39 protein-coding genes, 6 tRNA genes, 2 pseudogenes and 1 riboswitch (1 of these 48 running past the window's edge) are annotated in these 57,671 nt (G+C 69.7%); of the genes and pseudogenes, 19 read left to right on the forward strand and 28 right to left on the reverse strand.

Going from position 1 to position 57,671, the window contains the following annotated elements:
- Positions 1-421 precede the first annotated feature (421 nt).
- Positions 422-979, reverse strand: a complete 558-nt coding sequence (locus ABZ826_RS24785) for a MarR family transcriptional regulator (protein ID WP_361452254.1) — start codon at positions 977-979, stop codon at positions 422-424.
- Positions 980-1,133: 154 nt separating this feature from the next.
- Between ABZ826_RS24785 and ABZ826_RS24790 the strand changes: the two genes are divergently transcribed.
- Positions 1,134-2,435, forward strand: coding sequence for an MFS transporter (locus tag ABZ826_RS24790; RefSeq protein WP_361452414.1), 1,302 nt, complete (start codon positions 1,134-1,136; stop codon positions 2,433-2,435).
- Positions 2,436-2,482: 47 nt separating this feature from the next.
- Here the strand turns inward: ABZ826_RS24790 and ABZ826_RS24795 are convergent, their stop codons facing one another.
- Positions 2,483-4,309, reverse strand: coding sequence for a SpoIIE family protein phosphatase (locus ABZ826_RS24795; RefSeq protein WP_361452257.1), 1,827 nt, complete (start codon positions 4,307-4,309; stop codon positions 2,483-2,485).
- Positions 4,310-4,609: 300 nt separating this feature from the next.
- Positions 4,610-6,106, reverse strand: a complete 1,497-nt coding sequence (locus ABZ826_RS24800) for an FAD-dependent oxidoreductase (protein ID WP_361452260.1) — start codon at positions 6,104-6,106, stop codon at positions 4,610-4,612.
- 339 nt (positions 6,107-6,445) lie between these two features.
- On the opposite strand from ABZ826_RS24800, the gene ABZ826_RS24805 reads away from it, so the two are divergent.
- Positions 6,446-7,417 (forward strand): helix-turn-helix domain-containing protein, encoded by a 972-nt coding sequence (locus ABZ826_RS24805; protein WP_361452263.1) that lies wholly within the window; start codon positions 6,446-6,448, stop codon positions 7,415-7,417.
- Between the two features lie 1,071 nt (positions 7,418-8,488).
- Complete coding sequence (locus ABZ826_RS24810; RefSeq protein ID WP_361452266.1) at positions 8,489-10,528, forward strand: sigma-70 family RNA polymerase sigma factor; 2,040 nt, start codon at positions 8,489-8,491, stop codon at positions 10,526-10,528.
- An 87-nt stretch (positions 10,529-10,615) separates the two neighbouring features.
- Here the strand turns inward: ABZ826_RS24810 and ABZ826_RS24815 are convergent, their stop codons facing one another.
- Complete coding sequence (locus tag ABZ826_RS24815; protein ID WP_361452269.1) at positions 10,616-12,727, reverse strand: asparagine synthase-related protein; 2,112 nt, start codon at positions 12,725-12,727, stop codon at positions 10,616-10,618.
- A gap of 1,286 nt (positions 12,728-14,013) precedes the next feature.
- Between ABZ826_RS24815 and ABZ826_RS24820 the strand changes: the two genes are divergently transcribed.
- From ABZ826_RS24820 to ABZ826_RS24835, 4 genes are all read left to right on the forward strand, one after another.
- Complete coding sequence (locus ABZ826_RS24820) at positions 14,014-15,933, forward strand: sporulation protein (protein ID WP_361452272.1); 1,920 nt, start codon at positions 14,014-14,016, stop codon at positions 15,931-15,933.
- Positions 15,934-16,272: 339 nt separating this feature from the next.
- The gene (gene lhgO / locus ABZ826_RS24825; RefSeq protein WP_361452275.1) at positions 16,273-17,529 is read left to right on the forward strand and encodes an L-2-hydroxyglutarate oxidase; all 1,257 of its coding nucleotides are present in this window, start codon (positions 16,273-16,275) and stop codon (positions 17,527-17,529) included.
- Between the two features lie 121 nt (positions 17,530-17,650).
- Positions 17,651-18,466, forward strand: coding sequence for a tRNA (guanosine(46)-N7)-methyltransferase TrmB (gene trmB / locus ABZ826_RS24830; RefSeq protein WP_361452417.1), 816 nt, complete (start codon positions 17,651-17,653; stop codon positions 18,464-18,466).
- Between the two features lie 147 nt (positions 18,467-18,613).
- Positions 18,614-20,290: a PrsW family intramembrane metalloprotease gene (locus tag ABZ826_RS24835; protein WP_361452277.1), complete on the forward strand. Its 1,677-nt coding sequence runs from the start codon at positions 18,614-18,616 to the stop codon at positions 20,288-20,290.
- A gap of 170 nt (positions 20,291-20,460) precedes the next feature.
- Here the strand turns inward: ABZ826_RS24835 and ABZ826_RS24840 are convergent, their stop codons facing one another.
- From ABZ826_RS24840 to ABZ826_RS24865, 6 genes are all read right to left on the reverse strand, one after another.
- Positions 20,461-21,405 (reverse strand): aldo/keto reductase, encoded by a 945-nt coding sequence (locus ABZ826_RS24840; RefSeq protein WP_361452280.1) that lies wholly within the window; start codon positions 21,403-21,405, stop codon positions 20,461-20,463.
- A 313-nt stretch (positions 21,406-21,718) separates the two neighbouring features.
- Positions 21,719-23,056, reverse strand: a complete 1,338-nt coding sequence (locus tag ABZ826_RS24845; protein ID WP_361452283.1) for a M23 family metallopeptidase — start codon at positions 23,054-23,056, stop codon at positions 21,719-21,721.
- 11 nt (positions 23,057-23,067) lie between these two features.
- Positions 23,068-23,220: riboswitch (cyclic di-AMP (ydaO/yuaA leader) on the reverse strand.
- Between the two features lie 280 nt (positions 23,221-23,500).
- On the reverse strand, positions 23,501-24,661 hold the full coding sequence (locus tag ABZ826_RS24850; RefSeq protein ID WP_361452286.1) for a PP2C family protein-serine/threonine phosphatase: 1,161 nt from the start codon (positions 24,659-24,661) through the stop codon (positions 23,501-23,503).
- A 276-nt stretch (positions 24,662-24,937) separates the two neighbouring features.
- Positions 24,938-25,011 (reverse strand) — tRNA-Met (locus ABZ826_RS24855).
- Positions 25,012-25,104: 93 nt separating this feature from the next.
- Complete coding sequence (locus ABZ826_RS24860) at positions 25,105-26,304, reverse strand: SPFH domain-containing protein (RefSeq protein ID WP_361452289.1); 1,200 nt, start codon at positions 26,302-26,304, stop codon at positions 25,105-25,107.
- A 53-nt stretch (positions 26,305-26,357) separates the two neighbouring features.
- Positions 26,358-26,660 carry a hypothetical protein gene (locus ABZ826_RS24865; protein ID WP_361452292.1) on the reverse strand — a complete coding sequence of 101 codons (303 nt, stop codon included), beginning with the start codon at positions 26,658-26,660 and terminating at the stop codon, positions 26,358-26,360.
- Positions 26,661-26,851: 191 nt separating this feature from the next.
- Here ABZ826_RS24865 and ABZ826_RS24870 point away from each other — a divergent pair, with 191 nt between their 5' ends.
- Positions 26,852-27,262 (forward strand): SHOCT domain-containing protein, encoded by a 411-nt coding sequence (locus ABZ826_RS24870; protein ID WP_361452295.1) that lies wholly within the window; start codon positions 26,852-26,854, stop codon positions 27,260-27,262.
- Positions 27,263-27,488: 226 nt separating this feature from the next.
- The gene (locus tag ABZ826_RS24875) at positions 27,489-28,877 is read left to right on the forward strand and encodes an FAD-binding oxidoreductase (RefSeq protein ID WP_361452298.1); all 1,389 of its coding nucleotides are present in this window, start codon (positions 27,489-27,491) and stop codon (positions 28,875-28,877) included.
- A gap of 55 nt (positions 28,878-28,932) precedes the next feature.
- Here ABZ826_RS24875 and ABZ826_RS24880 read toward each other — a convergent pair whose 3' ends face one another.
- Positions 28,933-30,366, reverse strand: a complete 1,434-nt coding sequence (locus ABZ826_RS24880; protein WP_361452301.1) for a penicillin-binding transpeptidase domain-containing protein — start codon at positions 30,364-30,366, stop codon at positions 28,933-28,935.
- Between the two features lie 288 nt (positions 30,367-30,654).
- On the opposite strand from ABZ826_RS24880, the gene ABZ826_RS24885 reads away from it, so the two are divergent.
- On the forward strand, positions 30,655-31,533 hold the full coding sequence (locus tag ABZ826_RS24885; protein WP_361452304.1) for a hypothetical protein: 879 nt from the start codon (positions 30,655-30,657) through the stop codon (positions 31,531-31,533).
- A 438-nt stretch (positions 31,534-31,971) separates the two neighbouring features.
- Here the strand turns inward: ABZ826_RS24885 and ABZ826_RS24890 are convergent, their stop codons facing one another.
- The 5 genes and pseudogenes from ABZ826_RS24890 to ABZ826_RS24910 form a co-directional block, all read right to left on the reverse strand.
- Positions 31,972-32,181 (reverse strand): hypothetical protein, encoded by a 210-nt coding sequence (locus tag ABZ826_RS24890; protein WP_361452307.1) that lies wholly within the window; start codon positions 32,179-32,181, stop codon positions 31,972-31,974.
- Positions 32,182-32,603: 422 nt separating this feature from the next.
- The gene (locus ABZ826_RS24895; RefSeq protein WP_361452310.1) at positions 32,604-33,185 is read right to left on the reverse strand and encodes an HD domain-containing protein; all 582 of its coding nucleotides are present in this window, start codon (positions 33,183-33,185) and stop codon (positions 32,604-32,606) included.
- An 11-nt stretch (positions 33,186-33,196) separates the two neighbouring features.
- Positions 33,197-33,301 (reverse strand): annotated as a pseudogene (locus ABZ826_RS24900) (transcriptional regulator); the annotation flags it as partial.
- A 240-nt stretch (positions 33,302-33,541) separates the two neighbouring features.
- Entirely contained in the window at positions 33,542-33,964 is a 423-nt protein-coding gene (locus ABZ826_RS24905; RefSeq protein WP_361452313.1) for a transposase, read from the reverse strand.
- A complete protein-coding gene (locus ABZ826_RS24910) occupies positions 33,889-34,746 on the reverse strand; it encodes a transposase (RefSeq protein WP_361452316.1) in 858 nt (285 codons plus the stop codon). Before ABZ826_RS24910 ends, ABZ826_RS24905 begins: the two co-directional genes overlap by 76 nt.
- A 293-nt stretch (positions 34,747-35,039) precedes the next feature.
- Here ABZ826_RS24910 and ABZ826_RS24915 point away from each other — a divergent pair, with 293 nt between their 5' ends.
- From ABZ826_RS24915 to ABZ826_RS24930, 4 genes and pseudogenes are all read left to right on the forward strand, one after another.
- Positions 35,040-35,462, forward strand: coding sequence for a hypothetical protein (locus ABZ826_RS24915; protein WP_361452319.1), 423 nt, complete (start codon positions 35,040-35,042; stop codon positions 35,460-35,462).
- Between the two features lie 180 nt (positions 35,463-35,642).
- A complete protein-coding gene (locus tag ABZ826_RS24920; protein WP_361452322.1) occupies positions 35,643-36,491 on the forward strand; it encodes a hypothetical protein in 849 nt (282 codons plus the stop codon).
- A gap of 643 nt (positions 36,492-37,134) precedes the next feature.
- A pseudogene (locus tag ABZ826_RS24925) lies at positions 37,135-37,599 on the forward strand (transcriptional regulator); the annotation flags it as partial.
- Positions 37,596-39,209 carry a site-specific integrase gene (locus ABZ826_RS24930; RefSeq protein ID WP_361452325.1) on the forward strand — a complete coding sequence of 538 codons (1,614 nt, stop codon included), beginning with the start codon at positions 37,596-37,598 and terminating at the stop codon, positions 39,207-39,209. The pseudogene ABZ826_RS24925 and the gene ABZ826_RS24930, both read left to right, overlap by 4 nt.
- Positions 39,210-39,243: 34 nt before the next feature.
- Here ABZ826_RS24930 and ABZ826_RS24935 read toward each other — a convergent pair.
- From ABZ826_RS24935 to ABZ826_RS24965, 7 genes are all read right to left on the reverse strand, one after another.
- Positions 39,244-39,316: transfer RNA gene (locus tag ABZ826_RS24935), tRNA-Lys, on the reverse strand.
- Positions 39,317-39,442: 126 nt separating this feature from the next.
- Positions 39,443-40,972, reverse strand: coding sequence for an amino acid permease (locus tag ABZ826_RS24940; RefSeq protein WP_361452328.1), 1,530 nt, complete (start codon positions 40,970-40,972; stop codon positions 39,443-39,445).
- A 238-nt stretch (positions 40,973-41,210) separates the two neighbouring features.
- Positions 41,211-42,746 (reverse strand): FG-GAP-like repeat-containing protein, encoded by a 1,536-nt coding sequence (locus tag ABZ826_RS24945; RefSeq protein ID WP_361452331.1) that lies wholly within the window; start codon positions 42,744-42,746, stop codon positions 41,211-41,213.
- An 83-nt stretch (positions 42,747-42,829) separates the two neighbouring features.
- Positions 42,830-44,965, reverse strand: a complete 2,136-nt coding sequence (locus ABZ826_RS24950; RefSeq protein WP_361452420.1) for an FG-GAP-like repeat-containing protein — start codon at positions 44,963-44,965, stop codon at positions 42,830-42,832.
- 235 nt (positions 44,966-45,200) lie between these two features.
- A complete protein-coding gene (locus ABZ826_RS24955; protein WP_361452334.1) occupies positions 45,201-47,432 on the reverse strand; it encodes a DEAD/DEAH box helicase in 2,232 nt (743 codons plus the stop codon).
- A 238-nt stretch (positions 47,433-47,670) separates the two neighbouring features.
- Positions 47,671-48,264, reverse strand: a complete 594-nt coding sequence (locus ABZ826_RS24960) for a hypothetical protein (RefSeq protein ID WP_361452337.1) — start codon at positions 48,262-48,264, stop codon at positions 47,671-47,673.
- 156 nt (positions 48,265-48,420) lie between these two features.
- Positions 48,421-48,771: a metallopeptidase family protein gene (locus tag ABZ826_RS24965; RefSeq protein ID WP_030929660.1), complete on the reverse strand. Its 351-nt coding sequence runs from the start codon at positions 48,769-48,771 to the stop codon at positions 48,421-48,423.
- A gap of 251 nt (positions 48,772-49,022) precedes the next feature.
- Here ABZ826_RS24965 and ABZ826_RS24970 point away from each other — a divergent pair.
- From ABZ826_RS24970 to ABZ826_RS24980, 3 genes are all read left to right on the forward strand, one after another.
- Positions 49,023-49,095, forward strand: a tRNA-Glu gene (locus tag ABZ826_RS24970).
- A 36-nt stretch (positions 49,096-49,131) separates the two neighbouring features.
- Positions 49,132-49,206 (forward strand) — tRNA-Asp (locus ABZ826_RS24975).
- Positions 49,207-49,228: 22 nt separating this feature from the next.
- Positions 49,229-49,305 (forward strand) — tRNA-Phe (locus ABZ826_RS24980).
- Between the two features lie 38 nt (positions 49,306-49,343).
- Here ABZ826_RS24980 and ABZ826_RS24985 read toward each other — a convergent pair.
- Genes ABZ826_RS24985 through ABZ826_RS24995 form a run of 3 tightly spaced genes read right to left on the reverse strand, consistent with a single transcriptional unit; the run spans position 49,344 to position 51,512 of the window.
- Positions 49,344-50,192, reverse strand: a complete 849-nt coding sequence (locus tag ABZ826_RS24985; RefSeq protein WP_361452340.1) for a cytochrome c biogenesis CcdA family protein — start codon at positions 50,190-50,192, stop codon at positions 49,344-49,346.
- Complete coding sequence (locus tag ABZ826_RS24990; RefSeq protein WP_361452343.1) at positions 50,189-50,989, reverse strand: DsbA family protein; 801 nt, start codon at positions 50,987-50,989, stop codon at positions 50,189-50,191. The genes ABZ826_RS24985 and ABZ826_RS24990 overlap by 4 nt, the downstream gene beginning before the upstream one ends.
- Positions 50,990-51,047: 58 nt before the next feature.
- On the reverse strand, positions 51,048-51,512 hold the full coding sequence (locus tag ABZ826_RS24995; RefSeq protein WP_361452346.1) for a hypothetical protein: 465 nt from the start codon (positions 51,510-51,512) through the stop codon (positions 51,048-51,050).
- Positions 51,513-51,680: 168 nt separating this feature from the next.
- On the opposite strand from ABZ826_RS24995, the gene hrpA reads away from it, so the two are divergent.
- Positions 51,681-55,628, forward strand: coding sequence for an ATP-dependent RNA helicase HrpA (gene hrpA, locus ABZ826_RS25000; RefSeq protein ID WP_361452349.1), 3,948 nt, complete (start codon positions 51,681-51,683; stop codon positions 55,626-55,628).
- A 115-nt stretch (positions 55,629-55,743) separates the two neighbouring features.
- Positions 55,744-55,818: transfer RNA gene (locus tag ABZ826_RS25005), tRNA-Asp, on the forward strand.
- A 914-nt stretch (positions 55,819-56,732) separates the two neighbouring features.
- On the opposite strand, the gene bldC is transcribed toward ABZ826_RS25005, so the two are convergent.
- Both bldC and ABZ826_RS25015 read right to left on the reverse strand, forming a co-directional pair.
- Positions 56,733-56,939 carry a developmental transcriptional regulator BldC gene (gene bldC / locus ABZ826_RS25010; RefSeq protein WP_003949541.1) on the reverse strand — a complete coding sequence of 69 codons (207 nt, stop codon included), beginning with the start codon at positions 56,937-56,939 and terminating at the stop codon, positions 56,733-56,735.
- A 524-nt stretch (positions 56,940-57,463) separates the two neighbouring features.
- Positions 57,464-57,671: the end of a hypothetical protein gene (locus ABZ826_RS25015; protein ID WP_361452352.1), read on the reverse strand. Its footprint extends 638 nt past the window's final position; the window shows 208 of its 846 coding nt (coding positions 639-846); its start codon lies beyond the right edge, outside the window; it ends in the stop codon at positions 57,464-57,466.

Here is a 57,671-nt window from a genome sequence, read left to right on the forward strand (position 1 = left end):
TCCCTTCGGTCTTGCCTTTCCGACTCTATCAGACTCTTTCGTGTCCGATTCCCGGTCGAAGCGGGGCCGCTTTCCAGTTCCACGCTTTCGCGTTTCCCTTTCCGGCGAGTCCGACTCTATCAGATCCTTTCGGGCCTGATTCCCAGTCAGCGGGGTTTGTCTTCCCGGCCGCTGGGCCGTTCCGACGTCCAAACTCTAGCGGATTTTCCCGGCGACTCATAATCGAGTCTTCGAAATTAATTTCGGCATGCCGAAATTATCCCGAGTGGGAGATCGTGCTGAGTTTTGGTTGCCGCGTTCACGGCGGGATCGGTTGTCGCAGAACCGTTCCGGCTCCGTGACAACTCGAAGAACCTTACGGATCGTGGAAGAGCGTGTCAACCCGGGCAGGTCAAGCCGTTTTCCACGTGTCCGGCAGGGTTCAGTCCAGGTCGGTGAGACGTCCGCCGGCGTCCGGCTGGGCGTGCTCCACACGGCGCAGGAGGCGGATCAGCATCTCGCCCAGGACTCCGCGCTCGTCGCTCGTGAGGTCCTGGAGCAGGTCCTCCTCGAAGGCGGAGGCCATGCGCATCGCCTCCAGCCACTTCGTGCGCCCCTCGTCGGTCAGCTCGACGATCACGCGCACCCGGTTGTTCTCGTCCCGGTCACGGGTGACCAGGCCCTCGCCCGCCATACGGTCGATGCGGTGCGTCATCGCCGCGGGGGTGAGACCGAGGCGCTTGGCCAGCTCTCCCGGACCCAGGCGGTACGGGGAGCCGGCCAGGACCAGGGTCTTGAGGACCTCCCACTCGGCATTGCTGATGCCGAGGGCGGCCACCTGGCGGCCGTACGCCACGTTCATGCGTCGGTTCAGTCGGCCCAGGGCCGAGACGACCTGCTCGACCTGGGGGTCCAGGTCGCGGAACTCGCGCTGGTAGGCGGCGATCTGCTCGTCGAGGCTCGGCTCCTGCGGGCCGGGCTGCTCGGTGGTCTCAGACATGGCGGGCAGTATGGCACGCCCCCTAAGGCCTCGAAGTCCTTCAATCTGAATTGTTGAGCTTCTAACTTTAATGCTAAAGTCTTCGGGTTCGAGTCGTTGAGATGGCTCGACCAGTCGCTTCGAGACCTTGAGGTAGGTGAGTGTGACCAGGGAGATGGGTGCAGCACTGCGGCGGATCCAGCTGGGCAGCGCGCTGAGCGCGTTCGGGCTGGGGTTCACCGTTCCGTATCTGTACGTCTATGTGGCGCAGGTACGGGATCTGGGTGCTGGCACAGCAGGGGTCGTACTGGCGGTCTTCGCCATGGCAGCGCTTGTCGTCCTGCCGTTCACCGGGCGTGCCATCGACCGGCGCGGGCCGCTGCCCGTGCTCGTCGTCGCCTCGGTCGTTGCTTCCCTGGGCGCGGCCGCCCTCGGCCTGTCGTCGAACGTGTCCGCCGCCGTGCTGTCGGCCGCGGTCCTCGGCGCGGGTACCGCGGTCATGCAGCCGGCACTCGCCACCATGCTCGTGTGGTGCTCCAGCACCGCCACCCGTACGCGTGCCTTCGCCATGCAGTTCTTCCTGCAGAACCTCGGGCTCGGCATCGGCGGGCTGGTCGGTGGGCAGATCGTCGACACGAGCCGGCCGGAGACGTTCACCCTGCTGTTCCTGATCGAGGCCGCGATGTTCGTCGTGCTCGGTGTCATCGCCTCCACGGTGCGGCTGTCCCGTACACCTTCCTTCTCCGGCGCCCGGCCCGCCGACGAGTCCAAGACAACGGGCGGCCTGCGGGCGCTGCTCTCGCACCGGGCCATGGTCCAGCTGTGCGTGCTGGGCTTCGTGCTGTTCTTCGCCTGCTACGGACAGTTCGAGTCCGGGCTCGCGGCGTACGGCACCGAGGCCGCCGGGATCCAGCCGTCGACGCTCGGTATCGCGCTGGCCGCGAACACCGCCGTCATCGTCGTGGCCCAGTTCGTCGTGCTGCGCCTGGTGGAGCGCCGCAGGCGCAGCCGGGTCATTGCCTCAGTCGGTCTGATCTGGGCCTTGGCCTGGATCGTGGCGGGGTACGCGGGACTCGGGCACGGCAGCCAGACCATGGCGACGGCCGCGATGATCTCCACGTACGCGCTGTTCGGGCTCGGTGAGTCGATGCTGTCGCCGACTGTGGCGCCGCTCGTCGCCGATCTGGCGCCGGAGTCGATGGTCGGGCAGTACAACTCCGCGTTCGCCCTGTGCAAGCAGCTCGCGCTGGCGGTGGGTCCGGCCGTGGGCGGGCCGATGGGTGCGACGTTGCACGGCCCGTACATCGTGACGTTCGTGCTGTTCTCGCTGGGCATCACGGTGCTGGCGCTGCGGCTCGGCCGACGGCTCACTCCCGTACAGGATCAGCCCTCGGTCGAGGCCGTGCCATCCAGGGTGGTGGCCGTGTCACTCCCGGACGCCGAGCCCGTGGCCGCCTCCGCCGTCACCACCCGCTGAGACGGTAACGACGATCAGGGGTCCTGTTGCGGCAGGGCCCCTGCCGGCTACTGCGTCAGGGCGAATTCGCACCAGACCGCCTTGCCGCCGCCCGGTGTGCGGCGGCTGCCCCAGTGCGTGGCGATCGTCGCGACGATGGAGATGCCGCGGCCCGCCTCGTCCGCCGGATCGGCGCGACGCAGACGGGGCAGGTGGTCGTCGCCGTCGGTCACCTCGATGATCAGACGGCGGTCGGTGCGGCGCAGGCCCAGGCGCATCGGCGGGGTGCCGTGCTTGAGGGAGTTCGCGACGAGTTCGCCCGCGGCCAGGACGCCGAGGTCGCAGAGTTCGACCGGGAACCGCCACGACGTCAGGACGCCGGTCGCGAAGGCGCGGGCGCGCGGGGCCGCTTCGATCCCGCCGAGGAGATCGAGCGAGGCGTTGTGGAACAGCTCCGCGTTCGCCCCCGTACGGGCGGGATGCTGAACCACCAGCACCGCCACGTCGTCATCGTGTTCCGCGGTGACGCCGAGAGAGCGGATCAGCCGGTCGCAGACCACCTGCGGTGAGCCCTTGGCGCCGGAGAGGGCGCGCTCCAGGGCCGCGACGCCCTCGTCGATGTCCTCGCTGCGGCGCTCCACCAGGCCGTCCGTATAGAGGACCGCGGTGGAGCCGGGCGGCAGCGCGATCGTGCCCGATGTGTGGATCCAGCCACCCGTGCCGAGCGGCGGCCCTGTCGGGTCCTCGGCGCGGTGGACCGTACCGTCGTCGTGGCACACCAGGATCGGGAGATGCCCGGCGGAGGCGTAGACGAGCCGGCCCTCGTTCGGGTCGTGGACCGCGTAGGCACAGGTGGCGATCTGACTCGCGTCGATCTCGGCGGCGAGACCGTCGAGGAGTTGGAGCACCTCGTGCGGCGGGAGGTCGAGGCGGGCGTAGGCGCGCACGGCCGTGCGGAGCTGACCCATGACGGCGGCGGCTCGCACCCCCCGGCCCATCACGTCCCCGATGACCAGGGCGGTGCGGCCCGCGCCGAGGGTGATGACGTCGTACCAGTCACCGCCGACCGCTGCGTCCGTACCGCCGGGCTGATAGGTGGCGGCGATCCGGAGGTCGTCGGGCTGTTCCAGCTCCTGCGGCAGCAGGGAGCGCTGGAGGGTGACGGCCGTTTCGCGGTGGCGGCGCTCGCTGGCGCGGAGCCGTTCGGCGGCCTCGGCGTGGTCGGTGACATCGGCGGCGTACACGAGTACTCCGCCTTCGGTGCCTCTGTCCCTGTTTCTGTTCTTGTTCCTGCTGTCCTTGATGTCCTTGTTCTGCTTCTTGGTCCCGTCACCGCCGCTGGGGTTGTTGTTGCCGGTGCGGCCGCTGGTCTCGCCGTCGCCCTCGGTGCACCTGTCCCTGTGCACCGGGGTGCAGGTGACGGTGTACGAATTCCCGCTGCGGACCTTGCGGGACTTGACCGTACGAGGGGTGCCGCTGCGCAGGACCTGATCCATGAGCGGCAGCAGACTGAGCTCGGCGAGCTCGGGCATGGCCTCGGCCGCGGTGGCGCCGGCCGGGCGGGGTCCGAAGGCGGCGGCGTAGGCGTCGTTGACGTAGGCGATCCGGTGATCGGGGCCGTACACCAGAGCCACCAGGGCGGGCAGCCGACCGAGGATGTCCCGGGCGGAGAGATCCTCCAAGGCGGCGGGTCCGCGGTCCCTGGGAGGCTCACCGGGCGTGTCGACGCCGGTGTCGCCAGGCGTGTCACTGCGCGTGTCGCCGTCCAGCGGGCAGGGTCCGGTCCCGGGCTGCGCGTACTCCGCGCGTGCCGGAGGCACGGAACTGCGGTCGTCCCGTGCGGCGGCGCGGCGCTGCGTTCCGGGTAGGCGGGCGCTCCAACGCGTGAAGTTCACGGAATTTCTGGCCTCGTGTGTCGGTCTGGTCCGCTCGGGCGGGCTGCTTCCTCTGCCGGTTCCACTACCGGTTCTTCTGCCGGTTTTCTGTCGCCGGGGTCGGGTCCGGGTCTCATCGCCCTGCTCGTACGTCTGATGCGTCGGGAACGTCGGTGCTGTTCACTGTTGGTCACTGCCGGCCGGGTCACTCTGTGCAGATGTGGGCCCACCTATGGTCACACGTCCAGTGTGACGGACCGTACTGACAGTGGTCGGTACGGCCGACGCCTCCGGGGGACGTCGAGGAGGTCCGACGGACGGTCAGCCGCCGTTCCTCGGTGGGCCGTCGGGGCCCTGTGGCTCGTCGGGCCTCTGCGGATTCCCGGGTCCCGGTGGGCCGCCGGTGTTCCGTGGGCCATCGGTGCCCGGTGGCCCACCGGGCCTGGCTCGCCGCCCACCTGCGGCGAGTTCGAATTCGGCGCGTGGGTGTTCCAGCGAACCGAGGGAGACGATCTCGCGTTTGAAGAGCCCGGCGAGAGTCCATTCGGCAAGGACACGGGCCTTGCGGTTGAACGTCGGGACACGGCTGAGGTGGTACGTACGGTGCATCAGCCAGGCCGGGTAGCCCTTGAGTTTGCGTCCGTAGACGTGGGCCACGCCCTTGTGGAGGCCGAGTGAGGCGACGGAGCCCGCGTAACTGTGCCGGTACTCCTGGAGGGGTTCGCCGCTGATCGACGCGAGGACGTTCTCGGCGAGGACCTTGGCCTGGCGCACGGCGTGCTGCGCGTTGGGGGCGGTCTCCCGGCCCGTTTCCTCGGCGGTCAGGTCGGGAACGGCCGCGGCGTCACCCGCGGCCCAGGCGTGCTCGACCCCTTCGACGGTGAGTTCCGCCGTGCATCGGAGCCTGCCGCGCTCGTTGAGCGGCAGATCGGTGGCGGCGAGGACCGGTGCGGGTTTGACACCTGCGGTCCACACGAGCGTGCGGGTCGGGAAGCGGGAACCGTCGCTCAGAACCGCGATCCGGTCCTCGCAGGACTCCAGCCTGGTGTCGAGGCGGACGTCGATGTTGCGGCCGCGCAGCTCACGGATCGCGTAGCCGCCCATCTCCTCACCGACCTCGGGAAGGATGCGTCCGGACGCTTCGACGAGGATCCATTTCAGGTCCTCGGCCTTGATGTTGTGGTAGTACCGCGAGGTGTAACGGGCCATGTCCTCCAGCTCGGCAAGAGCCTCGACGCCCGCGTAGCCGCCGCCGACGAAGACGAAGGTGAGGGCGGCGTCGCGGATGGCCGGGTCGCGGGTGGCGGAGGCGATGTCCATCTGCTCGATGACGTGGTTGCGCAGGCCGATGGCCTCCTCGACGGTCTTGAAGCCGATGCCGTGATCGGCGAGGCCGGGGACCGGGAGAGTGCGCGAGACGGAACCCGGCGCGAGGACGAGTTCGTCGTACGGGATCTCGACTGCGCCGGTGCCGTCCTCCCCGGTGGCGAGAGTGGTGACGGTCGCCGTCCGCTTGGCGTGGTCGATGCGCTGGGCCTCACCGATCACGATCTTGCAGTCCGCCAGGACCCGGCGGAGCGGCACGACGACATGGCGCGGCGAGATCGAACCGGCCGCCGCTTCGGGCAGAAACGGCTGATACGTCATATAGGGCTCGGGCGTGACGACAACGATCTCGGCCTGACCGCTTCTGAGTCTCTGCTTCAGCTTCCGCTGGAGATGCAGTGCTGTGTACATCCCCACGTAGCCACCGCCGACGACGAGAACGCGCACACCTGGCGGGGGGCCGGGGGGTGTTCCCCCGGAATCTGAAGCCATCACCACCCCATGACGCAACGCGCTCAAGGGTTTGTCCACAGCCCCGGCAAATTGTGTGACTGGAGGTTTCGGACGGGCGTAGCCGCTGATCCGCTCGGAGACACGGAAACTACGCAGGTCAGGGGTTGGAATGGGGGTGGTGGGCCGGGGACGAATCAGTGACCAACCGGTCCTTGCTCCGATCGGGGGGCGCTCCGTGCGGAACTACCCCCTTCTGAATTGACCCGGGCTCAACTATGTTCGTATGTCGTCGGGGAGCCGGGTCGAGACCGTGATCCACTCACCGGCTCAAACGGCGGGAAGTCTCCGGGGGGAGACGTCATAACCGGGGGAAATTTTATGCACATTCAGGATTCTCATTGGCAGACCATTGCTGCGGTCACGTCCCATTCGTCCGACGGAAACGGGCGAAACGGAGCTGTGAGGACAGCTGCGGGGGCCGTGGACACGGTGGGTTCGGCCGGCGCGGTCCCGGCAGCCGGAACGGGCGGGACGGCCGCGGTGACCGGGGCGGTCGGCACGGTCGTGACGGCTGGAGCGAACGGCCGCTCGGCTCCGCTCCGCGTGGACGCGCAGCGGAATCTGGAGCACGTGCTGCGAGCCGCGCGTGAGGTGTTCGGCGAGCTGGGCTACGGGGCTCCGATGGAGGACGTGGCCCGCCGCGCCAGAGTCGGAGTCGGCACGGTGTACCGACGGTTCCCGAGCAAGGACGTGCTGGTACGGCGGATAGCTGAGGAGGAGACCTCCCGGCTGACCGACCAGGCGCGGGCCGCGCTGGGCCAGGAGGACGAGCCGTGGTCGGCGCTGTCGCGCTTCCTGCGGACGTCCGTGGCGTCGGGCGCGGGACGGTTGCTGCCACCGCAGGTGTTGCGGGTCGGGGTCGACGCCGATGCCGGTGCGGATGTCCGCGCCGCTGCCGACATCGAGGGCTCAGCCACCGGAGAGTCGGCGGCCATAGCGGCTTCCGGACCGGGTTCGGGCAGTGTGCGGGACGAGGCGCGAGTACCTCAGCAGCGCCAGGGCGCGGACCAGGTCGGCCTCCGGCCGGTCGACGGGCGTTCCGGCTCCGCAGCGGAGACCGGCCCCGATGCCGACGACGCGGGAGCCGGTGAACTGCTGGAGGTCGTCGGCCGGCTGGTGGACCGGGCGCGGGCAGCCGGTGAGCTGCGCCGCGATGTGACGGTGGCGGACGTGCTGCTGGTCATCGCAACAGCGGCGCCGTCGTTGCCTGACCCGGCTCAGCAGGCCGCGGCTTCGAGTCGACTGCTGGACATCCTTCTGGAGGGACTGCGCTCGCGGCCTGTGGCGTGAACGGGGTGTGATTGCGACCTGTGGCGTGAACGGGGCGCGCTCAGGACCCTGCGCGTGAACGGGATGCGCTGACGCCCCTGCGCGTGAGCGAGGGTGCTCTCCCGTCCCGCGGCGTGAGCAAGGGTGCCTTCCGGTCCCATGGTGTGGGTGAGGGTGTGATCGCGGCCCGCGACATGAGCGGAGGTGCTCGCGCCTCCCATGGTGTGGGTGGGGAGGCACGAGCGTGTCGGGGCGTGAGCCGTGCGCGGGCGTGTCGGGGCGCCGGGGCGAGAGTCGGGTGGACGTCGCAGCACGAGTCGAGGTGGACGCCGACGGGGTGAGGCGGGTGCCGGGCGGGTTCGATGCCGGGTGAGCGTGGTGGGTTCGGTGCCTGGCGGGTTGGGTGCCTGGCAGGGGGAGCGGTGCCGGGTGAGCGTGGCGGAGCCCTGAGTTGGTGCGTACACGGCTGGCTCTTCGGTGAGCGTGCGGTCCGGGTGACTCGGGTGCGTCGGCGGGAACGGGTCGCCCGAGTGAGCGGTCGGGGTGGGTGGCCGACGTGGCCTGTTTCAGAGGGTCCTGCTCAGCGGCTCATTCTCGCTCGTCCGTCTCACGTATCCGGCTTCCGCGTCCAGGTTCCGCGCCCGGCTTGCCCGCCCACCGTTCTCGGCGTCGGCCTTCGCGTTTGTCCCACCGGGCTCCCGGTTCCTCAGACACCCTCTCGGCAGGGTGCTCTCGTCGCCCGCCGACCGGCCCTCCGCGCCTTCAGTTCGGCTCCCGGTCGGCTCCCGGTCGGCTTTCCGCCGACTCGCGGACGCCGTCTGAACGGGCCTTTATCGGTGCGTGTTTCGCGCTCGATCAGCGTGGGGCGGGACTCGGCAGAGCCTTCGACGAGGAAGCTGCCGCCCCTTTGTCCGCAGCATCCGTGTGCAAAAGAAGCGCGATAAGCGTTCCCCGAATGGGCGGCTACTAGTGCTCACATTCGAGAAAGCGCCCCGGATGAGTGGTTGCTGGGGCTGAGTCGTCGGCGTGATTGCGCCATGTGACAGTCTTGCCCGATGTTCGGGTCCTACAGCGCATACGGGGGCTTCCGCGATGACCGGTGACGGGCAGCAGGAAGAGTCGTTCGACGACGTCCCCGCCGTGAGCGGTGCGACGGACGCCGGTGGGCTGTCCTCCCGGCAGGTACCGAGCCAGGCCGGACCCGGGCGAGCCGGTGGTGACGCCGGGGGCAGCACTGTCCTGCCCGGTCCGTGGTCGGCGCCCGTCGAGGCCGGTGTCGAGCCCGAGGGCGCGGTGCCGATGCAGCGGGAGCGCAGCAGCACCGCCGCCGGTGCCTCCGACGCCCCGTTCTCGGATGCCGAGTTGATCAGGCAGATGCGGGACGGCGACGATCTCGCGTACGAAGAATTGTTCCGGCGGCATTCGGACGCGGTGCGTCGCTACGCGCGTACCTGCTGCCGGGACGCACACACCGCCGACGACCTGACCGCCGAGGTCTTCGCCCGCACACTGCAGGCGGTACGCAGGGGCAAGGGGCCCGAGGAAGCTGTACGGGCCTACCTCATGACCGCCGTCCGACATGTCGGAGCCGCCTGGACCAAGACCGCGAAGCGGGAGCAATTGGTCGATGACTTCGCGGTGTTCGCGGCCCAGGCATCCCAGTCGTCCCAGGTGTCGGACGCGGACACGCTCGACCTCGGTGCCGATGTGCTGGCGATGTACGAGGCCGAACAGTCGATGGCGATGCAGGCGTTCCGCAGTCTGCCGGAGCGCTGGCAGGCGGTGCTGTGGCACACCACCGTCGAGGAGGAGTCGCCCAGCGAGATCGCCCCGCTGTTCGGGCTGACCGCCAATGCCACGGCGGTGCTGGCCAGCCGGGCCCGTGAGGGGCTCAAGCAGGCCTACCTGCAGGCGCATGTGAGCCAGGCGCTCACCTCGGGCGGCGACTGCGCGCGGTACGCCGACCGCCTCGGCGCGTATGCCCGGGGTGGGCTCCGGATGCGGGCCGAGCGCGGGTTGCGCGGGCATCTGGAAGAGTGCGTGAAGTGCCGGCTCGCCGCGGGCGAGCTGGCCCATGTCAACGCCGGGATTCCCGCGCTGCTGCCGGTCGCGGTCGTCGGCTGGTTCGCCGCCGGCTATGCGCTCAAGGCCGCCGGAATCGTCGCCGGGGGTGCGGCCGGAGCCGCGGGCGCGGGAGTCGCGGCGGCGGCGACCGGTGGGAGCGCGTCCGGGGGCTCGGCCGGTGGTGCCGCGGTCTCCGAAGGTCTCGGTGTCCCGGCGAAGGCCGGTATCGCGGCGGCGGTTGCCGTGGCCGCGACGGCCGGAATCGCCTGGGCACTGGTCGGCAACGACCAGTCGAAGCCCGAGGCCAAGCACACGGCAAAGCCGGCTGTCGTGGCGCCCGCCGCGCCGACGCCCGCACCGCCGAGGCCGACGCCGCCGCCGAAGCCCGCACCACCTGCACCACCTGCACCGATCTCGCCTCCGCCGCCGAAGCCCGTCCCCACCCCGAAGCCGGCCCCGAAGCCGGCCCCGAAGCCGGCCCCGAAGCCGGCCCCGAAGCCGGCCCCGAAGCCGAAGCCGACCTCGGAGCCGGTGCCGCCCGCACCACCTGCCCCGACCCCGCCGCCCGCGCCGAAGCCCACGCCCACACCCACCCCTACGCCGACACCGACGCCCCCTCCGCCGCCTGCGTCGACCGCCTACCGGCTCAGCGAGCTGAGCTACTCGGTGCTGGGCGACCACACCGAACCGGAGGTCGTGATCAGTGAGAGCGGTTGGGTCTGGCAGCGTTCCGGCCTGTCGATCGGCGGCACGCAGTACGCGCACGGTGTGACCGTCCACAGCAGGTCCTCGGTCACGATCCAGCTGAACCGGCAGTGCACGCGTTACGAGGCCGTGGTCGGGCTCGACGACATGACGATGGGGCTGGGCTCGGTGCGCTTCTCCGTCTTCAACGGTGACGGGGCACGGCTGTGGCAGTCCCCCGTGATGAACGGCAACGACCCGGCCGTGCCCGTCGGAGTAGGCATCGCCGGTCAGGAAAGGATCCGGCTCGTCGTCGAGCGGGCGCGGCCGGGCGGCGGCGTGGCACTCGCCAACTGGGCGGATTCGACCATCAGCTGTCAGTGAGGCGACCAGGGACCAGCGGCCACCGTGAACCGGCAGCCACCTGACACACCACTGGTCGGCGCGTGCCGCCGGGGCACCACCGCGTACCTACGGCTGCAGTGTCCGCCTCGCCGGGACGACTCCGCCCGCCACCGCGCGCTGGCGAGGAGCCGCCGTGCCCGTCCAGCAGGTGCCGCGCCGCGAGACGAGGCGGCGGAGCCAGAGCTCCGTGGACGCCAGGTGCGCCAGGCCGTCCAGCGGGAGCGGTTCGCCCTCCGAAGCGGCGCGCAGGGCCTTCCGTACGACGCGGGCCTCGACCAGGCCCGCGTCGGCGAGCAGCGGGGCGTCGAAGAGTGCGATCAGATCGGGCAGCGCGGCGCGCAGGCCCGTGCGGGCCGTCGCGTTCGAGGTGGCCAGGGAGGGGGTGCCCCAGCCGGGCGGCAGCTCGTGAATGCCCGCGCCCGCGAGCACCCGGCGCAGAATCGCGGCGCGGGCGCCCGGCTGGACCCGGAGCGATTCGGGGAGCGCTCGGGCGGCGCGTACGACCTGGTTGTCGAGGAACGGGGCGTGCAGCCGTTGGCTGCGGTTCTCCGCGGCCTGCTCCAGGATCCGGTGGTCCGCGGCGTACCGGGCGAGAGCCGCCCTGGCACGGGCCTCACCCGGACGCTGGACGGAGGCGGGCCGGATCGCCGCCTCCTGAAGACGCACCGATACTTCGGCGAGCGCCTCCCCCGTCAGCCAGTGCGCGGCGGGTCCCGGCCGCGACCAGGCGAGGGCGGCGAGCGAAGCGTCGGCGGGGGTGTCGAGGTCGGGAGTGTGGCGGTTGGCGTCCGGCAGCCGGCCTGCCGCCGTCTCCAGGCCCGTGCGGTACGACGTACGGGACAGGCGGCGGGCGGCGCGATAGACGGTCAACGGCACGAACAGGGAGTGCGCGGTAGGGCCCTCGGCCTTGGCGAGTGCGGCGACCGGGCGCAGCAGGTGGCGTCGGCGTCGGTCCATCAGCAGGTCGGCGAGGCGGGCCGGGTGGGCGTCGAGCACCTGCCGGGCGCCGCCGCCGACGAAGTGGTCGGCGCTGCCCGAGGCGAGGCGGCGGCGATGGCGCTCGGCGACGACGAGGGACGGGCCGGGTTCGTCGGTGAGTGGGCCGTTCCCCAGATCGGCATAGGGCAGCGCCTCTTCCCCGGCGGCGACGACGACATGGTGCAGGCGCGGGTTGGCCGCGATGACGCGGGCGCGTTCGAGTTCGTCCTCGTGTCCGCGTGCGGTGAGGTCGTTGAAGGTGACGGCGAGCAGCCGCTCCCCCGCTCCCGTCCCGTGGCCGAGGAGGGTGCCGGGCAGGCCCGGCAGTCCGGCGGCGAGCAGGGCGAGGGTGGCGGAGGCACTGCCTCCGGAGAGGTCGGCGCCGATGCCCGGTACGGGTGCGCCGCGGGCGGCGCGTCGTTCGGCGGGACCCATGCCGGGGACCGGGCCCGGGTCGGGCGGCAGGGTTTCGGGGGCGTGGCGCGGGGCCGTGAGTCTGGCGCGTACGGCTTCGACGAGTGCGTCGCGCACCCCGTCGACGGCACTGACGGGGTCGATCTGGGGGGCTGCGACGGCGAGGGAGGCCACCGCCTCGTACCCGGTGATCTCGCGCGAGCCCTCGCGGAGAATGAGCGCGTGCCCCGGCGGGATGCGCTTCACTCCGGCGTACGGGGTGCCGTCGCGCAGCGCCTCCGGTGTTTCGGGGCAGGCGAGCAGGGCGGCCAGGTGACCGATGTCCAGCTGGGCTTCGATGAGGTCGGCGAGCGGGAGGGCGGCGGTGGCGTACGCCGTACCGCCTGCCCAGGGGGTGTAGAAGACCGGACGGGCTCCGGCGAGGTCCCCGATGACGGTGATCCGGCGGCCGACCTGGACGACGGCCGTGTAGCTGCCGGGCCAGGAGGTCAGATGGCGCAGGGCCCCGCCGCGGGCGGCGAGGAGGCCGACGCGCAGTTGTTCGTCGGTGGCGCTGCAGCAGCCGAGGACGGCCATGCGGGCGGTGGGCGCGCCCTCCGCGGTCTCGACCGTGCTGATACGGATCTCGTCGGGGCGCCAGTCACCGACGGCCCAGAGCGGATCCGGGTCGCCCCAGAGCAGTTGGGATCCGACGGGGTGCATCGTGCGCCCGTCGTCACTGGCGCCCACCGCACCGGCCGTGCCGAAGCTCGCGGCGATACTGCTCCACCCCACCAACCAACGCATCGCCGCCTCCACAGGCTGTGGACAAATCGGCGCAGCAGGAAATTGTCGGGAGAACTCCGGTGGTGCGCGGCGCCGTTGCGAACATGCTGCCACGACAAAGGCGCGCAGGAGGGGCTACGGACGGCGCACGTCGGAAGCGCATGCGCCCCTGGCAAAGACCAGAGCGGAACGGGCCCCTACCGGCGCGGACGGAGGCACGTCCGACGGTGACCCGGCAGCGGGTTTCCGGCGGGACATCCTGGACGCGGCCTGCACGAGGCGGGTCATGCCCCAACGGGCTTGCAGTCCGGGCGCGTTGCTTTCCCCGGACAGGCGTGATCCAGCGGCCGGAATCCGGCCACACCCCGAGTCGCCCACGGCCTGGTGACGGACGACCGTCGGAGGGTCGACGGGATGTCCGCGAATCGCCGGGCCCAACCTCGGGGAACCGATGACATTCGGCCATTCTTAGCGCGCACTGAACCCAGACGTCAGCGAACTCATCGCATCAGAAGTCCCTTTTGGTCCCACTTCGTTCCATGATTCTCCCCGAATCCCTCCTGGAATCCCCCATCGCCCGCCGACGATCACCACCGGGGCGGCCGACGTGCGCGACCCCGGCCGTGAACCCGGGCCGCGCACGGCCCCGCACCGGCCCCCGTACCGGATTCAACGCACAGTCCGGGAGGTGTCGTTCACCTCCCGGACCGGTCCGCCGCCTGCGGGGAATGAGGCGGCAGTGTCCCCCAGCCCACTGAGTCCAATGCAGTGGGCCGACCCACGCAGCAACCATGGAAGTCCTTCCGAAACGGCCGGACGAGAGCGCACGGCCGGGCGCACGGCCACACGCCAGGGGCACGTACGGGGCTCGGCGGACGGGGCTGTCACCACGCACGAACGGCGTTTCCAGGAGCGCACGGACGGGGCGTGGAACGGGCCCTCGCGACGGGTCCGTGTCGAGGTCCGGGCGGGGCTCCGCGCGGGTCCGGGCAGGATTCCGTGCCGGGTCCGGGGCGCCGTGCGCGGCGACCAGAGGGGCACGCCGGCGACGGCCCGAGCGGAGCCGCGGACCCGCTCACCTCCGCACGGACAACAATCCCGCCATACGGACGTCTGCCCCTTAACGGTAGGGATGCGGCGAACTACGCTGGGTTTACTGAGGTTCTCGGCAGGAGGCATATTCCTCGGGGCTCGGCCATATGCGTGTGCGGTCGGAGTGCCGGGGTTCGTCCCTGGGGAGGACACGGTACGAATGCCGCGCGCCGCAACGGCGACGCGGCGGCCGTCTGTGTGTCGAGGGGTGGCGCATGTCCAGGGAGCAACGCGGACCGAACGAGAAGCTCGGAACCGTTCTCGCCCTCGCGGGAATCAGCAACGCCGGGCTCGCCCGGCGGGTCAACGACCTCGGGGCGCAGCGCGGTCTGACACTTCGGTACGACAAGACGTCGGTGGCCCGGTGGGTCTCCAAGGGCATGGTGCCGCAGGGCGCCGCGCCCCATCTCATCGCGGCGGCGATCGGGGCCAAACTCGGCCGTCCGGTCCCGCTGCACGAGATCGGCCTCGCGGACGCCGATCCGGCCCCCGAGGTCGGACTGGCCTTTCCACGCGATGTGGCCGAGGCGGTCCGTTCGGCGACCGAGCTGTACCGGCTGGATCTGGCCGGGCGGCGGGCGGGCAGCGGCGGGATCTGGCAGTCGCTGGCGGGCTCGTTCTCGGTGAGCGCGTATGCGACGCCCGCGTCCCGCTGGCTGATATCCCCCGCCGACCCGTCGGTGGAGCGCGATGCGACGGCCGCCGAGACAGCCATCCTCGGCACACAGGGCGCAAGGGGCGCACGCACCGGTGCAGGGGCGCAGAGGGCATCGGGCACGACGGGGAGGACCGCGGAGCCGGAGTCCGGTGCACCCGGCACGTCCGGTACCGCGGGGGGCCAGACCACTCAGAGTCCGCTGGGAGCACAGCCCGCGCTCGGCACACAGCCGGCGCCTGGAGCACCGGCGACACAGACGACACAGGCGACACAGGCGGCTCAGGCGGCTCAAGCAACACAAAATGCGCTGAATGCGCAGGCGGCTCAGGCCGCGCTGGGAACCCTGGGGGCCCTGGGCACGCAGCGGACGACGTCCATCCCCGCCCAGCCGGGCCCGGAGACAACATCCGGATCCGCGCCCAGATCCGCGTCCGCGCCCACGACTCCTGCTGCGAGTGCGCCCGCGAACGCACACGCGAGTGCGACTGCCAACGCACACGCGAACGCGAGCGCGCACGCCAACATGACCGCCACCACGATCACGAGCGACATCTCCCCGCTGCGGGTCGGCCACAGCGATGTCTCCAAGCTGCGCGAGGCCGCCCAGGACGCCCGTCGCTGGGACTCCAAGTACGGCGGCGGGGACTGGCGTTCCTCCATGGTCCCCGAGTGCTTACGGGTCGACGCCGCACCGCTGCTGCTCGGTTCCTACAGCGACGAAGTCGGCCGGGCGCTCTTCGGTGCCGCGGCGGAACTGACCAGGCTCGCCGGGTGGATGGCCTTCGACACCGGTCAGCAGGAGGCCGCGCAGCGCTACTACATCCAGGCCCTGAGACTCGCGCGGGCCGCGGCCGACGTGCCCCTGGGCGGTTATGTCCTCGCCTCGATGTCGCTGCAGGCGACCTACCGAGGTTTCGCCGACGAGGGGGTCGACCTCGCGCAGGCCGCCGTCGAACGCAACCGGGGGCTCGCCACCGCCCGCACCATGAGCTTCTTCCGCCTGGTGGAGGCCCGCGCTCACGCGAAGGCGAGCGACGCACCGGCCGCGGGGGCCGCGCTCAAGGCCGCCGAGGGCTGGCTGGAGCGTTCCCGGGACGGCGATGCGGACCCGTCATGGCTGGGCTTCTACTCGTACGACCGGTTCGCGGCCGACGCCGCGGAGTGTCACCTCGACCTGAAGGCACCCCGGCAGGTGCGGCGCTTCACCGAGCAGGCCCTGTCCAGGCCGACCGAGGAATTCGTCCGCTCGCACGGATTGCGGCTCGTTGTGTCGGCGGTGGCCGAGCTGGAGTCGGGGAATCTGGACGCGGCCTGCGCGGCGGGCACCCGGGCGGTGGAGGTGGCGGGCCGCATCTCTTCGGCGCGGACCACGGAGTACGTACGGGACCTGCTGCACCGGCTCGAACCGTACGGGCACGAGCCGCGCGTCGCCGAGCTGCGCGAGCGGGCCCGGCCACTGCTGGTGGCGCCCGCGTAGCCGCACCGCGCGGGGGCGAGGACCCGCACCCCGCGGCTTCCCACGGCAACGCCCTGGCGTCCCTGCCTTGCGCCCCGGGGCCGTGGCGCCCGTCGGTCGCCCAGCGCGCCCCCCGAGGTCGCTGCGCCCCCCGTGTCGCTGCGCCCCCGGTGTCGCTGTGTACCCGGGGTCGCTGCGTCCCTACGTTCCTGCGCCTGGATGGCATACGGACGGCATACGGACGGCATACGGCGGGCCACCGGATGCCGCCGGGCGTAAAGATCCGACGCCACGCTGGGCTTCGCTGGTTTGAGTACGTTGTCAGTGGGTCAGTGCACTATCGGGGTGGGAGGTGGCGTGATGATGACGCGCGCGGCGTACGACTGCGATGTGCTGGTGATCGGCGGCGGGATCGTCGGCCTGTCGACGGCGTATGCGATCACGCGCACCGCTCCGGGCACCCGGGTGACGGTGCTGGAGAAGGAGTGGGGCCCCGCCCGTCACCAGACCGGGCACAACAGCGGAGTGATCCACAGCGGCATCTACTACCGCCCAGGCTCGCTCAAGGCCCGCTACGCGGTGCGTGGCGCCGCCGAAATGGTCGACTTCTGCGCCGAGCACGGCATCGCGCACGCGGTGACCGGCAAGCTGATCGTCGCGACCGAGCGGTCCGAGCTGCCCCGGCTGCACGCGCTGGTCCAGCGCGGCCGGCAGCACGGGCTGCCGGTGCGCGAGCTGGGGCCCGCCCAGATCGCGCAGCACGAACCACAGGTCCACGGGCTCGCGGCGATCCGCGTCGGGACGACCGGGGTGTGCGACTTCGCGGCGGTCGCGGCGCGGTTCGCCGCCGAGGTGAATGAGGCGGGCGGGGTGATCCGTTACGGGGCGGAGGTCACGGCGATCGACCGGCGCCCCTGGGGTGTGGCGGTGCGTACGGCGGACGGTCCGGTGGTGCGGGCCCGGGTGCTGGTCAACTGCGCGGGGCTGCACAGCGACCGGGTGGCGCGGCTCGCGGGCGACGATCCGGGGGTGCGGATCGTTCCCTTCCGAGGGGAGTACTACGAGCTGGCGCGGCCGGAGCTGGTGCGCGGCCTGGTCTATCCAGTACCCGATCCGGCGTTCCCGTTCCTCGGTGTGCATCTGACCCGCGGCCACGACGGCAGTGTCCACGTCGGGCCGAACGCGGTGCCGGCGCTGGCCCGTGAGGGGTACGACTGGCCCGTCGTGCGCCCCCGTGAGCTGGCGGACGCCCTGACCTGGCCGGGCACCTGGCAGATCGCGCGCAGACACTGGCGGTACGGGGCGGGCGAGGTGCGCCGTTCGCTGTCGAAGCGTGCGTTCACGACGGCCGTGCAGCGACTGCTGCCCGAGGTCACGGCGGCCGATCTGCGGCCCGCCGCGGCCGGGGTCAGGGCCCAAGCCGTGCTGCGGGACGGCACCCTGGTCGACGACTTCCTGATCCGTGAGGCCCCGCACACCGTTCACGTGCTGAACGCTCCGTCGCCCGCCGCGACGGCCTCCCTGCCCATCGGGCGGGAGGTGGCACGCAGGGCACTGCTCCGGGCACAGGGGACGGGGTGGAGACCGCCCGCCGTAGAATCGGGGCATTGTGTCTGAGTCCTTGAATCCCTCCGCGAACCACTCGGCGAGTCCCTCCGCGAGCCCGTCCGCGCATCCTTCCGCCCCGACGCCCGGCCAGGCCGCGGCCGGAGCGAGCAGCGCCTCGGCCGAGCCCGGCATTGCCTCCTCGGCCGAGCCCGCCTCCTCCCCCGCGGCGGGGATTCCGGACGATCTGCGCGCCGCCTCCTTCGAGCGGCAGCGCAGGCTGCGCCAGGAACCACGCTTCCCCGGCGGACCCGCCATCGACCCGGCCGGATCGCATCACGAGCGCCGAATCCGCAGCTTCCAGCCGCGCCGCAGCCGCGTCACGCCCGGCCAGGAGGACGCCCTGCTGCGGCTCTGGCCGAAGTGGGGCCTGGACATCGACGGGCAGCGCGTCCTCGATCTGCCCGAGCTGTTCGACGGGCTCCCGGCCGTGCTGGAGATCGGTTTCGGGATGGGTGAGGCCACTGCACAAATGGCGGCCGACGACCCGGGCACGGGCATTCTCGCCGTCGACGTGCACACCCCCGGCCAGGGCAATCTGCTGGGCCTCGCGGACCGGAACGGCCTGACCAACATCCGGGTCGCGAACGGTGACGCGATCATCCTGCTGCGCGAGATGCTGAAGCCCGACTCGTTGGACGGGCTGCGCGTGTACTTCCCCGACCCGTGGCCCAAGAAGCGCCATCACAAACGACGCCTGATCCAGCCGGAGTTCCTCGACCTGGCGGCCCAGCGGCTGAAGACGGGCGCCGTGATCCACTGTGCGACCGACTGGGAGCCGTACGCCGAGCAGATGCTGGAGGTGCTGACCGCGCACCCCCTCTTCGAGAACACCCAGGCGGACGGCGGGTACGCGCCGCGGCCGGCGTCCCGGCCGCTGACCCGGTTCGAGGGCCAGGGCCTCGACAAGGGCCATGTCGTGCACGACCTGCTTTTCGCCCGCCGCTGACGTCCACCCCTGACGTCCACTCCTGACGTCCGCTCCTGACGTCCGCTCCTCACGTCCCCTGACGGCGGCACCGGCCTCCGGGCGGGAGCCGGCCGACCCGGCGCCCCATGGCCAGGTGTCAGTGCTGCTCGTTAGGGTCATCGGGTGGTGTCCGACGGGTCTGTCCAGCAGCGGCAGTCACAGCCGGCCGTCCCCCTGCTTGAGGAGCAGCGGGTCGGCGAGATCCTGGCTGCCGTGCCGGAGCGCAGGCACTGGCGCTACCGGCCTCGCCGCGTCGGCATGGTGTGGCGCAGCAGGACCTTCCGCATCGTCGCCGTGTTCACGGTGCTCGCGCTGTGCGGCCTGGCGATCCTGGCCCTGGTCCGTGACCAGACCGGCACGGAGGGGTTTCTCGTCGGTCTGGGCCTCGCCGTGCTGCCCGTCCCGCTCCTGATGGCGGCGTTCCGCTGGCTGGACCGGGTCGAGCCGGCGCCCTGGCGGAATCTGTTGTTCGCCTTCGCCTGGGGCGCGTTCGCGGCCGCCCTGGTCGCGATCCTCGCGAATTCGTTCGCGACCCACTGGATAGCCACGGCCACCGCCGACCCGTCGCACGCCGACACCCTCGGCGCCACGGTCATAGCGCCGGTCGTCGAGGAGAGCGCCAAGGCCGCGGCCGTGCTGCTGATCTTCCTGTTCCGAAAGCGGGAGTTCAACGGGATCGTCGACGGCGTCGTCATCGCCGGCTTCACCGCGAGCGGCTTCGCCTTCACGGAGAACATCCTCTACCTGGGCAACGCCTTCGGCGAGGACCAGCAGATCGGCACCTCGGGCGTCGTCTCGGTGACGGCCGCGACGTTCTTCGTGCGGGCCGTGATGTCGCCGTTCGCGCATCCGCTCTTCACGGTGCTGACCGGAATAGGCTTCGGGCTCGCCGCGGCCAGCGCTCGGCGGCGTCGGATCCGCCGCCTCGCTCTGCCGCTGCTGGGCCTCGTTCTCGCCATGGGCATGCATGCCTTGTGGAACGGTTCGGCGACCGTCGGTCCGTACGGCTTCTATGCCGTGTACGGCGTGTTCATGGTCCCGGTCTTCGGCCTGGTGACCTGGCTGGCGATCTGGTCGCGCCAGCGGGCGCTCCGTACGCTCTCCGCCGAGCTGCCCGCCTATGCGGCGGCCGGCTGGCTCACCCCCGCCGAGCCGCTCGCCCTCTCCTCGATGCGGGCCCGAGGCATGGCACGCGACGCGGCACGCCAACGGCACTCCCTCGCGGCCCGGGGAAGCTGGATGAGCCCGTACGGACCCGCATACGCGCCGACTTCGCCGACTTACGGACCAGGACCGGGATACGGACCGGGACACGGACCAGGACCAGGACCGGGACACCCGCAGGCGCACACGTCGGCATACGGACCGGGACACGCGCCGGGGCACGGGCAGGGATACGCGCCGAGGCCCGGGACGGGACGTGTTCCGGCGAGCGGACCGTCGGCCCAGGTCAGGGCTCGTGCCAAGGCGCAGGCCAAGGCCCACGGCAAGGCTGCCGCCCGCGCCGTCGCCGAGTACGAGTCGTTCGCGACCTCGCTGGCCTCGCTGCGCAGGCAGGCCCGCCGCGGGGCCGCGGGTGCGGACTTCGCCGAACGCGAGCTGGAACTGCTGCACCATCTCTGGCAGCGCAGGGACGTGGCCGCTCCCGCGCTGACGTACGCGGCGCAGGCGACGGGCCGTCTGCGCCCCCACCGGCCGCCACCGGGCCCGTACGCTCCCCCGTTCCCGCAGCACACGCAGTACGGCGGCCACGGCTACAACCCCTATCCGGCCCCGCACCAGCCACCGCAGCGGAACCAGTAGGCGGGTCGCGGTCAGGACCGAAGCGATCGTCCGCCGCGCAAGGAGGGCGATGGACGGGCCGGTCGCGGCCGGGATGAACCGTCCCTCTCGCGCGAACGCCCCGGCAGCGCTGCGCTACCGGGGCGTTCGCGAACGGACGACCGCGATCCTGGACGACCGGGCGCTCCCCGTCAGGCGGATGCCTCGGTGAGTTCCGCCAGGTCCTGCTCGGTCAGCCGGAGGTCGGCGACGGCCACCAGCGCGGGCAGCTGTTCGACGGTGCGGGCCGAGGCGATCGGCGCGACGACGGTCGGCCGGGACGCGAGCCACGCCAGCGCGACGGTCGCGATCTCCGCGTCGTGCTCCTGGGCGACCTTGTCGAGCGCGGTCAGGACCTTCTGTCCCCGCTCCGACTCCAGATACTGCCCCGCCTTCTCCGCCCGAGCGCTCTCCACCGAGGCACCCGGACGGTACTTGCCGGTGAGGAACCCGGAGGCCAGGGCGAAGTACGGGACGGCGGCGAGCCCGGCCCGAGCGGCCGTCTCCTGAAGTTCGCCCTCGTACGTGTCGCGGGAGACCAGGTTGTAGTGCGGCTGCAGGGCCACGTAACGGGCCAGCCCCGCGCGCTCCGAGAAGTCCAGGGACGCCTGGAGCCGCTCGGGGCTGATGTTGGAGGCGGCGATCTCCCGGACCTTGCCCTCCTTCACCAGCTGGTCGAGGGCGGTGATGATCTCCTCGACCGGGACGGTCTCGTCGTCGAAGTGGGTGTAGTAGAGGTCGATGTGGTCGGTGCCGAGCCGACGCAGCGACGCCTCCGCCGCGGCCTTGATGTTCGCGGCGGCGAGCCCCTTGTACGAGGGGTGGGCGCCGACCTTCGTCGCGACGACGATCTCGGACCGGTTGGCACGTGTCGCGAGCCACTTCCCGATGACGGTCTCCGACTCGCCGCCCTCATTGCCCGGGATCCAGGCCGAGTAGGCGTCGGCGGTGTCGATGAAGTTGCCGCCCGCCGCGGCGTAGGCGTCCAGCACGGCGAACGACTGCGCCTCGTCGGCCGTCCAGCCGAAGACGTTGCCGCCGAGGGCGAGCGGGAAGACCTGGAGGTCGGAAGGGCCCAGCTTACGAAGAGAAGTCATATGTGGATCAACGGACACCAGCGGTTCCGCTATTCCGGCAGCCCGCCATTCAGGCAGGCCCGTCGATTCCACCGGCCCACCGATCCGCCCGGCCCGTCGCTCCGGCCGGCCCATGCCCGTCCGGCCCACCAGCCGCCATTCCACCCGGCCCACCACCCCATCGGCCACCGATCCGCCCGGCCCACCCCTCCGGCCGGAGCGACTGTGCCGACAGACCGGCAGCCCTGGCGTCGGGGGGAGAGCGTCAGGGCTGCCGGGTTTCAGTGGCCGGCGAACCGGCTCGGATCACGCGGGCCGCGAGGCGGCCGGTCGATCAGGGGTTGAGGCCCTTGTCGTGCAGCCAGGCCATCGGGTCGATACCCATACCGGCCGGGGTGTGGACCTCCAGGTGGAGGTGCGGGCCCGTCACGTTGCCGGTCGCACCGACCCGGCCGATGGTCTCGCCGGTGGTGACCTCCTGGCCGACGCTGACACCGATCGAGGACTGGTGGCAGAACCAGAGCTCCGTACCGTCTTCGAGCTCCAGCACCGTGCGGTAGCCGTACGAACCGGACCAGCCGGCCGACTTGATGGTGCCGCCGTGTATGGCCTTGATCGGGGTACCCGTCGGCGCCGCGAAGTCGAGGCCGGTGTGGTAGCCGGAGGACCACATCGAGCCGGCCTCGCCGAAGGTCGAGGTGATCGTGTACGAGGTGGTCGGGATGGCGTAGCCGGCGGCGAGCTTGGCGAGCCGAAGGGCCTCCGCCTTCTTCTTGGCCTCTTCCTCCGCCTTCTTCTTCTCGGCGGCGACCTTGGCCTCGGCCGCGTCCTGCTGCTTCTTGGCTTCGGCGGCGGCCTTCTGCGCGGCCTCCTTCTCCTGGGCGGCCCTGGCCTCGGCGTCGGCGGCGTCCTGCTGCTGCTCGGCCTGCTGGAGGATACGGGCGCGGAGCACCTCGCCCGCGTCCGTCGTGCCCTGCTGGGCCTCGGCGGTGGTGATGCCGGCGGTGGTGAGCGGCGCGGACGCGGCGACGGTCTCGGCCTTGTCGGCTTCGGACTCGCCGGAGAACAGGGAACCCACGCCGGGAAGGGACTTGGCGTCGGGCAGATTGTCCGCGATGGAATCGGGAAGGGAGATGGAGACCGCCGGCTTGCTCTGTGCGGTGGCCATGCCGCCCGCACCGACCGCCGCGATGACGCCGACCCCGAGCACGGTGGAGCTACGGGCAAGTCCGTTGCGCTGCTTGGCGACGCGGTGCTTGCCGCGCACGGGGCGGACGGACTCCTCGGTGGGGTTCCACTCGTCCCGGCTTCGTTCGGGCTCGCCGTCGCCGTCGGCGCGGAATTCCCTGCGGAGCTCTGCCGAGTCGCCGGACCCACCGAACTCACCGGACCCACCGGCGAAGTCGCCGCCCGGCTCGGTGCCGTAGCCGGTGCCGAACGCCGTTCCCGTCCCGGCGGTTCCGTAACCGGCATCGGAGGCGAAACCGGGGCCGTAGCCGGTGTCGGAGCCCAGTCCGGCGTCAGAGGCGAAACCCGGGCCGTGACCGGGGCCGTAGCCGTAGTCAGATCCGGAACCGGAGCCGAAGTCGACACCGGGGCCGGAGTCGACACCGGGGCCGAAGTCCGAGGTGAACCGCACGGGGGCCTCGGGGGCAGGCTTGTTGGACGCCACGGGGGCGCACTCCTTTCCTTCCTTCTCGCCTACCGGGTTAGCTGACGGGTTCGGAGCAGGAAGGTCTCCTACGGGCGCCTCTGCCTCTCGTGAGACACAGGTGTCCGATTCACCCCATGTAGGTGGTTCCCCGGTTCCCTTGCGGAATTCGGCGCTCGCGCACGGTGCCGCCACTGACGACGGCTGGGACGACCGCGCTGCGTTATCGAACGTTAATAGACACCCGGGCCCGATTCCAAGCCGTTCCCACTGATCGTTCACGACTTTGGCCTGGACTTTACGGGACATACCCGGGTGGAATCGGATGAGTTGATCGACCCTCAGCCATTACCCGACGTCTGACGTTGCGTCAAATATTATGCGGAGCGGCGCCCTTCGGTTACGGACGGTGGCATGCCGTGCCCGAGACTCCGCCCGGTCCGCACCACGCGCCCGCCCCACCCGTCACATCGTGTCCAGACCCACGATCTTCACGGTCCTGCGCCGGTGCGGTTGCCCCTCCGCAGGACGTACGACCGCGAGCAGCGCCATGTCGTCGGTCGTCTCGCCGCCCGTGTGCCGCCGTACGTCGTCGGTCAGGGCGGACAGCAGTTCCTCGGGGCCCGGAAAGATCCGCCCGCGCAGCCGCGCCGCCGGATCGTAGAAGACCCCGTCGGCGTTGCGCGCTTCGGAGAGGCCATCGGTGTAGAGGAGCAGCGTCGTCCCCGCCGGCAGATCCCATTCGTCCGCCCGGTCGGGCCACACCCCCAGATCCATCCCGAGCGGCAGCGCGGGCACCGACGGTCCCAGCACATCCAGCGCCCCGTCCGGATGCAGCAGGATCGGCTCGGGGTGGCCGCGGTTGACGATCCGTACCCGCGACAGCCCGGACGGGATCTCGGCCAGTACGGCGGTGATGAAGCCCTCGACGGCGTCCAGCCCGCCCCGCCCCGTTCCCTCGCGCGCCAGCGCCCGCTCCAGCCGCTGCGCCACGCCCTCCAGCGAACGTTCCTGCTCGGCCGCCTCCCGGAACGCGCCGATGATCACCGCCACCGACTCCACGGCGTCGAGCCCCTTCCCCCGCACGTCCCCGACCACGAGCCGCACCCCGTGCGGGGTGTCCGCCACGGCGAACAGGTCACCGCCGACGAACTCGTCCGCCTGCGCCGCCACGTACCGCGCCGCCACATGCAGCCCGCCGATCCGGTCGGACGGCTTCGGCAGCACCGCCCGCATGGCGGTCTCCGCGATGACCCGCGCGGAGGCCAGTTGCTCGCTGCCGCGCCGCACGACCCCGTTGATGACGACCGCGAGGACCGACACCGTGGCCAGGGTGAGCAGCTCGATCAACGGCACGACCTGCGGCAACGTGTTGCTGTGCAGCCTCAGCGCGACGAGGGCCAGGAGCGAGGCGACGGCGGTGAGGATGGTGCCGGACAGCGAGAAGAACGGCGCGGCGATCAGCGGCGCGGCCACGAACAGCGGAATGGCGGTGAAGGGCGGCGGGGTGAGGAAGTCGAACACCAGCCCACCGACGATCATCAGGGCGGGCAGCGCGCGGACGAACCGCCGAGTGCGGACGCCACCCCCGGCATGTCTGCCGTGCCGCTTCAGCCGCTTCCACACCTGTGGTCTCCTGCCCGGTACGCGCACGGCTGCGGACGGTACCGCGCCCCACCCCAGGCTCACCTGAGCGAAGGCGCGCGGCGACTCCTCATCGGCCAATGGGGGTACGCGTGGTCCAGCTCACACACCGTCCGCCCCGCCCCTTCGCAAGCCCGAGGTCCGGGAACCAAGAACCGCTGACCGGGAACCGGCGGCGACGCGAACGGCGCCCCGGACGGCTACGGGGAAATGATTCAGGCCCGGCACGCTGTGTGCGTGCCGGGCCTGAATCTTCAGTAGCGGGGACAGGATTTGAACCTGCGACCTCTGGGTTATGAGCCCAGCGAGCTACCGAGCTGCTCCACCCCGCGTCGATGAACACAACTCTACGCCATGTCCGGCGCGCTCATGACCACTCGGCGAATCTCCCGCGTCCCGCCGCCCCTTCGATCCGGCCCCGGAGATCAATTCGTCTCGGTGATACGGGGAGCGGCCTTCCCGTCGACCGCCGGTGACTTCATCGCGCTCGCGCCGCGCTGCAGCGAATGGAGGATCGCCAGCCCCTGGCCGACCACGCCCGCAGCCATCTCATTGACACCGCTGGTGCCGTTGAGAACGGTGAGGTCGGCCCCCGACATGCCGCGCGCCGCCGCGTCGGCCAGCGCCGGCAGGTTCTCCACGACGCGGTTGGCCGCGATGAGCTCCTGGTTGCCGTCGCGCAGCGAGGCGGCGCGCACGCTGTTGGCGTCGGCCTGGGCCTGGGCGATGGCCCGCTCGGTGTACGCGTTGCCGTCGGCCTCGAACTTCACCCGGTCACGGGCCGCTTCCGCGAGGGTGCGCTGCCGGTACGCCTCGGCATCCGCCGGACGTCGGACCTCCGCTTCGAGCCGCTGCGCGGCGAGCGCGGCCTGCCGTTCGGCCAGCGCGGTCTGCTCCTCGATGACCTCGTGCGAGGCCTGGGCCTGCGCGAGCGGCCCGGCCTGCGCGGCGCGGGCGTTGTACTGCTCGGTCTCGGCGAGGAAGCCCGCCCGCTTGATCGCGGTGTCACGTTCGTACTCCGCCTTGAGCGCGGCGGCCTGCTGCTCGCGCTGACTGGCTTCCTGGTCGGCCTTGGCCTCGGCGATCCGGGCCTGGCTGGCGACCGCGGCGGCGTGCGGGGCGGCGAGGTTCTTGATGTAGCCGGTGGCGTCGTCGATCTCCTGGATCTGGAGGGCGTCCACCACGATGCCGAGCTTCTCCATCTCGCCGTGGCTGCCCGCGATGACCTCCTGCGAGACCCGGTTGCGCTCGCGGATGATCTGCTCCACGGTCAGTCCGCCGACGATGGAACGCAGGTGCCCGGCGAAGATCCGGCCGACGAGCTCCTCCATCTGCTCCTGCTCCGTCAGGAATCGGCGCGCCGCGTTGGCGATGGACACGGCGTCGTCGCCGACCTTGAAGACCGCGACGGCCCGGACGTTGAGGCGGATGCCCTGCTGGGTCACGCAGTCCTCGGTGATCTCCGCCTCGCGCAGCGCCAGGGAGAGCATGCGCGCCTTCTGTTTGACCGGGAGCACGAAACTGCCGTGGCCGGTGACGATCCGGAACTGGGTGTCCAGGGTCTGCCCCTTGGAACCGGATATGAGCATCGCCTCGTTGGGGGCGGGAACATGCCAGAAGAACATCGGAAGACTCCTGCCGTAGGTCACTGCTCAAGGCGGGTGTGCCCCTGCTCCGCTCAGGGCGGCAGGCGCTCCACGATCACCCCGCGTGCCGAGACCGAGTCGACGACAATGACGCGCACATCCCTTTCGATCGACGTCGTCGACCATGCGGTGTAGGCCTCCGACCCGCCCCGTACGGCCACCAGCACTTCGCCCGGACCGTCGGGAGGGATCGGCACGGTGACGCGGCCGATCGCCCCGACCGGGCTCAGGGCGGACTCATCCGCCCTGTTCATGCGCCCTCGCGAGCGTCCCAGCGTGCGCCTGCTCACGCCGCCGCTCGCGCCGCTCTCCGCGTCGCTGCTCACGCCGTTCACGCCGCTTCATGACCACGAGGCGACCCCGCCTCCTGGAGGCCGGAGCCTCCCTCGACGTTTCCACGGTACTCCGCACCCGCCCTCCGAGGAGGGTCTCGAACAACAACGAGCGAGGGCGGATATGGGGTGATATGACTGATTTACCTTTCAGTCAGTCGACGCGATGACTCGCGGTGATAGGGGAGCGGACTGTGGACAAGTACCCCCTGCTCGATCTCTTCTGGACCATGCTCTGGTTCTTCCTCTGGATCATGTGGCTGTTCCTGCTCTTCAAGGTCATCGCCGACATCCTCCGCAGCGACGACCTCGGTGGCTGGGGCAAGGCGGGCTGGCTGATCGTGGCCCTGCTGCTGCCGTACGTGGGCGTCCTCGTGTACGTGATCGTGCGCGGCAAATCCATGGGGAAGCGGGACGTCAAGGAGGCGCAGGACCGGGAGGCGGCCTTCAAGGCGTACGTACGGGAGGCCGCCGGCGCCTCCGAGGCGCACGCTCCCAAGGAGGGCAAGCACGTCGACGACCTGACGAAGCTCGCCGAGCTCAAGGACCGGGGCGCCATCACGGACGAGGAGTACCAGCGGGCGAAGACGAAGCTCCTCGTCTGAGCAGAGCCGCCCTGTCCGTGACGCGCATGTCTCGCTCCCCCCGGTCCGGCGGACTGGCACGGCCCCCGGACCGCGGGGAGGCTTGAGACATCAGCCCACGGCGGCCGCCCCCGGTCCCGGGGTGCCGGAGGACCCGGTGCACGCCCCCGGCGCACTCCGACGGCCCGACGGGGGATCGGGCGGGGGCAGCGGTCCGCATCGAGGTGAGCAGGGAGATGGCCGGACCATGAACGGCACCGCGCTCGACACCCTGGACGCGATGCGGGCCGCGCTGCGCGGACCCGTCATCGCTCCGCGGGACCCGGAGTACCGGACGGCCCGCACGATCTACAACGCCATGATCGACAGACGTCCGGCCGCCGTGGTGCGATGCGGCGACGCGGCGGACGTCATGGCCGCGGTCGATTTCGTCCGGGACGAGGGTCTCGTGGTCGCGGTCCGCGGCGGCGGTCACAGCGGCGCCGGCCTGTGCCTGGTGGACGACGGAGTCACCATCGACCTGTCGCCCATGCGCTGGGCGCACATCGACCCCGGCACGCGACGGGCCACGGTCGGCGGCGGCGCCACGCTCGGCGACCTCGACCACGCCGCCCACGCCTTCGGCCTGGCCACCCCCACCGGAATCCTGTCGAACACCGGCGTCGGCGGCCTCACGCTGGGCGGCGGCCACGGCCACCTCACCCGCAGATACGGGCTGACGGTCGACAACCTGCTGACCGCGGACGTGGTCCTGGCCGACGGCACCGCGGTGACGACGAGCCCCACCGCCCACCCCGACCTGTTCTGGGCGCTGCGCGGCGGGGGCGGGAACTTCGGCATCGTCACCTCCTTCACGTTCCGGATGCACCCGGTGGACACCGTGGGCGTCGCCATCACCGTCTGGCCGGTCGACCGGACCCCCGACGTACTGCGCTGGTACCGCGACTTCCTGCCGGCGGCCACCGAGAACCTGAGCGGCTTCTTCGCCGCGCTCACCGTGCCGCCCGCTCCGGCCTTCCCCGAGGAGATCCACGGCCAGAAGATGTGCGGTGTCGTGTGGTGCTGGACGGGCGCCCCCGACCTCCTCGAAGCGACCCTGAGGCCCGTGGCGGACCCCGGCCCGCCCGCCTTCCACTTCGTGGCGCCGATGCCCTATCCCGCCCTGCAGTCCATGTTCGACGAGCTGCTTCCCTCCGGCCTGCAGTGGTACTGGCGCGGCAACTTCTTCGATCGGATCACCGACGACGCCATCGCCGTCCACGCCAAGTACGCCGAGAGCCTCCCCACCGGCCTGTCGACCACGCACCTCTACCCGGTGGACGGCGCCGCGCATCGGCCGGGCCCCGACGACACGGCCTGGGCCTACCGGGACGCGGTCTGGTCCGGTGTCATCGCGGGCATCGACCCGGACCCGGACAACGCCGAGACACTCAGGCAGTGGTGCGTCGACTACTGGGAGGAGCTCCACCCGCACTCGATGGGCGGTACGTACGTGAACTTCATCGGCGCGGGCGAGACCCAGGACCGGGTGCGCGCCACCTACCGCGACCACTACGACCGCCTGGCGGCCGTCAAGCGCACCTACGACCCGTACAACCTCTTCCACGCCAACCAGAACATCGAGCCGGCGGCCTGACGCGTCCGCCGCTCCTCGCCCGCGTACCGGCGACCACCCGTCGCCGGCACAGCCGTCAGCCTCTCGTGGCCGCCGCAGCCCCGCTCATCCTCTCCGCGACACGGACAGCCGGTCGCGCACCATCGGCCTCGTCGACCCGGTCGTCGAAACCTCCGACATGAACAGCGAACGCGACCAGCCTTCCCTGCCCCGAGCGGGCGTACGAGATGAACCAGGCGCTCGATTCATCCCCGTACGAATGCGCGGGCGGAACCCATCCGGTTTTGCCGCCGATCACCGCGCCCGGCGCACCACCACGCTCGGTCACCGCACCGGATGCCGATGTCTTCAGGGCCGACTGCAACTGCTCGGCCGTCCCCTGCCCGATGATCCGCCCGCCGGCGGCACGCCGCGGCTTCTCCGCACGCCCGTCGGCACGGACCACCTTCGAGACCAGTTGGGGATCGACACGCTTCCCGCCGTTGGCGATCACGGCCATGACCCTGGCCATCTGGACCGGCGTGGCGGTGACCCCACCTCGTCCGGTGCCGATGAGCGCCGCGTCCGTCCCGCCGACGTCCCCCTCGGGGCAGTCGCTTCTCCCCACCCGTACGGGGACGAGCAGCGCGTCGTCATTGAAGCCGAAGGCCTTCGCCGTCGACACGAGACGGGGCTGCCCCACCTCAACAGCCATGGCCATGAAGACATTGCGGCACGAGTACCGCAGAGCGGTCCGGATGGAGGCGTTCCGGCAACGGGCGGGGCCGCTCGGCAGCTCCGTGCCGCTCCCGGGCAGGGCGTACGGGAGCGGACTGCGGGTGGTCTCGTCCACCGACGCGTACACGCCCTGCTCAAGGGCGGCGGCCGCCACGACGACCTCGAACGTCTCGTCCGGCGCGACGGCCTCGCGAAGTGCCCGATTGAGCAACGGCTCGCCCTGATCACCCGTCAGCCGCTGCCACGCCTCGCCGTCCGCCGTGGAGTTGCCTGCGAACGACGACGGATCGTACGAGGGCGCGCTCACCAGAGCCAGAAGGCGCCCGCTCTCGGCATCCATGGCGACAGCGGCGCCCTTGTGGCCCCGCAGCCCGTCACCGGCCGCCCTCTGCACATCCGGATCGATCGTGGTCATCACCTCGCCGGCACTTGACCTACCATCACCCGGACGGGGCGTCAGCACACCGTCGTACACCGCTTCGAGCCCTGCCTTCGCGAAGGCCATGGACCGGTAGCCCGTAACGGCGGAGTACAGGTCACCGTCCACGTATGTGCGCCGATACGGGAACTTCGCGTTCCCGGAAGGCTTCGACCCGGTGACCGCCCGCCCGCCGACGAAGATGTCGCCCAGCCCTTCGTGCCGCGCACCCGTCGTCGACGACGGCGAGGGATTCCCTCCGGCGGATCCACCCGGCGGACCGGGTTCCGTTCCGGCCGAACAGCCCCAGACAGGAGCGATGAGCAGGGCGAGAAGGGCGGCGCGGGCGGCAAGGCGTCTGTTTGGCGAGGGCATGACGATCACCCTCTCAGCCCAGAGAGAGCGCCGTCCGACCGGGCCGGAACGCCCGCTCCCGTGAGCGGCGTGGCACGCGCAGGGGTGTCGTTCCGTCTACGTCGCTGTAGGCGGTCTACGTTGCGTAGACGCGAGGACAGCGGGGGCGCGGAGGCGCGATGAGAGGCCGGCGCACAGGCGCGGCCGGAGTGCGAGCAATGCGCCCGAGTCCGTTCACCGCTGCCACACAACTACCGGTCGCCCACCGCCCGAGCGGTGCAGCGCCGGACGGTCGACCAGGAGTGCGCTGTGGGGCAGCCGGAATTCCTCACCGCGGTGGATGCCGCCCGTGAGCGCCCGTATGTGATGAAGAAGCTCCCCGAGGTCACCCTGGCCTTCTGGATCATGAAGATCGCCGCCACCACCCTCGGTGAGACGGCCGGCGACCTCTTCTCCCAGACGCTGCGACTGGGCTACTTCCTCACCACGATCGCGTTGTTCCTGGTGTTCGTGGTGACGCTGGTGGTGCAGCTGCGTTCCAAGCGCTACAACCCGTTCTTCTACTGGACCGTCATCCTGTCCACGAGCATGGCTGGCACCACCATGTCGGACTTCATGAACCGCGACGCCGGCGCCGAGTACCTCACGCCGGGCACGACCTCGCTGGGCCGAGGCCCCCAGGGCCTGGGCCTGGGATACCCCGCGGGCGCCGCGATCCTCGTCTCCCTGCTGATCGCCGTCTTCCTCGTCTGGAAACTCACCGGGCAGACCTTCGCCATCCGAGACATCGTCACCTTCCGCGGCGAGGCCCTCTTCTGGTCCGCGATCCTGGTGTCGAACACCCTGGGCACCTCCATGGGCGACTTCCTCTCCGACAGCTCCGGCCTCGGCTACGCCGGCGGCGCCCTGCTCGTCACAGCTCTCCTGGCCGTACTCGCCGCCCTGATGCGGGTCCCGGCCGTCCCCAACGTCGCGCTGTTCTGGATCGCCTTCGTCCTCACCCGCCCCCTGGGAGCCACCGCCGGCGACTTCCTCACCAAGCCGACCGCCAAGGGCGGCCTGGACCTCGGCACTCCGGGCTCCTCGGCGGTACTCCTGATCGCCCTCCTCGGCCTCATGGCCTACGCCCATCTGCGGGAGCGCAGGAAGGCCACCCCACCCGCCGAGCGCCACGCCCAACTGTCGTAATCCACCGCACTCGCTGCCCGCCCCTCCCGGCCATCCCCTGTCGCCGTTCCGTGAGGGCCACTCCCACGAGCATGCCGACGTCGATGGCCGTGACGATCACGGCCATCTTCATCAGGTCGTCGAACCCCTTCACGACGTAGCCACCCGGCAGCCCCGTCAGCCCCCGCATGCCGAGCGAGCCCACGGTCAGGATCAAGAACCCTGGCAGAAGCAGCACACCGAGCGGCCGAAGACGGCGTACGAGCACACGGAGTGGGGCCACCACCGCGCCCACCTACGCCAAGGTCTACGCCTGCAACACCACAAACGCGTACTTCACACACTCGTTCGACGTTCACTGACCTCGTCGGCAACGCGACCACGAAAAGCCCTTGGTCACCTGCTCCCCCGCACGCGCGGGGATTCTTCCCCTTCCGCTTCGGCGGGAGGGGGCTTTCGTCATGCCGCTTCGTACCGGTGGGCCCGGCCGCCGCGCCACTCGGTCCACTGCGGGTCGTCCAGGATCTGTTCACAGTCGTAGAGGCCGGCCCGCCGGAGGAATTCGACGAGGTCACTGTCGTCGCGGGCGAGGCCGGCAATCTCACCGTTGATGGTGACCGCCCGACCGCCTGCCGAGGAAGGGCGGTGGACGACTATCGGGGCGCTCATGCCTTCAGCGTGCCCCAAGCTGCCGGCCACAGCACCCCGGACATGCGGCTTCACTCTTCCGCCCGATCGTGGCGCTCACATCTGGGGCCCGTACACCCATCTGGCCGATGGGACGTTTGGGACGACAGAGGGCGAACTGGTTAGCTGCTGCCACCGCCCGTTCCAGGCCCTGGCCGGCCGACGGGGCTGCGACCGGACGGCAATCCGCCCCCTCGGGGAGGGGGCGGATTCACGCAGCGCTACCCCTTCCCCCACCCTCGCCCCGAGGCCAGGAACTGCCGTCGCCAGCCGTCTTCCCCTGCACCCAGCAGGGGAAGACGGCAGTTTCGTGCGTGCGGCCTGCCGGACCGCCGACGATCGTGAACGGCAACGCCCCCTGCCCGGCTTCGACTGGCGCAGGGGGCGGTTTCGTGCGTCTGGGGTCAGGCCTTGTTCTCGCCCAGGGCGGTACGCAACCAGTCGATGCTCCCCTGCACCAGAAGTTCATCAGCCAGCCGATTCGCCGTCTCGGTGACCAGGCGCCTGCGGCTGTTGTCGATCCACCGCTGGGCGTTCTCGTAGCCCTGCGCCTTGTACTCGATTCCCTGGAGCAGGCACTCCAACTTGTCCGCGTCCCGGGCGCAGATGGCCTCCGGTGACTCCTTGGCCTCATACTCCGCAACCAAGTCACGGATCGCCGAGGCCAGGACTTCAGGCATGCCTTCCGTCTGGTCGGCCGTCACCTCCTGCGGATCGCCGGCAGGTGCGTACTTCTTCCCGACATAGTTCACGTCCCCGGTGCGGGTCTCCTGAGTGTCGTGCCACACGGCGAGGAACGCGGCCTGCGCGGGATCGGCGCCTTCCAGCTTCGCGATGATCGTGGCAATGAGCGACGTGCGCCAGGAGTGTTCGGCGACGCTCTCCGGATCGCGGACCCCGGCCATCCACCAGCCCGTCCGCTTCGTGTACTTGAGCGTGCCCGCCTCGTACAGGAAGCGCCCTACTGCGGACAGGTCGTCAGCCACGTCGTCCCCTCTCACGCCTCAGCAAGGCGGATTGCGTATCGGATGCTCTCCAGCTCCCGGCGCGTCTGCACCGACAACTCCCGGCCATCCAACATCACGGCAAGGGATGCGCGTAGGACGCCCCCTACGATCTCCATCGGAGAGACAGATTGCCGTTCAGATCCTTAGCAATGCTCACAACCGCGGGGGAGGCTGAACCCGGATCCACCGGCTTGATTCCGGAGTGATCGTTTCAGAGGTCTTTCGGTGGCCGGGTGTGTGATCTGCAGGTTCGGGCATGGGGTGGCCGCTGGTCTGCCCAGCTCTTCCACATTTCCATGGGTGTCGGGCCCTTTCGGGCGGGTCGGTCAGGTGCGTCAGACGGTCGGTGGTGGCGTGTGCACGGCGGTGAACAGTTGTGTGAAGTCGCCTGCCCAGGGCCAGCGTTCGGGCAGGTGGAGGGCGAGGTGGCGGGCCGAGCGGGCCAGGCGGGCGGGCACGTTGATGAGGCGATCGCGGATCGTGGGGGTGGTGGCTCTGGCGTGGAAGATGCCGGCCAGGGTGCCGATGGCGCGGGTGAGGTTGTGTGCGAGGGCGGCGAGGGCGAGCCAGGCGGCGTTCGCCTGGAAATGCCCGGACGGGGCGTGCGCGAAAGCACTGTTCTTGATGTCCGCGATCACTTGTTCCACGACGGCGTGCCGTCTGTGATCACGTTCGGCGTCCGTCAGCGGGAGCGGAGAGTCGGTGAAGGCTGCGTGGTAGCGCCAGGTATCGAAGATCGTGCCCTGTCCAGCGGGCATGCTCGCGGAGCCCAGCCGTTTGACGCGCCGCACGATGAGACGGGCGGTGACCTGGTGTTTCTTCGGCTTGAGGTGAAGGCGGTGTAGGTGGTCTCGGCTATCTCGGCGTCCGAGATCCAGCACTGCCCCTCCTCGTCCCAGACCGCCTTGGGGTACTTGATCGGCTTCCAGGCCGCCTTGTCGATCGCTGCGATCGCGGCCTTGATGGAGGCGTTCATCCGCACCGTGATCGAGAAATGCGCGTTCAGGGCCCGGCAGGCGTTCACGACGTCGGCGCCGTAGAACGCAGAGTCGGCCCGCACCACCAGCAGGCCGCCCGCGCCTGCGGCGTGGGCGGTGCGGATGGTCTCGGCGACGAACGCGGCCGCACCGCGAGCGGAGTTCGATGGCCCCTTGCGCAGGCGGGTAGCGGCGATCACGGGGGCGGCCAGGGGTGTGGACACGATGCCGAGCAGCGCATTGAGGCCCTTGACCTTGCTGTATCCATATCCAGCACCCTGCTTGGCGTAGCCGTGGGTGCGGCGGATGGTGTCGTCGATGTCCACGTAGGCGACCTGGTCCGCGCCCGGCAGCAGCGGGGTGTGAGCCGCGAGACGGGGCAACAACCGGCGGGCCACGGCGTGCAGTTGCTTCACATGACCATGGGTGAAGGAGCGCAGGAACGACCCCAGCGTGGACGGAGCCCGCACTCCGGCGAACGGGCGGCGCATCGCGCCGTGCCGCAGCCGGTCCATGTCATCGATGCTGTCGGCACCCGCGACCATGCCGCCCACCAGGATCATCGAACCGTGCGGAGACCCCCGCTGCGGCCTGGGAGGATTGCATCTCGGAAGTGCCTTGTCGATTGTGCGTGCTGGAAGCGTGAAGAACTCCCATCATCGCAGGTCACAAGGCACTTCCTCGTTTCCGGAAGAAATATCCACAGACATCAAGCCAGTGGATCCGGGCTGAAGGGCTAACCAGAATCACACCGTTTCAAGTCAATAGACCTGTTTGTGACGGATTTTCGATCTTGACATGGGTGGAAGAGCACATATAAATTCCACATAAGCAAGGTAAGCGAAAGGAAAATTCAATGCGTAAAGCATTCGCTAGAATTCTCGTTGGCGCACTCCTCACCGGGGGAACAGTGATCGGAGGGGCGGCTAACGCTTCGGCCGCCAGCCCGTGCAAAGGTTTCAATCTGTACTACAACTCAAACCAAAAGAACGCGTGCATTGAAATAAATGGAAATCCAGATAACTTCGACAATTACTACTCCGATGGGAGTCCTGCCAAGTTCATCGGCTGCGCCGCTACAGCATCCACCTGCCCCGGCCTCGGGCAGAACGTGAAGAATAATGCCGCTTCTGTCGCGAACTGGTGGACCGGGGCCACTGGGAGGGTTTACTTCAACTCCTATCACAAGGGGGCATACGACACATTTGGCCCGCAAGTCGTTGGCCCGCTGGTTAATACTTACAATAATAATGCATCGTTTAGCTGGTGGCTCAGCTAGTTTGCATTAGCAGAGCCTTCTACCGCCCACACCACCAAGGTGCCGGGCGGTAGTTTCTTTGCACTTGGTTCCATAATGCTAACTGGCGTCGATGTTCCACTCTTGGAGATTTAAATGAGAAAGAGCGCGAAAGCCGGACTCTCTCTGGCTCCGGTAGCGGCAATCTGTCTCCTTGCAGGCATGGGTGATTCCAGTGGGTCGTCAAGCGTCGCGAAATCCCAGGATTCCGAGAAACGACACGAAAAGAATAGCTATGACGCGACACAGAAGATCTTGCCTGTAGAACGTTACCTGACCACGGAAGCGGAGGATAGAACCCTGGCTTTGGCTCGAAATAAGTTGGTAGAAAAATGCATGCGGAGCGCTGGGTATTCCGACTTCATGATGCCGCCCCATGTCGGGAACCCGGTCAAGTTGATCACCAGGCGCTACGGCCTTACGGACCTGAATGAAGCTCAGAGGCGTGGCTATGAGCCCACCGATAATGAGGCTTCGGAGAATTCGACTTCGGAATTCAATGAAAGCCTTTCACCTGACGCAAGAAAGCGCTTGGTGGGGGATAGTGGCGCGCCGGTGGAGCCCGGATCGAGACTACGCGATCCAGGGTGCCTGGGTCACGCCCTGGAAGTGATTAATGGATCTAAGCCTCCTTACGAAAAAATCGATGCTGCGGCAATGAAAGTTCAGGCCGATAGCTGGAATCGATCGTTCCGCGACGGGAGGCTGATCAATTATTTTGAGAAGTGGTCGGCCTGCATGCGCCGCTCTGGATATTCATTCAGAACACCAATGGATGCCCCTGGGGAAGGAAAGATGAATAAAAGCAAGGAGATAAAAATGGCCGTGACGGAAGTCAAGTGCAATATAAGCAGCGGCCTCCTCGATCGATGGTACGCGATTGATTCCGATTATCAGAAAACGCTGATTCGCAAGAATATAGTGGCCCTAGAGAAAGGGAGAAAAGTGATGGATTCTCGTCTCAGAACCGCACGTGCGGAGTTGGCGACTGACCGAAGGTCAAGGCCATGAAGTTAGCCTCAATTTTTCGTGACGGCCCGTCGGTTTCCTCGGCGGGCCGTTTCGGTGTTCAGGCTGGTGGTGGCCCAGGGCTGCTGCAAAGTCGAAGTGATCTCGTGAAGCGGCAGGTCAGCGGCATCGTGTCCGGGAAGGCCGAAGCTCCGTTGTGGTGCGTGACCTCTCAAGTCCCGTACCAGAAAACGGAGCTTCGGTGATTCGTGAGTCTGCCATGCCCGCAGCGCTGCTGTCCTGTGTCGTCGCCGGAACGGGTGATGTGGCCGAGTCGTGGGATCCGCGTGAGCGCCGGGGGGCGCTTTCCGCTGCTCGCGCTGGTGCGCTCGGCGGTCTGTGCGGTCGCGGTGGGCGCCCACGCGTATACAGCGATCGGCCGCTGGCTGCGGCGTGCACCTCAGGACACCCTGGGCCAGCTTGGTTTCCCACCCCGTGGAGCACTCGGTGTGCGGCCGGCCGCATCCATGGACACTGTGCGCCGCGTAGTTGAGCGACGGCACCCCGATGGTCTGCCCCCACTGCTGAAAGCCTGCCGGTGAGGCGACCGAAGGCCTCCGGCGGCTGTCCGCGGACGGCAAGAGTGTCCGCAGCTCACGCCCCCGGACCCGCACCGCGGCCCATCTCCTGGCCGTGATCGACCAGGGACGTCCTCGTCCTGGCCGCCGCCCTGGAGACATACCCGGCCTGCCTGATCTTCCCGGTCGGCTACGTCGACCAGACCCAGGAACTCCCCTTCCAGGGCCTCGTCCCCACCTGGGACGCCCTGCGGCGCTTCACCGGCGAACAGGAAGTACCCGGATACGACCCGGGCTTGGTCCCCGATTTCGAAGCCCACGCCAGCCTCGTACGTACCGCCCTGGCCGCACTCGAAGAAGAAGAACGGGCGCGGTTCGCGGCCAAGACAGCAACCAGCCGCGCCCAGCAGGAAGAAGCCGAACGCAAGCGGAGCACGTACGCCGACCAGGCCATCTCCGCCAAGTACAAACTCCGCTACCTCCGCCGAGACCTCCGCGACGACGGAGCCACCCCACCCGACCTCCCACCCGCACTCGGCGATGTCGACCCGCCCGAAGCCGACACCAACACGACACCGGAGGAACGCCTTTGAAGGGCTCCACGCACCGCCGCTGCTACTGCCGCGACCCCAAGACCGGCAAGCCGCTCGGCAAGAAGTGCCCCAAGCTCACCAGCCGCAAGCACGGCTCCTACTCCATACGCCAGGAACTCCCGCCCCGCGAGGACGGCACCCGCCGCTCCTTCAACCGCGCCGGCTACGAGACGCTGAAGACCGCGCAGGCCGACCTGGACCACGTGCGGGCCCTCATCTCCATCGCCGATTCCGATGACGAGCACGACCTGGCCCGCATCGCGGCCCTGCTCGAACAGGTCGCGGACGAGAAGGCTCCGCTGCCCGACATCGAGGACACCCGCAGGCGCTTCAGGGCGGGCCTGGACCTGATCGGCCGGCGAACCGTGGGCGAATGGCTCGACCAGTGGCTTCTTGCGAAGAAGTCACGCAAGACGACGCTCAACGGGTACGCCTCGCACATCCGCGTGCACCTGAAGCCGCGCATCGGCCATGTCCGCCTCGACCGTCTCAACGTCGGCCACCTGGTGGAGATGTACGACGGCATAGCCGATGCCAACGAGGTGATCCAGGCGGAGAACCTCGAACGGCACGAGCAGATCGCCAGGTGCAAGCCCAGCAAGCCCGGCCGCCCCATCGCAGCCGAGCGGGCACGGCTCGCCGTCGAGCGGGCAAAGCTCGCCGAGATGAAGCCGTTCCGGAAGATCACCGGCCCAGCGACGCAACAGAGCATCCGGCGCACGCTGCGAGCGGCTCTGAACGCGGCGATCGCCCAGCAGTACATCACCTTCAACCCGGCCTCCCACGTCGAGCTGGAGTCCGGCAAGCGCCCGAAGCCCCTGCTCTGGACGGCCCAGCGGGTGGAGCACTGGCGTGCCACCGGTGAGCTGCCATCACCGGTGATGGTCTGGACGCCGGCGCAGTTCGGAACGTTCCTGGACGCAGCCGAAGCCGACCGGCTCTACGCGCTCTTCCACCTCGTGGGCACCCGTGGTCTCCGCAGGGGCGAGGCCGTTGGCCAGAACTGGACCGACGTCGACCTGGACGCCGGCCTCATCACCCCGGCCAGGGAAATCGTCGTCGACGGTTGGGACCCCTACGAGTCCGCCCCCAAGACCGACGGCAGTGCCAGCACGATCGCGTTGGACAGCGTCAACGTCGCCCTTCTGCGAGAGCACCACAAGGCGATGCTGAGCGCCCGGGAAAAGTGGGGCGCCGCCTGGAACGAGACCGGCAAGGTCTTCACCCGCGAGGACGGCTCCTGGCTGCACCCTGAGACGGTTTCTCAGACGTTTCGCCGCATCCTCGCCACCACCGACCTGCCGCCGATCACCTTGCGCGACCTGCGTCACGTCGCGGCCACTCTCACCCACGGCGGGGGCGGCGATCTCCACACGATCAAGGAGACGCTGCGCCACTCCACGATCACGCTAACGTCGGACACATACACGAGCCTGCTGCCCGAGGTCGATAAAGCTGCCGCAGAAGCAGCCGCCGCTCTGGTGCCACGTGCTCGTGAGGCCCCCGGCATAGCCCCTGCTGTCGGACCGTCCGCTCACGCATCGCTCACGCACGAGGCCGGGAATGACGAAGCGCCCCGACCGGATAAAACCGATCGAGGCGCTAAGTAGCAGGTCAGAGGGGGTTTCCCCTCCCTGCATCGCGTAGGCCGTGTGGGACTCGAACCCACAACCAACGGATTAAAAGTCCGCTGCTCTGCCAATTGAGCTAACGGCCCTCGGCACATCACCCCTGAGCATAGCCCGCCGGGGCCCGGCCGCCGATCGGGTATCGGTTGTCGGGCCCCGTCGCGAGGGGAATCAGCGTGGAACGAGCGGTGACGGGCAGGGGATCGGAGCCGGGATCACGGGGTGCGGGTGGTGGCCTCCGGTGTGGTCGCGCGGAGGTGATCCGGGTTGAGGAACCAGTGGCGGGCCGAGGCCAGCCACCACGTCGCGGCGAAGCCCAGAACCACCAGGACCGCGATCGGGGCGTAGTTGAACGTCTCCCAGGTGACCGGCGAGACCTGCGGCAGCATGAAGAGCATCGTGATGATCACGACCCAGGTCACCGCGACGACACCGATCGGGCGGGACCAGCGGCCCAGGTGCCAGGGGCCCGGGGTGAAGTCGTCGCCCCGGATCAGGCGGAGCAGGGTGGGGATCACATAGGCGATGTACAGGCCGATCACGGCGATCGAGGTCACCGCCGCGTACGCCGTGACGTTGATCAGATACGGGAGCCCCAGGGCCAGGGCACCGAGGGCGGCGAGCCAGACCGCGGCGACGGGGGTGCGGGTACGGGGGCTGACCGTGTGCCAGACACGGGAGAAGGGCAGGGCCCCGTCCCGGGAGAAGGCGTAGATCATGCGGCTGTTCGCGGTGACGGACGCCATGCCGCAGAAGAGCTGGGCGCCGATCACGATCAGCAGCAGGAGCTTGCCGGTGGTGGCGCCGAGGGCGTCCAGGAGGATCTGGGCCGGCGGGGCGCCGGTCGGGGAGTCCAACGCCCCGTCGTACGACTGGATGGCGTACGTGAAGCCGAGGAGCAGGGCGAAGCCGGCGATCCAGGAGGTCCAGATCGACCGGACGATGCCGCGCGGGCCCGCCGTGGCCGCGTCGCGGGTCTCCTCCGTCATATGGGCGGACGCGTCGTAGCCGGTGAACGTGTACTGGGCCATCAGCAGACCGATCATCACGACGTAGAAGCCGCTGCCCCACCCGGTGTTGTTGACGAACTCGGTGAACACGAAAGACGCCGACTGGTGCGAGTCCGGTACGAACGTCAGGGCGCCGACGATGACCGCGACGCCGACGACGTGCCACCACACGCTCACGCTGTTCAGGATCGCGACGATCCCCACGCCGAAGGTGTTGAGCAGTCCGTGCAGCAGCAGGATCGCGGCGAAGAGCAGGATCGTGCGGGTGGGAGTGACCACGAAGCCGAACTGGAGGTTCAGGTACGCGCCCAGGAAGGACGCCGCCCCGAAGTCGATCCCGGCCGTCACGGCCACCTGGCCGAGAACGTTGAACCAGCCCGTGAACCAGGCCCAGGCCGCCGCCGAGCGCGGCGGTGCCAGCCGGTGGGCCCAGAAGTAGAGGCCGGCGGAGGTCGGGTACGCCGAACAGATCTCGGCCATCGCCAGGCCGACGAAGAGCGTCATCAGGCCGACGCCCACCCAGCCCCAGGTGATGACCGCGGGGCCGCCCGTGTTCATGCCGAAGAGATACAGCGTGAGGCAGCCGGAGAGCACCGAGATGATCGTGAACGAGACGGCGTAGTTGGAGAACGCCGACATGCGCCGGGCCAGCGTCTGTGTGTACCCGAGCTGCGCGAGACGCTCCTCGTCGGAGACGCCCGTGGGCGGCCTGTCCTCGCCGGTGTCTGTTGTCATGCCCCCAGCGATGCCCCCGCTGCGGAGAACACATGCGGTCGCCGTGGTCACGACTGGGAAAACACCACCGGGGAACCCTGCCCCGCGACACACCGCACCGCAACAGGAAGGGCGCGGCCCCGAGGCCGCGCCCTTCCTGAGCTTTCCCGAACTGACCCGAACCTCAGCCGATCCGCGTATCGCGAACCTCGGCAGATCGTCGCGTCGCGAACCTCAGCCGATCCCCGTGCCCTGAACCTCAGCTGATCCGCGTGTACTTCTTCCAGCGCGTGTCGGCCAGCTTCTTCGGCGCCGAGAAGCCCCCCGTGTGGTTCGCGTTGTAGAGGTACACCGCGCCCGCCGGCGTCCGCGCGAGGATGTCCTGACGCCCGTTGTGGTCCATGTCGCCGCCGCCGACGATCGCGCTGTACTTGCCCCAGCCCGAGCCGATCTTCGTGCGTGGGGAGAAGCCGCCCTTGCCGTTGCCGCGGTAGAGCCAGAGCACCCCGGCGCCGTCCCGCGTCACGATGTCCGCACGGCCGTCGCCCGACAGGTCCCCGCGTCCGGCGATGGCGGTGTAGCTCTTCCAGGTGGTGACCTTCGTACGGCCGGCCAGGGAGCCGTCGCTCTTGCCGCGGTAGAGCCAGACCACGCCCGAGGTGTCACGGGCGAGGATGTCGGGAAGGCCGTCGCCGCTGAGGTCGCGGGCGGCGACGATCTTGTTGTACTTGGACCAGCCGGTGCCCAGTTTCACCTTCGGGGCGTCGCCGACCTCGCCGTACGAGAGCGGGTTGGGAATGCGGTAGAGCGTGCCGCCCGGTGTACGGGCGAGCAGGTCGCCCTTGCCGTCGCCGCCCAGATCGCCCAGTTGCGTCAGAAAGTCGAAATCGTCGTCCCAGTCGAGCATCGCGCCCATTCTGTCGACGTAGCAACCGTCCAGCTTGCCCTGCTGGTTCGTGGTGCAGAGGTCGATGAGGTCGCTGGGTTCCCGCGCCAGGACCGAGCCGCTGATCCGTTCGTCGAGGTCGACGTCACGGGCCCAGTCGGTGATCGTGGACCGGTAGGCGGAGATCCGGGTGTAGAGGCGCACCCCGCCCGCGACACAGCCGGTGGCCCTGGTGGCCGAGGCCGCGATGAGCTTGCCACCGCCGACGAGCGCTCCGCCCGCGTCGCCGAAGCACTGGTCCTCGTCCGCGACGGGGGGAGCACCGGGCGCCGGTACGGTGCAGAGCGTGCCGCCCGGCAGCGTGCGGCCGAGCAGGGTGGCGCAGGTCGCGGCCGACTTGAGCACGACCTGTTCGCTGTGACGGACCCGCGGGGCGTCGTCCAGGTCCAGGCCCGACCAGGAGTAGAACGTCGCCTTGGCTCCGGTGGCGTACAACGTCGTGTCGCTCGACGCGGCCATCACCGGCTTGCCGTACGAGGCCGGCGTCGCCCGGATCGCCACCGAGACCGCGCCCCGGCGCGTGGCGGCGTCGTACGTCGGATGGCTCCGGTAGCGCGGATCGCTGCCCCCGCCCCGCAGCCGGCCGCTCTTCAGGTCGTAGTCCCACTCCATGTCCGTGTGACCGCGACCGGTGAAACAGTCGGGTGTGGCCAGCGTCCGGGTCTTGGACAGGGTGATGCCGGTGCAGGCCCGGTGGGAGCCGTCCGCGTCGTCGGTGTAGTAGAGCGGTACCAGCCACGAGGGGACCGTGGTGGCCGCCTGGGCCTGTGGCGCGGAGCCCAGCAGTCCGGCGAGCAGGGCACCGGTCGCCGCCACGGTGGTGAGCACCCGGCCCACCGCAGGGGCCATCCGGAACCCAGGGGCCCTCCGGAACCCAGGACCTGTCCGGGGCCCAGGAATCGTCCGGAACGCCACGAGAGATTCGTTTCCCATCAGAAAATCCCCTTGTAGCCCTGCCACCCGGTGGCGATCTTCGTACGTGAGCCGAACGACCCCTGGCCGTTGCCGTTGTTGCGGAAGAGGTTTCCGGAGCTGTCCCGCTCGACGAGGTCGGCCTTCCCGTCACCGGTGATGTCCCCCACCCCGACGATGGCGTTGTACGAGGCGCCCCACGCGGAGAAGACCTTGACCCGTTCCTTCAGCTTCCCGTTGGCGGTTCCGTCGTAGCGGTAGAGCGTGCCGTCCTTGTGACGGGCCAGCACATCGCCGTAACCGTCGCCGTTGAGGTCTCCCGCGCCCACGATCTTCGTGTAGACGGTCCAGGACGAACGGATCTTGACCCCGGCCTTCAGCTTGCCGTGGCCGTCGTTGGCGAAGAGGTAGATGTCGCCGGTCGACGCCTTGCGCGCGAGCAGGTCGGTGCGGCCGTCACCGGTCAGATCACCGGGCGCGGTCAGGACGTTGTACGCGTTCCAGCGCGTGCCCAGCGAGGTGTGGCTGTTGTTCGGGGTGTACGGTTCGCCGCACCTTCCGGCGTACCGGCGCAGCTCCCCGCTCGGCATCCGTACGAGCATTTCGGCGCACCGGTCGCTGCCCATGTCCCCGAACGGGACGGCCACGGAGCCCTTGGGCCAGCCGGAGCCGGAGCGCTTCCAGTCGAACTTGCCCTTGCCCTCGGTGTAGTGGAGGGTCAGCGCGCCTGCGGAGTTGAGCGTGACGAGCTCGCCGAAGTCGTGGCCGCCCTGGTCGTGGTGGCCCGGCAGGCCACCGCCGACCGAGATCTTTCCGCTGGTGGTGTACGTGCCGCCGCCCTCGACCGCCTTGGCGGTCAGCGTCCATGTGTGGACCCCGTTGAACGGGTAGCCGCCCGCGTCGGTCCTGCCGTCCCACGCGACGGCGACCTCGGCGCCCGGCCCGCCGGACATGGTGCGCACCGTACGTCCGTGGGCGTCCTTCACGACGAAGGTCCAGGTCACAGGTCTGTTCAGCTGCCAGGTGCTTTCCCAGTCCTGGCCGCCGCCGGTGTCCTTGAGATCGAGGTACCCGCCGTTGACATCCGACTCGATCTTCGCCAGTGGCTGCACGGGCACACCGCTCGGCACGATACGGATCGACTTGTCCGGGCCGATGTACGCGATGTCGCCGCCGAACTTGTCCACGGCCCAGGTCAGCCTGCGCTGGTCGACGGTGCTGCCCGCCGGCAGGTCCGCGATCTCCCGGGGCGCCGCGGACTTCCCGGTGTGGAAGTCGGTGAGCACCAGCTTTTCGGCGGTCCGCTCGTGCCGGACGAGATAGCCGTCGCCGACGAGTGCGGCGCCGGACGGAACGGTGAAGCTCTTCCTCGCCGTACGGTCGTACACCCCGGCCGCGCCACTCGTACCGCAGTTCCAGTAGATCCAGCGCCCGACAGTCTGAAGTTCCTTGATCACACAGGGCGCGCCGGTGGCGACCGTCTCGACGACCTTCTTCTGTTCGAGGTCGGTCGCGGTGACGGCTCCGGCGGTGGAACTCGCCGTCCACAGCACCGATCCCCATACCGAGGCTGCGGTGATGGACCGGATCATCCGCACATTCGTCGTGCGGTATTCGTTGACGTCGTCGATGTACTGCTTGCCGGTCGATGCCGCGTTGTAGACGAAATAGCGTCCGGTGGCGTCCACGAACTGACCGCCGGTCACGGCGGGTTCGTCGAAGGAGTGGAAACTGTTCGCCGTCAGCCAGATCTGTGCGCGTTCCTGCCCGTTGTCGACGAAGAAGCGGCCCACATGCCCGTTGCCGGTGGCGCGCAGCGGTACGCAGGAACCCGCGTCGCACGGCACGCGCTTGACATGCGCACCGGTCGCGTAGGTGTCGACGTATCCCATCGAGGTGGGAGCGCCCGCCGTCGAGCCGTCCGCGGCGATCTGACGGGCGAAGACGAACTGCACGCCGCTCGGGGCGACTTCCACCGTGTTCAGTGTTCCGCCGGCGAAGTCGATGCCCCAGACCCCGCCGGTCTGCACCGGGGTCGGCGCATCCGCCGCGACGGCGCTCGGCATCATGCCGAGACCGGCCGCGACCACGGTGAGAGCGGCCAGGACGGCGCGACGGCGCCCGACGGCACGGGTGGGTGAAGAAGCGAGGCGCACCAAGAGGGTCAATCCTCCCCGAAATGCCTGAAAGGCATGAAGGGCACAGGTGATCAGCGGCGGCCCTCCGCAAAAGAATCGCGCAAAGCCCCCCGGCCGTGCCCCTGTGCAAGTCGCCGGATATTAACAGCGGTTGCTCATGTGAGGGAAGCGAAAAGAAAAGCGGGCCCACTCGTAAAGAGCGGGCCCGCTTTCCATGGACCTTCAGCGGACCTTCAGCAGGTCCTCACCGGATTCAGCCGTTGCGCTTCCAGCGCGGCTTGTCGTCGCGGCGCCCGAAGGAACCGGTGTTGGTGCCGGAGCCGCGGTGGTCGTCGCGGCGGCCGGTCGGCCGGTCGCTGCCGCCGGAACGGAAGCCGCCGGAGGGACGGTCGTCACGACGGTCGCGGTTGAACGGCCGGTCGCTGCCGCCGGAACGGAAGCCGCTGGAGGGACGGTCGTCACGACGGTCACGGTTGAACGACGGGCGGTCGTTGTCACGGCGGTCGAAGGAACGGCCACCGCGGTCGTCACGACGGTCGTTGGAGCGGAAGCCGCCCGACGGACGGTCGTCACGACGGTCGCGGTTGAACGACGGACGGTCGTTGTCACGGCGGAAACCACCGGACGAACGGTCGTCACGACGCTGGAAACCACCACGGTCACCACCGCGCTCACCACCGCGGTCGTCACGACGGTCGCGGTTGAACGACGGGCGGTCGTTGTCACGGCGGAAACCACCGGACGAACGGTCGTCACGACGCTGGAAACCACCACGGTCACCACCACGGTCGTCACGACGGTCGTGGCCGCCGCGGTAGCCGCCGCGGTCGCCGCCACGGCTGTCCCGGCGCTCGAAGTTGCCGCGGTCGTCGCGACGGTCGTCACGGGCGACGGGCTGCTCCGGCACGGAGACGGCGGCCTCGATCGCGGCCTCCGCCTCGGCGACGGCCTCGGCCACCGCGGCCTCGGGGTCGTCGCCCCGCTCGCGCGCGGCACGGGCGACAAGGCGGTCGGCCTCCTCGCGCAGCTCACCGGCGCGGCGCTGGACGCGCTCCAGCTGCTTGGTCAGGTCGGCGACCTCGCGCTCGGCCTGCTTGGCGGCGTTGTTCGCGGAGTCGGCCTGGACCTCGGTCAGCGAACGGGCGCCGGTGATCTCGGCGACCTCCGGGTCGAACGCGCCCGCGCCGCCCACGATGTGCCGCGAGGCGTCGACGCCCGCGTCCTCCATGAGGCGGAAGATCTGGCGGCGCTGGTGCGGCAGCGCCAGCGAGACGACGACACCGGACCTACCGGCACGGGCGGTACGGCCCGAGCGGTGCAGGTAGTCCTTGTGGTCGCCGGCCGGGTCCACGTTCAGCACCAGGTCGATGCCGTCGACGTGGATACCGCGGGCGGCGACGTCGGTCGCGACGAGCGCGTTGACGTAACCGTCCTTGAAGTCCGCGAGCACCCGGGTTCGGGCACCCTGCGTCATGCCGCCGTGCAGCGCGTCCGCCTTGACGCCCGCCTCGACGAGCTGCTCGGCGATGCGGTCGGCGCCCAGCTGGGTGCGGACGAAGATGATGGTGCGGCCCTTGCGGGCGGCGATGGCGGAGGTGACCGGCGCCTTGTCCTTCGGCTTCACGACGAGGACGTGGTGCGTCATGGTCGTGACGTTGCCCTGGGCGCTGTCGACCTCGTGGCTCACCGGGTTGTTCAGGTAGCGCTTGACCAGCGTGCCGATCTCGTTCTCCATCGTGGCGGAGAAGAGCATGCGCTGGCCGCCGACCGGAACCTGGTCGAGCAGCTCGGTGACCTCGGGCAGGAAGCCCAGGTCGGACATCTGGTCGGCCTCGTCGAGGACGGCGACCTGGACGTTCTCCAGGGAGCAGGCGCCTCGGTTGATGATGTCGCGCAGCCGGCCCGGGGTGGCGACGAGGATGTCGACGCCGCGCTCCAGCGCGTAGATCTGGTTGCCCATCGACGTACCGCCGCAGACGACCTTCATCTTCAGGCCGAGCACGTCGCCGTACGGCTGCAGCGCGTCCGCGACCTGCATCGCGAGCTCACGGGTCGGGGTGAGGATGACCGCGCGGGGCTTCTTCTTCTCGGTGTGGCCACCGGCCAGCGAGGCCAGGGTGGGCAGACCGAAGGAGAGGGTCTTGCCGGAGCCGGTACGGCCGCGGCCCAGGATGTCCTTGCCGGCCAGGGCGTCCGGGATGGTCGCCGCCTGGATCGGGAAGGGCGCCGTCACACCGTTCTGCGCGAGCTTGCGGACGATGCCCTCGGGCAGGCCCAGGTCGGCGAAGGTGATGGTCGGCTCGGCGTCCGCGTCGGCGGCGTCCGTGTCGGCGGCGTCCGTGTCGGCGGCGTCCGCGTCGGCGGCGTCCGCGTCGGCCAGGGGGGCGTCGGCCAGGGGGGCGTCGGCCTCGACGGAGTCGGCGGACTCGGCGACGACGGCCTGCGCGGCCTCGACGAGCTCGTCGTTCTCGACGCTCTCGGGCATGACGGTGTGGTCAGAACTGGAAATTGACATGCGAAATGCGAAACCTTCCGGAGTCTCGGCACGCGCCCGTAACTCCGTGATTCGCAATTTCGACCGCCTCAATGCGGTCCAGCCACGGCAAGGGAGAGTACGCGCCACACGGCGCGCTTCTGTTTCGGCGCCGGGCAATGGGATCAAACGATCTACCACCATACGCACTCCCCCCACATCGCGCAAACCGCCCTCCCTCACACCCCGGCTACACCGGGCTGACCTGCGGCGATACATCAGGCGTTCGCAGCGGCCACGGCTCCCCCGGCGTGCTCATCGCGTCGGTGCGGAGCTGAGCCGCCGAAGAGGCCGACGGCTGCGGCGACGGCCCCGAGGGCTCCGAGGGCTCCGGCTCGGGCTCCGGGGAGGCGGGTGGCTCTGGCGTGGCCGGCTGCGACGGCGGCGGGGACTCGGGCCGCTGCGGCACTCCGGGCCCCGGCCGCGAGGCCGAGGGTGCCGGCAGTCCGCCGCCCCGCGCCGGTCCCGGATCACCCCGGTCGCCCGGCTCCGCGCCGGGCCGCACACCGCCGGGCGAACCCGAAGGGGCGGCGGAGCCGCGCGGTCCCGGCGATTCGGCCGCCTCCCGTTCGGAGTGTGCCTCGGCACGGCCACCGCCGGTGCGGACGCGACCCGTGCCCGCCACGGTGCCGCCGTCCGGTCCGGCCGCGCTCTCCTTCGGCTCGGACGTCGGCGACGGCGCCGGTTTTCCGTCGTCGTCGCCGACGCTCATGCAGCCTGTGGACGCGGCGACCGTCACGGCGACGACGGCCGCCCATCGGACGGGAGCGGAGAACTGGCGCACGGAAGGCACCTCCGGGAGTACGAAGAGCGGGCGGACAGTACGGGGAGCGGGGGGCTCCCTGCCCAACTCCCGCCGCCCCGCCGGGGACACGCCCCGTGCCCGGCCCGCACACCTCCCGCACACCTCCCGCGCCCCACCCGTACGGCGCTCGCACGCTCATCCGTAGCCGAGCGCGTGCAGCCTCTCGTCATCGATGCCGAAGTGATGGGCGATCTCATGGACGACCGTGATCTCGGTCTCGGCGACGACGTCCTCGCGCGACTCGCACATCCGCAGCGTCGGCCCGCGGTAAATGGTGATCCGGTCCGGCAGCACCCCCGCGTACCACTCACCGCGGTCGGTCAGCGGTGTGCCCTCGTACAACCCGAGCAGCTCCGGATCGCCCGGATCCGGTTCGTCCTCGACGAACACCGCGACGTTGTCCATCAGCCGTGTCAGCTCCGGCGGAATCCGGTCCAGCGCCTCGGCGACCAGTTCTTCGAACTCTTCGCGCGTCATCTCCAGCACCCCGCCATTGTCCCGTACTACCGGTCGCGGCGCCCCGGCCCGGACCGCCGCCTCCGCCTATTCGGTTTGGCTGACGCAGAAACGCCGTAGTACAGTCTGCGACGTGCCCAAGGGCGCCGGTCAGGGCCTGACCGTTCTGAAACCTCAAGAGGTTGAAGGAGAAGCGGAACCTCTTGAGGGGAAGCAGAGTCACATGCTTCTCACGTCCCCTCCGGGGCGACAGGCGCAGAAGCAAAAGCACGAAAAGTTCTGCCCTCATCGTCTAGTGGCCCAGGACGCCGCCCTTTCAAGGCGGTAGCACGGGTTCGAATCCCGTTGGGGGCACGTACAACCTGTGCGACACTTAGTCGCACAAAGCTTGGTCCTGTGGAGCAGTTTGGAGTGCTCGCCACCCTGTCAAGGTGGAGGCCGCGGGTTCAAATCCCGTCAGGACCGCTGCAGCCCTTATGAGCTGCGTGGCTGGGTAGCTCAGTTGGTACGAGCGATCGCCTGAAAAGCGATAGGTCGCCGGTTCGATCCCGGCCCCAGCCACCACCCGAAGGCCCCGTCCACCGGACGGGGCCTTCGCCGTGTCAGGCCTCTTCCCGGTCCGCCGAGTTCGCCCCCCGGCCACGCCACACCCGTACCGCCAGAACCAGCAGCACCACCGCCACCACGGCCACCAGTGCCATGGCGTCCGGCACGTGCTCGCCGATGCGCTGGGCCCACTGCTCGACGGCGAACGAATCGTCGACGTCCAGCAGCCCGGGAAGCGCGGTCGTCCCGTCGTATGCGAGGAACAGCACGCCGAGGCCGATGAAGAACAACCCCGACAGCAGCGTCGTGGTGTGCAGCTCGAAGCGGCCGACCCGGAAGGTGCGACCGCGCAGCCAGGCCCGGCGGCCCAGGTCGAAGCGTTCCCAGAGCAGGGCGAGCAGAAAGAGCGGTACCGCCATGCCCAGGGCGTAGACGGCGAGCAGCAGTCCGCCGTAGACGGGGCTGCCGCTGACCGCCGCCACGGTGAGGACGCTGCCCAGGATCGGCCCCGCGCAGAAACCGGCCAGTCCGTATACGGCGCCCAGCGCGTAGACCGACAGGGCGGTGGTCGGACGGATCCGACCGCTGAGGGCGGCGATCCGGCGCGAGGCGAAGCCCAGACCCACGATCTGTGCGATGCCGAGCACGATGATCAGCCACCCGGCGCCGAGCACGAGCGCGTCGCGGTGGCTGTAGAAGAGCCGTCCGGCGTACGAGCCCGCGGCTCCGAGCGGCACCAGGGTGGTGGCGAGACCCGCGTAGAAGATGCCGGTACGGGCCAGCAGCCGCGAGGTGGAGTCGATGGAGTAGGCGAAGAAGGCGGGCAGCAACAGCGCGCTGCACGGGCTGACCAGGGCGAGCAGCCCGCCGAGGAAGGCCGCGAAATAGCCGATGTCGGCCGTCATTTCGCACCGCCCTCGGCGCCCCGGTCGTTCTCCCCGCTCTTGGCGTTCTCGGTGTCATGGGCCTTCGCGGCCGCCGCGTCGATAACCTGGGTGAAGGTCTCCAGCGACTGGGCTCCGGCGATCGGGCGGCCGTTGATCAGGAACGACGGGGTGGAGGTCGCGCCGATGCCGTACCCCTGTTCCTGGTCCTTGCCCACTGCGGCGGAGGCGGCGGAGCTGTCCGCGTCGCGCGCGAACCGGTCCAGGTCCGCGACCCCGGCCTGCCGGGCGAGCGCCTTCAGCCGGTCCTTTCCGAACCCCTTCTCCTTGACCCCCTCGGCGTACGCGGCACGGTGGAACTGCCAGAAGCGGCCCTGCTGCCCGGCGGCCCAGGCGGCGCGGGCGGCTGCCTCGGACTCGGCGCCGAAGATCGGGAAGTTGCGCCATTCGATGCGCAGGGTGCCGTTCTCGACGTACTTCTTCACCAGGGCGGGTTCGGTGTCGCGGGCGAATTTGCCGCAGTAGCCGCACTTGAAGTCGGCGTACTCGATGAGGACGACGGGCGCGTCCACCCGTCCCTGCGCGAGCTTGTCATGGGCGTCGCGCCGGGCGAGCTTCGCCAGCTCCGGATAGACGCCGGCGTCCGGTTCCGAGGTGACATCGGCGACCGAGGAGGAGGAAGCGGAAGAACCCGAGTGGTCGGGGGCGGTGGCCCGGTAGGAGACGAAGCCGAGCGCCGCGGCGGCGAGGACGACTCCGGCGCCGTAGATCAGCGGCTTCTTGGACGCCGGCATACGTGAGGACTTGGACTTGGACATGCGGGACTCCGTGCTGGTGATACGGAAGGAAAGAGGGACGGCCGGGGGAAGCGGCCTTCTACACCCTCAGTACGGAGAGCTCGACGGGAGTGGGCGCGGCGGGGCCGGCGCCGTGCAGCTTTATCCGGACGGGCGGGCCGACCGGTCCCTGCCCGGTGGCGGCGGGCAGGCCCCACTCGGCGAGTCCGGGCGCCTGGTCGTGCGCCGCGCGGGCCCGGCCCGGCAGGGCGGGCTCGCCGTCCTCGCGCTTCCTGCTCTTGCCACACCCCGGCACCTGGTGCCCGTCCACGGCCGACACGACGGTCGCACCGGCGAACGCGCCGTCCATGTCACCGTCCACCGAAGCGGCGCTCGGGCCGGGACGCGCCGAGGAGACCGCCATTCCGGCGTCGGCCGCAGCCGCCGCGACCGCCGGGGCGGCGGTACGTCCTCCGCCACCCGGCGCAGCCTTGCCCGGCCCGCAGAACAGCCCCAGCGCGACCGCGAGCACCGCCATCAGGCAGCACCACTGCGTACGGGACACGGCGACCGGCCTTTCCGGACGGGGGCAACGGGCAACGGGCAACGGGGGCAGCTGCCCGAAATGGTACGTGCTGTGATCCCGCGGCTCCGCGCAGTGCCGAGGTGGTGACCGGAGCCGCACGAAATACGTTCGCCGTTCCTCGGGCCCGGGTGAGATCCTGGGACCCGTATGTCTACTTCCTTCGCTGATCTCCAGAACCGGTTCGAAGAGCTCTCGCTCCGCGATGCTCACCGGCTCGGCCGCCGTCTCGAAGGGGCGCGCCGCATCCGCAAGCCCGAGGCCCGTCAGTCCGTGCTGGACGAGATCGCCGCCGAGGCCGGAAAGGCAGCCGAGCGGCTCGCGCTGCGTGCCGGGCGGCTGCCGGCCGTCTCCTACCCGGAACAGCTCCCGGTCAGTCAGAAGAAGGACGAGATCCTGGAGGCGATACGCGACCACCAGGTCGTGATCGTCGCCGGGGAGACCGGCTCCGGCAAGACCACGCAGATCCCGAAGATCTGCATGGAGCTGGGGCGCGGTGTCCGGGGCATGATCGGGCACACCCAGCCGCGCCGGATCGCGGCCCGTACGGTCGCCGAGCGCGTCGCCGACGAGCTGAAGACCCCGCTGGGCGAGGCGGTCGGCTGGAAGGTCCGCTTCACCGACCAGGTCAACCCCGACGCGACGTATCTGAAGCTGATGACGGACGGCATCCTGCTCGCCGAGATCCAGACGGACCGCGAGCTGCGCGCCTACGACACGATCATCATCGACGAGGCACACGAGCGGTCGCTGAACATCGACTTCCTGCTCGGTTATCTGGCCAGGCTGCTGCCCAGGCGCCCGGATCTGAAGGTCGTCATCACCTCGGCGACGATCGACCCCGAGCGGTTCGCGCGCCATTTCGGCGAGGCGCCGATCGTCGAGGTCAGCGGGCGTACGTACCCGGTGGAGGTGCGCTATCGGCCCCTCCTGGAAGAGGACGGCGACGACGCCGACCGGGACCAGATCACCGCGATCTGCGACGCCGTGGACGAGCTCCAGTCGGAGGGGCCGGGCGACGTCCTGGTCTTCCTCTCCGGCGAGCGCGAGATCCGTGACACCGCCGACGCGCTGAACAAGAAGAACCTCCGTCACACCGAGGTGCTCCCGCTCTACGCCCGTCTCTCGCACGCCGAGCAGCACCGTGTCTTCCAGCGCCATACGGGGCGCAGGATCGTGCTGGCGACCAACGTCGCCGAGACCTCGCTGACCGTCCCCGGCATCAAGTACGTGATCGACCCGGGCAACGCCCGGATCTCCCGTTACAGCCACCGCACCAAGGTCCAGCGGCTGCCGATCGAGCGGATCTCGCAGGCCAGCGCCAACCAGCGCAAGGGCCGCTGCGGCCGTACGTCGGACGGCATCTGCATCCGGCTGTACTCCGAGGACGACTTCCTGACCCGTCCGGAGTTCACCGACCCCGAGATCCTGCGTACGAACCTCGCCTCCGTCATCCTCCAGATGACCGCGGCCGGCCTCGGCGACATCGAGAAGTTCCCCTTCATCGACCCGCCGGACCACCGCAACATCCGCGACGGCATCCAGCTCCTGCAGGAGCTGGGCGCGCTCGACCTGGAGGAGAAGTCCCCCCAGGAAGGGAAGAAGGGGCAGCGGCTCACCCAGCTCGGCCGGAAGCTCTCCCAGCTGCCCGTGGACCCGCGTCTGGCCCGGATGGTCATCGAGGCCGAGCGCAACGGCTGCGTCCGCGAGGTCATGGTGATCGCCGCGGCACTCTCCATCCAGGACCCGCGCGAGCGGCCCTCGGACAAGCAGACGCAGGCCGATCAGCAGCACGCCCGCTTCAAGGACGAGACCTCCGATTTCCTGGCGTTCCTGAATCTGTGGCGGTACATCCGTGAGCAGCAGAAGGAGCGCGGCTCGTCCAGCTTCCGCCGGATGTGCAAGCAGGAGTACCTGAACTTCCTGCGCATCCGCGAATGGCAGGACATCTACGCGCAGCTGCGTACCGTCGCCAAGCAGATGGGCATGCATCTGGAGGAGACCTCGGCGGACCTGGCCGCGCCCGAGCAGTCGGTGCACGTCTCGCTGCTGGCCGGGCTGCTCTCGCACATCGGTCTGAAGGACACCGAGAAGAACGAGTACCTGGGCGCCCGCAGTGCCAAGTTCGCGATCTTCCCCGGATCGGCTCTCTTCAAGAAGCAGCCGCGGTTCGTGATGTCGGCCGAACTGGTCGAGACGTCGCGGCTGTGGGCGCGGGTCAACGCCAAGGTCGAGCCTGAGTGGATCGAGCCGCTGGCCCAGCACCTGCTGAAGCGCACCTACAGCGAGCCGCACTGGGAGAAGGACCAGGCCGCGGTGATGGCCTACGAGCGGGTCACGCTGTACGGGGTACCGATCGTCGCTCAGCGCAAGATCAATTTCGGCCGTATCGACGCGGAGACGTCCCGCGATCTGTTCATCCGCAACGCCCTGGTCGAGGGCGACTGGCGGACGCACCACCAGTTCTTCCACGACAACCGCAAACTCCTCGGCGAGGTCGAGGAACTGGAGCACCGCGCCCGGCGCCGCGACATCCTCGTGGACGACGAGACGCTCTTCGACTTCTACGACCAACGCATTCCCGAGCACGTGGTCTCCGGCGCCCACTTCGACTCCTGGTGGAAGCACAAGCGCCGCGACGAGCCGGACGCGCTGGACTTCGAGCGCTCGATGCTCATCAACGAGAAGGCCGGGGCCGTCACCAAGGACGACTACCCCGACTCCTGGCGGCAGGGGAAGCTCAAGTTCCGGGTGACGTACCAGTTCGAGCCCGGCGCGGACGCCGACGGTGTGACCGTCCACGTCCCGCTCCAGGTGCTCAACCAGGTCACCCCCGAGGGCTTCGACTGGCAGATCCCGGGACTGCGCGAGGAAGTGGTCACCGAGCTGATCCGCTCGCTGCCCAAGCCGATCCGCCGGCACTACGTGCCCGCGCCGAACTACGCGGACAAGTTCCTCGACCGGGCGGTCCCCCTCCAGGAGCCGCTGCCGGCCACGCTGGCGCGGGAACTCCAGCAGATGGTCGGCGTCCCGGTCACGGCCGACGACTTCGACCTGACCCGGGTGCCCGACCACCTGAAGATCACTTTCCGGATCGTCGACGAGCGGCGCCGCAAGGTGGCCGAGGACAAGGACCTGGAGGCTCTGAAGCTCCAGCTGCGCCCCAAGGCCCGTCAGGCCCTCTCCCAGGCCGCCGCGGCCACCGCGGGGCCCTCGGGCGAGTCCATCGAGCGCTCGGGCCTCACGGGCTGGACGATCGGCACGCTGAACCGCGTCTTCGAGACCCGCCGGGCCGGCCAGCCGGTCAAGGCGTACCCCGCCTTCGTCGACCAGGGCGGGAGCGTCGCCGTACGGCTCTTCGACACCGAGGCCGAGCAGCAGCAGGCGATGTGGCTCGGCACCCGGAAGCTGATCCTGCTGAACATCCCGGTGAACCCGGCGAAGTTCGCCTCGGACAAGCTGACGAACCAGCAGAAGCTGGCCCTGTCCCGCAATCCGCACGGCTCCATCCAGGCGCTCTTCGAGGACTGCGCGACGGCGGCCGCCGACCGGCTGATCGGCGCGCACGGCGGCCCGGCCTGGGACGAGGAGTCGTTCCGGAAGCTGTTCGACAAGGTGCGCGCCGATCTCGTCGCGCTGACCGAGCACACGGTCAAGCAGGTGCAGCAGGTGCTGGCCGCCTGGCAGGCCTGCGAGCGGCGCCTGAAGGCCACCAACAGCCTCGTCCTGGTCAACAACGTCACCGATGCGCGGGAGCAGCTCGCGGCCCTGATGCCGCCGGGCTTCGTCACCGCGACCGGGCTGCGCAGGCTGCCCGACCTGATGCGCTATCTGGTCGCCGCGGACCGCCGGCTCCAGCAGATGCCGACGGCCGTCCAGCGCGACACCACGCGCATGGAGAAGGTCCACGAGATGCAGGACGAGTACGCCTGGCTGCTCGAACAAATGCCACGGGGCAGGCCCGTTCCGCAGGAGGTCCTGGACATCCGCTGGATGATCGAGGAGCTCCGGGTCAGCTATTTCGCGCACGCCCTGGGGACGGCCTATCCCGTCTCCGACAAGCGGATCGTGAAGGCGATCGACGCGGCGGCCCCGTGAGACGGGCGGGATCGGCACCGTGACGGAACCACCACCTTGGGTGAGGTCGACCGGACCCTCTGACCTGCTGTACAGTCTGTCTTCGCAGCCAGCCGCAAGGCAGCAGCGAAAACCTGGTCCTGTGGAGCAGTTTGGAGTGCTCGCCACCCTGTCAAGGTGGAGGCCGCGGGTTCAAATCCCGTCAGGACCGCAGTAACGAAAGCCCGGATCCTCTGGATCCGGGCTTTCGCGCGTCTTGACTCCGACAACCGCCGACGAGTACTCAGACAGCAGGAGCCGCTCCTGTTCCTCGGCATGGGGCGACGGTCCACCGGGAGGCGGCACGCATGACGGCGGTCCACCGGAAGGTGGTGCGCAGGGCGACACTCGTCGGACACGGGACCGGCGCGCTCCCGCACACCCGTCCGGCCGCCGCATCCGGCTTCCGCCGGCTCACTCGCCACCCACTCGTCGACCACCGGCCCCCAGGGCCCGTCATGGAGCCCGTGACGGCCTCCCGGGCGTTCCCCCGCCCCGAAAGCGCCGACCGTGCGCGCGGGGCACCGGGAGGGCCCTTCGGGACCCGGGACGAAAGTCCCCCGCCGGGGTGACCAATGGCGAGCCGTTCCGCTTCACGAAGGTGGCAGGCTCATACCTGACAAGACTCATGCAGTGTGACGGGAGTCACTGAATGAGTTTTGAGAAGGGGTGACTTTACACCCTTCCTACAACTGGCGAATTTAATATGTGCAATTGCACCACCCGGACGGGGGCCGTGCGGGACCTTCCGAACCGTCACGGCCCGGCTTCCCCGGGACGGTCGGGAACAGTCCCGCACAGACCCGCGCAAGCCCGCACGCCACTCCGCCCGGAGCCAACCGGACGCCTGGTTTCCTGAGGCGTCGGCGCCGTCGCGAGCGGCACACGCGGGAAGCCCCCGGGGACTGCGAGAGCACAAAAAAGATCGCGCTGGACCCGGCGGAGTCCAGCGCGATCGAATGACATGCCCGTATGACACAGGTATGGCGCCCGTTGGGGCGGGCGCCCGTCATGTGGAGCTATGGGTGGGCCTGTACGGGTTGGGGGACCCGGAAGCCCTGTTGTGGCGCGGCGACAGGGGGTGCGTCAGGCCTCGCTGCGCTGCTGCGGAATACCCGCAAGCAGTGCGCGGACCTCTGCCTCGCGGTACCGGCGGTGTCCACCGAGCGTGCGGATGGACGTGAGCTTGCCGGCCTTGGCCCAGCGGGTAACCGTCTTCGGGTCCACGCGGAACATCGTGGCGACCTCAGCCGGGGTCAGCAGCGGCTCGGCATCAGGGGTGCGAGCGGTCATGAGCGGCCTCCTCGGGAGAACCGAACCATCTCGGTTCTTTCCTCTAAATTCTGCACCTTGACCCGCGTTGCCCGAAATGGCGGACGCGGGCCGAGTCGGTTATAGGACGAACGGCTTGTCCTCGGCACTACAACTACACCATCCGTCCAGCCACGTCGGCCAAACCGATGGAATTGCCCTCCCAGGTGTTCATCAGCGACGGAAGCCGATGGACCATGTCATAGCGGACAGTCACACCGCCGTGACGATCAGTCACAGAGCGATCAGGAGTCACCAGACCCCCCATAGCGTGCAATGCTGAGCAATCCGCCCTTAGTTGGACGGATGGAGCCCTCCCCGGACTCCTTGTCCTATTTTGGCACGAGGAGTAGGGAAGGGCGCAAGGGCCCCGTTAGTGCTATCCATCACGCTTGAGGGCAAAGGCCCGGTTCGGGACGTAGGTCCCGAGGTCCTTGCAGTACGCTTCCGCCTCTTCGTCCTCACGCGTCACACAGGACACAGGGGCGGACGCGGGCAGGTTCCCATCAGCTGGCGAACTGACGGTCCTTCACCGCCCGCCAGCGCTCCGCCAGCCGCCCGTACGCCTCACTCGCCGCTTCGGTGTCACCGGCCCGCAGCGCCGCGACGCCCTCGGCCACATCGGCGGCCGATCGGTCCCCGGCGAGCTGCTCCGCCGGCAGCGCGTGCACCAGCCCCGCGTAGTCCAGTTCGACCAGCGCCCGCGGGTGGAAC

Origin of the sequence: Streptomyces sp. NPDC047515, from assembly GCF_040643055.1 — a bacterium.
In the GTDB taxonomy this organism is placed as follows: domain Bacteria; phylum Actinomycetota; class Actinomycetes; order Streptomycetales; family Streptomycetaceae; genus Streptomyces.

Coding starts and splice junctions, on each gene's coding strand:
- lhgO (WP_361452275.1), top strand. CDS start 16,273: ATGATGACGCGCGCGGCGTACGACTGCGATGTGCTGGTGATCGGCGGC.
- ABZ826_RS24880 (WP_361452301.1), bottom strand. CDS start 30,366: ATGCCCTCGCCAAACAGACGCCTTGCCGCCCGCGCCGCCCTTCTCGCC.
- ABZ826_RS24875 (WP_361452298.1), top strand. CDS start 27,489: ATGAACGGCACCGCGCTCGACACCCTGGACGCGATGCGGGCCGCGCTG.
- ABZ826_RS24920 (WP_361452322.1), top strand. CDS start 35,643: ATGGGTGATTCCAGTGGGTCGTCAAGCGTCGCGAAATCCCAGGATTCC.
- ABZ826_RS24785 (WP_361452254.1), bottom strand. CDS start 979: ATGTCTGAGACCACCGAGCAGCCCGGCCCGCAGGAGCCGAGCCTCGAC.
- ABZ826_RS24945 (WP_361452331.1), bottom strand. CDS start 42,746: ATGGCCCCTGCGGTGGGCCGGGTGCTCACCACCGTGGCGGCGACCGGT.
- ABZ826_RS24985 (WP_361452340.1), bottom strand. CDS start 50,192: ATGACGGCCGACATCGGCTATTTCGCGGCCTTCCTCGGCGGGCTGCTC.
- ABZ826_RS24810 (WP_361452266.1), top strand. CDS start 8,489: ATGACCGGTGACGGGCAGCAGGAAGAGTCGTTCGACGACGTCCCCGCC.
- ABZ826_RS24955 (WP_361452334.1), bottom strand. CDS start 47,432: ATGCCCGAGAGCGTCGAGAACGACGAGCTCGTCGAGGCCGCGCAGGCC.
- ABZ826_RS24910 (WP_361452316.1), bottom strand. CDS start 34,746: ATGATCCTGGTGGGCGGCATGGTCGCGGGTGCCGACAGCATCGATGAC.
- ABZ826_RS24860 (WP_361452289.1), bottom strand. CDS start 26,304: ATGTTCTTCTGGCATGTTCCCGCCCCCAACGAGGCGATGCTCATATCC.
- ABZ826_RS24840 (WP_361452280.1), bottom strand. CDS start 21,405: ATGACTTCTCTTCGTAAGCTGGGCCCTTCCGACCTCCAGGTCTTCCCG.
- ABZ826_RS24790 (WP_361452414.1), top strand. CDS start 1,134: ATGGGTGCAGCACTGCGGCGGATCCAGCTGGGCAGCGCGCTGAGCGCG.
- ABZ826_RS24905 (WP_361452313.1), bottom strand. CDS start 33,964: ATGCCCGCTGGACAGGGCACGATCTTCGATACCTGGCGCTACCACGCA.
- hrpA (WP_361452349.1), top strand. CDS start 51,681: ATGTCTACTTCCTTCGCTGATCTCCAGAACCGGTTCGAAGAGCTCTCG.
- ABZ826_RS24990 (WP_361452343.1), bottom strand. CDS start 50,989: ATGTCCAAGTCCAAGTCCTCACGTATGCCGGCGTCCAAGAAGCCGCTG.
- ABZ826_RS24915 (WP_361452319.1), top strand. CDS start 35,040: ATGCGTAAAGCATTCGCTAGAATTCTCGTTGGCGCACTCCTCACCGGG.
- ABZ826_RS24820 (WP_361452272.1), top strand. CDS start 14,014: ATGTCCAGGGAGCAACGCGGACCGAACGAGAAGCTCGGAACCGTTCTC.
- ABZ826_RS24940 (WP_361452328.1), bottom strand. CDS start 40,972: ATGACAACAGACACCGGCGAGGACAGGCCGCCCACGGGCGTCTCCGAC.
- bldC (WP_003949541.1), bottom strand. CDS start 56,939: ATGACCGCTCGCACCCCTGATGCCGAGCCGCTGCTGACCCCGGCTGAG.
- ABZ826_RS24890 (WP_361452307.1), bottom strand. CDS start 32,181: ATGAGCGCCCCGATAGTCGTCCACCGCCCTTCCTCGGCAGGCGGTCGG.
- ABZ826_RS24800 (WP_361452260.1), bottom strand. CDS start 6,106: ATGGCTTCAGATTCCGGGGGAACACCCCCCGGCCCCCCGCCAGGTGTG.
- ABZ826_RS24815 (WP_361452269.1), bottom strand. CDS start 12,727: ATGCGTTGGTTGGTGGGGTGGAGCAGTATCGCCGCGAGCTTCGGCACG.
- ABZ826_RS24805 (WP_361452263.1), top strand. CDS start 6,446: ATGCACATTCAGGATTCTCATTGGCAGACCATTGCTGCGGTCACGTCC.